General features: G+C 74.5%; 44 protein-coding genes and 1 pseudogene (1 of these 45 running past the window's edge). 32 read left to right on the top strand and 13 right to left on the bottom strand.

The window, feature by feature from the left end; translation table 11 throughout:
* The 6 genes and pseudogenes from ABD223_RS33710 to ABD223_RS33685 form a co-directional block, all read left to right on the top strand.
* Nucleotides 1–674: pseudogene (locus ABD223_RS33710) on the top strand (hypothetical protein); the annotation flags it as partial.
* A gap of 71 nt (nt 675–745) precedes the next feature.
* On the top strand, nt 746–2,236 hold the full coding sequence (locus ABD223_RS33705; RefSeq protein ID WP_344040769.1) for an SLC13 family permease: 1,491 nt from the start codon (nt 746–748) through the stop codon (nt 2,234–2,236).
* Between the two features lie 10 nt (nt 2,237–2,246).
* On the top strand, nt 2,247–3,398 hold the full coding sequence (locus ABD223_RS33700) for a glycerate kinase family protein (protein ID WP_344040768.1): 1,152 nt from the start codon (nt 2,247–2,249) through the stop codon (nt 3,396–3,398).
* 78 nt (nt 3,399–3,476) lie between these two features.
* On the top strand, nt 3,477–3,845 hold the full coding sequence (locus ABD223_RS33695) for a hypothetical protein (protein WP_344040767.1): 369 nt from the start codon (nt 3,477–3,479) through the stop codon (nt 3,843–3,845).
* Nucleotides 3,838–5,268: a sensor histidine kinase gene (locus tag ABD223_RS33690; RefSeq protein WP_344040766.1), complete on the top strand. Its 1,431-nt coding sequence runs from the start codon at nt 3,838–3,840 to the stop codon at nt 5,266–5,268. The genes ABD223_RS33695 and ABD223_RS33690 overlap by 8 nt, the downstream gene beginning before the upstream one ends.
* The gene (locus ABD223_RS33685) at nt 5,265–5,933 is read left to right on the top strand and encodes a response regulator transcription factor (RefSeq protein WP_344040765.1); all 669 of its coding nucleotides are present in this window, start codon (nt 5,265–5,267) and stop codon (nt 5,931–5,933) included. Before ABD223_RS33690 ends, ABD223_RS33685 begins: the two co-directional genes overlap by 4 nt.
* Nucleotides 5,934–5,940: 7 nt before the next feature.
* Here ABD223_RS33685 and lexA read toward each other — a convergent pair whose 3' ends face one another.
* Both lexA and ABD223_RS33675 read right to left on the bottom strand, forming a co-directional pair.
* Complete coding sequence (gene lexA, locus ABD223_RS33680; protein ID WP_344040763.1) at nt 5,941–6,597, bottom strand: transcriptional repressor LexA; 657 nt, start codon at nt 6,595–6,597, stop codon at nt 5,941–5,943.
* Between the two features lie 179 nt (nt 6,598–6,776).
* Entirely contained in the window at nt 6,777–7,760 is a 984-nt protein-coding gene (locus ABD223_RS33675; protein WP_344040762.1) for a LacI family DNA-binding transcriptional regulator, read from the bottom strand.
* A 283-nt stretch (nt 7,761–8,043) separates the two neighbouring features.
* On the opposite strand from ABD223_RS33675, the gene ABD223_RS33670 reads away from it, so the two are divergent.
* From ABD223_RS33670 to ABD223_RS33640, 7 genes are all read left to right on the top strand, one after another.
* Complete coding sequence (locus ABD223_RS33670) at nt 8,044–8,880, top strand: hypothetical protein (protein WP_344040761.1); 837 nt, start codon at nt 8,044–8,046, stop codon at nt 8,878–8,880.
* A gap of 124 nt (nt 8,881–9,004) precedes the next feature.
* Nucleotides 9,005–10,426, top strand: a complete 1,422-nt coding sequence (locus tag ABD223_RS33665) for a glycoside hydrolase family 43 protein (protein ID WP_344040760.1) — start codon at nt 9,005–9,007, stop codon at nt 10,424–10,426.
* Nucleotides 10,405–13,233 carry a discoidin domain-containing protein gene (locus ABD223_RS33660; RefSeq protein ID WP_344040759.1) on the top strand — a complete coding sequence of 943 codons (2,829 nt, stop codon included), beginning with the start codon at nt 10,405–10,407 and terminating at the stop codon, nt 13,231–13,233. Before ABD223_RS33665 ends, ABD223_RS33660 begins: the two co-directional genes overlap by 22 nt.
* 194 nt (nt 13,234–13,427) lie before the next feature.
* A complete protein-coding gene (locus tag ABD223_RS33655) occupies nt 13,428–14,078 on the top strand; it encodes an ABC transporter permease (RefSeq protein ID WP_344040774.1) in 651 nt (216 codons plus the stop codon).
* Complete coding sequence (locus tag ABD223_RS33650) at nt 14,068–15,183, top strand: ABC transporter ATP-binding protein (protein ID WP_344040758.1); 1,116 nt, start codon at nt 14,068–14,070, stop codon at nt 15,181–15,183. The genes ABD223_RS33655 and ABD223_RS33650 overlap by 11 nt, the downstream gene beginning before the upstream one ends.
* Nucleotides 15,180–15,935 carry an ABC transporter permease gene (locus tag ABD223_RS33645; RefSeq protein ID WP_344040757.1) on the top strand — a complete coding sequence of 252 codons (756 nt, stop codon included), beginning with the start codon at nt 15,180–15,182 and terminating at the stop codon, nt 15,933–15,935. Before ABD223_RS33650 ends, ABD223_RS33645 begins: the two co-directional genes overlap by 4 nt.
* Nucleotides 15,932–16,918 (top strand): glycine betaine ABC transporter substrate-binding protein, encoded by a 987-nt coding sequence (locus ABD223_RS33640; protein ID WP_344040756.1) that lies wholly within the window; start codon nt 15,932–15,934, stop codon nt 16,916–16,918. Before ABD223_RS33645 ends, ABD223_RS33640 begins: the two co-directional genes overlap by 4 nt.
* A 15-nt stretch (nt 16,919–16,933) precedes the next feature.
* Here ABD223_RS33640 and ABD223_RS33635 read toward each other — a convergent pair whose 3' ends face one another.
* Nucleotides 16,934–18,643, bottom strand: a complete 1,710-nt coding sequence (locus tag ABD223_RS33635) for a dihydroxy-acid dehydratase (protein WP_344040755.1) — start codon at nt 18,641–18,643, stop codon at nt 16,934–16,936.
* A gap of 134 nt (nt 18,644–18,777) precedes the next feature.
* Between ABD223_RS33635 and ABD223_RS33630 the strand changes: the two genes are divergently transcribed.
* From ABD223_RS33630 to ABD223_RS33605, 6 genes are all read left to right on the top strand, one after another.
* The gene (locus ABD223_RS33630) at nt 18,778–19,794 is read left to right on the top strand and encodes a zinc-dependent alcohol dehydrogenase (protein WP_344040773.1); all 1,017 of its coding nucleotides are present in this window, start codon (nt 18,778–18,780) and stop codon (nt 19,792–19,794) included.
* A gap of 25 nt (nt 19,795–19,819) precedes the next feature.
* Complete coding sequence (locus tag ABD223_RS33625) at nt 19,820–21,751, top strand: hypothetical protein (RefSeq protein ID WP_344040754.1); 1,932 nt, start codon at nt 19,820–19,822, stop codon at nt 21,749–21,751.
* Nucleotides 21,752–21,890: 139 nt separating this feature from the next.
* On the top strand, nt 21,891–23,996 hold the full coding sequence (locus tag ABD223_RS33620) for an RtcB family protein (protein ID WP_344040753.1): 2,106 nt from the start codon (nt 21,891–21,893) through the stop codon (nt 23,994–23,996).
* A gap of 123 nt (nt 23,997–24,119) precedes the next feature.
* Nucleotides 24,120–25,064, top strand: a complete 945-nt coding sequence (locus ABD223_RS33615) for a TIGR03564 family F420-dependent LLM class oxidoreductase (RefSeq protein ID WP_344040772.1) — start codon at nt 24,120–24,122, stop codon at nt 25,062–25,064.
* Nucleotides 25,061–25,876: a DUF1684 domain-containing protein gene (locus tag ABD223_RS33610; RefSeq protein ID WP_344040752.1), complete on the top strand. Its 816-nt coding sequence runs from the start codon at nt 25,061–25,063 to the stop codon at nt 25,874–25,876. The genes ABD223_RS33615 and ABD223_RS33610 overlap by 4 nt, the downstream gene beginning before the upstream one ends.
* 196 nt (nt 25,877–26,072) lie before the next feature.
* Nucleotides 26,073–27,131, top strand: coding sequence for a glycoside hydrolase family 10 protein (locus tag ABD223_RS33605; protein WP_344040750.1), 1,059 nt, complete (start codon nt 26,073–26,075; stop codon nt 27,129–27,131).
* A gap of 50 nt (nt 27,132–27,181) precedes the next feature.
* Here ABD223_RS33605 and wrbA read toward each other — a convergent pair whose 3' ends face one another.
* Nucleotides 27,182–27,799, bottom strand: coding sequence for an NAD(P)H:quinone oxidoreductase (wrbA, locus tag ABD223_RS33600; RefSeq protein WP_344040749.1), 618 nt, complete (start codon nt 27,797–27,799; stop codon nt 27,182–27,184).
* A gap of 309 nt (nt 27,800–28,108) precedes the next feature.
* On the opposite strand from wrbA, the gene ABD223_RS33595 reads away from it, so the two are divergent.
* The 3 genes from ABD223_RS33595 (at nt 28,109) to ABD223_RS33585 (ending at nt 31,823) form a co-directional block, all read left to right on the top strand.
* Entirely contained in the window at nt 28,109–28,999 is an 891-nt protein-coding gene (locus ABD223_RS33595; protein WP_344040748.1) for a substrate-binding domain-containing protein, read from the top strand.
* A gap of 87 nt (nt 29,000–29,086) precedes the next feature.
* The gene (locus ABD223_RS33590) at nt 29,087–29,641 is read left to right on the top strand and encodes a hypothetical protein (protein ID WP_344040747.1); all 555 of its coding nucleotides are present in this window, start codon (nt 29,087–29,089) and stop codon (nt 29,639–29,641) included.
* Nucleotides 29,642–29,777: 136 nt separating this feature from the next.
* A complete protein-coding gene (locus tag ABD223_RS33585) occupies nt 29,778–31,823 on the top strand; it encodes a HelD family protein (protein WP_344040746.1) in 2,046 nt (681 codons plus the stop codon).
* 75 nt (nt 31,824–31,898) lie between these two features.
* Here the strand turns inward: ABD223_RS33585 and ABD223_RS33580 are convergent, their stop codons facing one another.
* Nucleotides 31,899–32,261 (bottom strand): winged helix-turn-helix transcriptional regulator, encoded by a 363-nt coding sequence (locus ABD223_RS33580; protein ID WP_344040745.1) that lies wholly within the window; start codon nt 32,259–32,261, stop codon nt 31,899–31,901.
* A gap of 138 nt (nt 32,262–32,399) precedes the next feature.
* Between ABD223_RS33580 and ABD223_RS33575 the strand changes: the two genes are divergently transcribed.
* Nucleotides 32,400–33,353 carry an NADP-dependent oxidoreductase gene (locus ABD223_RS33575; RefSeq protein WP_344040771.1) on the top strand — a complete coding sequence of 318 codons (954 nt, stop codon included), beginning with the start codon at nt 32,400–32,402 and terminating at the stop codon, nt 33,351–33,353.
* Between the two features lie 13 nt (nt 33,354–33,366).
* Here ABD223_RS33575 and ABD223_RS33570 read toward each other — a convergent pair whose 3' ends face one another.
* The gene (locus ABD223_RS33570) at nt 33,367–36,420 is read right to left on the bottom strand and encodes an MGH1-like glycoside hydrolase domain-containing protein (protein WP_344040744.1); all 3,054 of its coding nucleotides are present in this window, start codon (nt 36,418–36,420) and stop codon (nt 33,367–33,369) included.
* 237 nt (nt 36,421–36,657) lie between these two features.
* Between ABD223_RS33570 and ABD223_RS33565 the strand changes: the two genes are divergently transcribed.
* Entirely contained in the window at nt 36,658–37,224 is a 567-nt protein-coding gene (locus ABD223_RS33565) for a TetR/AcrR family transcriptional regulator (protein WP_344040743.1), read from the top strand.
* Nucleotides 37,225–37,325: 101 nt separating this feature from the next.
* Here the strand turns inward: ABD223_RS33565 and ABD223_RS33560 are convergent, their stop codons facing one another.
* Nucleotides 37,326–37,946: a TetR/AcrR family transcriptional regulator gene (locus tag ABD223_RS33560; RefSeq protein WP_344040742.1), complete on the bottom strand. Its 621-nt coding sequence runs from the start codon at nt 37,944–37,946 to the stop codon at nt 37,326–37,328.
* A gap of 92 nt (nt 37,947–38,038) precedes the next feature.
* On the opposite strand from ABD223_RS33560, the gene ABD223_RS33555 reads away from it, so the two are divergent.
* A complete protein-coding gene (locus ABD223_RS33555) occupies nt 38,039–39,382 on the top strand; it encodes a cytochrome P450 (protein WP_344040741.1) in 1,344 nt (447 codons plus the stop codon).
* 83 nt (nt 39,383–39,465) lie between these two features.
* Here ABD223_RS33555 and ABD223_RS33550 read toward each other — a convergent pair whose 3' ends face one another.
* Complete coding sequence (locus ABD223_RS33550) at nt 39,466–39,861, bottom strand: RidA family protein (RefSeq protein WP_344040770.1); 396 nt, start codon at nt 39,859–39,861, stop codon at nt 39,466–39,468.
* A gap of 138 nt (nt 39,862–39,999) precedes the next feature.
* Here ABD223_RS33550 and ABD223_RS33545 point away from each other — a divergent pair, with 138 nt between their 5' ends.
* The 5 genes from ABD223_RS33545 to ABD223_RS33525 all read left to right on the top strand — a co-directional run bounded on the left by ABD223_RS33545 (nt 40,000) and on the right by ABD223_RS33525 (nt 44,637).
* The gene (locus ABD223_RS33545) at nt 40,000–40,986 is read left to right on the top strand and encodes a helix-turn-helix transcriptional regulator (RefSeq protein WP_344040740.1); all 987 of its coding nucleotides are present in this window, start codon (nt 40,000–40,002) and stop codon (nt 40,984–40,986) included.
* Between the two features lies 1 nt (nt 40,987).
* Nucleotides 40,988–41,206: a hypothetical protein gene (locus ABD223_RS33540; RefSeq protein ID WP_344040739.1), complete on the top strand. Its 219-nt coding sequence runs from the start codon at nt 40,988–40,990 to the stop codon at nt 41,204–41,206.
* Nucleotides 41,207–41,263: 57 nt separating this feature from the next.
* A complete protein-coding gene (locus tag ABD223_RS33535) occupies nt 41,264–41,842 on the top strand; it encodes a QsdR family transcriptional regulator (protein ID WP_344040738.1) in 579 nt (192 codons plus the stop codon).
* Between the two features lie 96 nt (nt 41,843–41,938).
* Entirely contained in the window at nt 41,939–43,351 is a 1,413-nt protein-coding gene (locus ABD223_RS33530; RefSeq protein WP_344040737.1) for an alpha/beta hydrolase domain-containing protein, read from the top strand.
* Nucleotides 43,348–44,637: a hypothetical protein gene (locus ABD223_RS33525; protein ID WP_344040736.1), complete on the top strand. Its 1,290-nt coding sequence runs from the start codon at nt 43,348–43,350 to the stop codon at nt 44,635–44,637. Before ABD223_RS33530 ends, ABD223_RS33525 begins: the two co-directional genes overlap by 4 nt.
* Before the next feature lie 64 nt (nt 44,638–44,701).
* Here the strand turns inward: ABD223_RS33525 and ABD223_RS33520 are convergent, their stop codons facing one another.
* Nucleotides 44,702–45,208: a hypothetical protein gene (locus tag ABD223_RS33520; RefSeq protein WP_344040735.1), complete on the bottom strand. Its 507-nt coding sequence runs from the start codon at nt 45,206–45,208 to the stop codon at nt 44,702–44,704.
* 355 nt (nt 45,209–45,563) lie between these two features.
* Nucleotides 45,564–46,139: an iron transporter gene (locus tag ABD223_RS33515; RefSeq protein WP_344040734.1), complete on the bottom strand. Its 576-nt coding sequence runs from the start codon at nt 46,137–46,139 to the stop codon at nt 45,564–45,566.
* 173 nt (nt 46,140–46,312) lie between these two features.
* Here ABD223_RS33515 and ABD223_RS33510 point away from each other — a divergent pair, with 173 nt between their 5' ends.
* Entirely contained in the window at nt 46,313–47,383 is a 1,071-nt protein-coding gene (locus tag ABD223_RS33510) for a sugar ABC transporter substrate-binding protein (protein WP_344040733.1), read from the top strand.
* Nucleotides 47,384–47,677: 294 nt separating this feature from the next.
* Entirely contained in the window at nt 47,678–48,601 is a 924-nt protein-coding gene (locus tag ABD223_RS33505) for a substrate-binding domain-containing protein (RefSeq protein ID WP_344040732.1), read from the top strand.
* A 73-nt stretch (nt 48,602–48,674) separates the two neighbouring features.
* Here the strand turns inward: ABD223_RS33505 and ABD223_RS33500 are convergent, their stop codons facing one another.
* The 3 genes in view from ABD223_RS33500 to ABD223_RS33490 are tightly spaced (at most 7 nt apart) and all read right to left on the bottom strand, a layout consistent with a single transcriptional unit that may run on beyond the window.
* Nucleotides 48,675–49,694, bottom strand: a complete 1,020-nt coding sequence (locus ABD223_RS33500) for a LacI family DNA-binding transcriptional regulator (protein WP_344040731.1) — start codon at nt 49,692–49,694, stop codon at nt 48,675–48,677.
* Between the two features lie 7 nt (nt 49,695–49,701).
* Nucleotides 49,702–50,535: a carbohydrate ABC transporter permease gene (locus tag ABD223_RS33495; RefSeq protein ID WP_344040730.1), complete on the bottom strand. Its 834-nt coding sequence runs from the start codon at nt 50,533–50,535 to the stop codon at nt 49,702–49,704.
* Nucleotides 50,532–51,031, bottom strand: partial view of a carbohydrate ABC transporter permease gene (locus ABD223_RS33490; RefSeq protein ID WP_344040729.1) — the 3' portion only. It continues 415 nt past the right edge of the window; the window shows 500 of its 915 coding nt (coding positions 416–915); its start codon lies beyond the right edge, outside the window; its stop codon occupies nt 50,532–50,534. The genes ABD223_RS33495 and ABD223_RS33490 overlap by 4 nt, the downstream gene beginning before the upstream one ends.

Below are 51,031 nucleotides of genomic sequence, written 5' to 3'. Positions count from 1 at the left end.
TGGTGGTCGTGCTCGCCCTCGCCACCTACCTGGTGCTCGACCACACGTCCGACCTGCTCGCCGGCGACCCCGGCCCCGCCTCGACGAGCACCACCACCGCGACCACCACGACGACCACGACGACCACGACGACCACGACCAAGGTCAAGCTCACCCTCCCGACCACCACCAAGGCGGCGCCCACCCCGACCCCGGCGGAACAGGCCCTCCTGGCGGCCCTGCCCGGCGTCTACCGCGGCAACGCCTCCTGCGTCACCGCGCGCCCCGACGCCGAGGGCGTCACCGCGAAGGTCGCCTGCACCGAGGCGAACGAGGTCAACGAGCGGTTCGCCCCGCCGGTCCTCGCGCAGTTCCGCCTCTTCGCCACCCGCGCCGCCCAGGACGCGCACTTCCTGGCCGTCGTCAACGCCCGCGGCATCCCGCGCGACGACTCCCAGGGCGGCTGCCGGCCGACGACCCACCCCGTGCACTACTCGGAGTACTGGCGCGACACGTCCGGCCCGCTCGCCGGGGACTTCACCACCTGCTACCTCGACGGCGGCGCCGGCCACCTCTGGTGGACCGACTCGCGCACCAGCGTGACCGCCGTCCTGGCCACCGCGCCCGGCGCGACCGAGGACGTCCTGGACAAGCTCGACCTGTGGTGGAACGGCATGATCCTCAGTCGCATGTAGACCACGCCGGATGAAGGCGTCCTCATCGGACGTTCACCGGCCGCTCAGCCCGGCGTCGCACGCTGGTCACCGTGGACGCCTTCACCTACACGACGCGACCGGAGCCGGCGACCGTCCGGTCGCGACGACCGCGACCGCGCCGGCCGCCGCGCCGGCTGTGGGGGATCGCGGCGGTCTCGGCGGCCGTGCTGGGCGGCGGCCTGCTCGCCGACGGGTTGGGCACGCCCGGCGCGGTGGTGCTGGCGGTGTTCGCCGCGGCGGTCGGGGCCTGGGTGCTGACCCCGGTCGACGACACCTGGATCGCCCTGGCCGCGGTGTGCGTGCTGGCCGTGACCGGGGTGGTCGCGCCGGCCGACCTGTTCGCCACGCTCGGCGCGGACCTGGTGTGGCTGCTCATCGCGGCGTTCGTGCTGGCCGCCGGGCTGACCCGGTCCGGGCTGGTCGGGCGGTTCGCGGTGGCGCTGCTCGGCCGGGCCCGCACGGTCCGGCAGCTGGCCCACCTGTCCGTGGTGGCCCTGGTCGCCTCGTCGCTGGCGGTGCCCGCCACGTCGGGTCGCGCCGCCCTGGCCCTGCCGGTGTTCGGCGCGCTGGCCCGGGCGCTCGGCGACCGGCCGCGCGTGGTGCGCGCGATGGCCGTGCTGTTCCCGACCGCCGTGCTGCTCTCGGCGGTGTCCACGCTGATCGGCGCGGGCGCGCACCTGGTCGCCGACCAGCTGCTGCGCGACGCCACCGGTGAGGGCATCGGGTTCCTGCGCTGGCTGCTGCTGGGCCTGCCGCTCGCCGTCGCCTCCTGCCACCTGGCCGCCGAGGTGGTGCTGCTGCTGTTCACCTCGCGGGCCGACCGCCGGGCCCGGCTCGACTGGTCCCGCGACGCCCTCGTGGTGGAGCCCGCGCCGCCGAGCGGGCCGTGGACCGGCCCGGAGAAGCACGCCGCCGCCACCACGGCCGCCGTGCTCGCGCTGTGGTGCACCGAGCCGCTGCACGGCGTGCCGCCCGCGCTGGTGGGGCTGCTCGGGGCGCTGGTCGTCACCACGCCGCCGCACGGCGAGCAGCGCGTCACACCGGGCGCGGCCCTCAAGACCGTGCCGTGGTCGCTGCTGCTGTTCACGGCCGCGACCGCCGCCCTCGGCGACGCCCTCGTCTCCACCGGCGCGGCCGCGTGGCCGGCCGGCGCGGGCCTGTCGCCGCTGGAGCACGCGCCGCCGGAGCTGCTGCTGGTCGCCGTGGTGGTGGTGTCCACGGCGGCGCACCTGGCCGTGCAGTCCCGCTCGGCCCGCTCGTCGGTGCTGGTGCCCGTGGTCATCCCGCTCGCGCTCGCGGCGGGGGTGAACCCGGTCCTGGCCGTGTTCGCCTCCACCGCCGCGGCCGGCTTCTGCCACACCCTGACCTCCTCGGCCAAGCCCGTCGCGCTGTTCGCCGAGGTGGAGGGCGTGCCCACCTACTCGGCGCGCGACCTGCTGCGGCTGTCCGCGGCGCTGGCGCCGCTGCACGTCGCCCTGGTCACCGCCTTCGCCCTGCACCTGTGGCCCCTCATGGGGCTGCCCATCACCACCACCCACTAGGAGCACACCCATGCGCATCGTCGTCGCACCCAGCGGCTTCAAGGAGAGCCTCGGCGCGGAGGCCGCCGCCGACGCCATCGCCACCGGCGTCCGCCGCGTCGTCCCGGCCGCCGAGCTCGACCTCGTCCCGCTGGTCGACGGCGGCGAGGGCTCCGCGGCCGCGCTCGCCGGCCTGACCGGCGGCCGGCTCGTCGACTCCGTCGTCACCGGCCCGGTCGGGCAGCCCGTGCGGGCCCACTTCGCGGTGCTGGGCGACGGCCGCACCGCCGTGGTGGAGATGGCCGCCGCCGCGGGCCTGCGGCTGGTGCCCCAGGACCTGCGCGACCCGGGTCGCACCACCAGCCGCGGCGTCGGCGAGCTGGTGCTGGCCGCGCTCGACGCCGGGTGCGGCTCGGTGCTGGTGGGCTGCGGCGACTCGGGCACGTCCGACGGCGGCGCGGGCGCGCTCCAGGCGCTCGGCGCGAGGGTGCTCGACCGGCGCGGGCGCGAGGTCGCGCCGGGCGGCGCCGCGCTCGCCGGGGCGCGGTCGGTGGACGTGGCCGGCTTGGACCCCCGGTTGGCGGGCGTCGACGTGCGGCTGGCGGTGAACCCGCACAACGTGCTGTGCGGGCCGCGTGGCGTGGCCAGGGTGTTCGGGCCGCAGAAGGGCGCCTCGCCCGCGCAGGTGGACGAGCTGGCCGCCGCCCTGGACAACTGGGCCGACGTGCTGCGCCGCGACCTGGGCGCGGACGTGGCCCGGCGACCCGGCTCCGGCGCGTCCGGCGGTCTCGGCGCGGGGCTGCACGCCGTGCTCGGCGCGCCCCTGCTGCCGCGCTTCGACGTGCTGCTCGACCACGTCGACCTCGACGCCCGCCTGGCCGCCGCGGACCTCGTGGTCACCGCCGAGGGCGCCATCGACGCCCAGACCCCGTACGGCAAGGTGCCCGGCGAGGTCGCCCGCCGCGCCAAGGCGCACGGCAAGCCCGTCATCGCCCTGGCCGGGACCATCGGCAGCCACGCCGACAGCGCCTACGCCGCCGGCATCGACGCCTTCCAGGCCATCGTGCCCCGCCCGGTGTCCCTGGACGAGGCGATCCTGCGCGGCGCGGAGTTCCTGACCGACGCCGCCGAGCGGGTGCTGCGGCTGGTGCTCGTGGGCACCAGGATCACCACCGCCGGCTAGACCGTTCGGAGCAGCAGCATGAAGAATTCCTCACGTGGCCCTCATCGGGGTTTTCGACCGCGCGACGAAGGTGGACCCATGCCAACCGCACCCAGGATCGCGCTGGTGACCGCCGCGATCGCGCTGCCGCTCGGCGCGGCCCTGGTGACCTGGGCGCTGCCCGGCGAACCCGCGCCGACCGCGCCCGTGGAGGTCCGCCTGCGCGACAACGCCGGGCCGGACCCGTCCTCGACCGGGACGGGCGCACCCGGCGCGGGCGAACTCGGCATGAGCGCACCAGGCACGGGCGCACCCGGCACGACGGAGCCCGCGCCACCGGTGGAGCCGACGGCCACCGCGCCGGTCGCGCCGCCGCCGGTCGTGGTCGCGCCGCCACCGCCCGTCCCGCCGGGCGACGACGACGATGACGACGACGGGGGCGGGGGCTCCGACGACGGCGATGACTGAGCCGGGACCGCGCCGCGCGCGTGCGGTGCCGGCCCGCGTGCGGATCATGGGCTGGCTGCTGCTCCTGGTCGCGGTCGTGTCGCTGGCCACCACCCTGGTCACCCACAACCTGCTCCTGCGCGAGGTGGACCGCGACGTCAAGGCCGCGCTGGAGCAGGAGGCCGCCGAGCTGAGCCAGGTGCTGGCCGAGGGCGTGGACCGGGTCACCGGCCAGCCGTTCGCCGACGTGCGCGAGGCGCTGTCCGCCCACCTCCAGCGGCAGTACGTGGACGACGACGAGGTGATCCTCGCCTGGACGCCGACCGCCGGGCCGATCCTCCAGGACCGGGAGGAGCCGTTCCGCCTCGGCGAGCACCCCGAGGTGCTCGACCCGATCCTCACCGCGCCCGCCACCAGCGGCGCCGCCGCCACCTCGGCGGGGGAGATGCGCTGGATCCGGGTCGACGCGGTGGGCTCCGGCGACGACCGGGGCGCGCTGGTGGTCGGCTACTTCGTGGACCGCGACCGCGACGAGGTCGCCTCCACGGTGCGCATCCTGCTGCTGGTCGGGCTGCTCGGCGTGGCGCTCGCGGGCGCGGCGGCCTGGTTCGTCGCCGGTCAGATCCTCAACCCGGTGCGGTTGGTGCGCCGCGCCGCCGCCGAGATCACCGAGCACGACCTGACCCGGCGCATCCCGGTCGAGGGCCGCGACGACATCGCCGCCCTCGCCGAGCAGTTCAACGCCATGCTCGACCGCCTGGAGCGCGCCTTCGCCACCCAGCGCAGGTTCCTCGACGACGCGGGCCACGAGCTGCGCACCCCCATCACCATCGTCTCCGGCCACCTGGAGCTGCTGGGCGACGACCCGGCCGAGCGCGCGGAGGCGGTCCGGCTGTGCACCGACGAGCTGGACCGGATGAACCGCATCGTCGGGGACCTCCTGCTGCTGGCCAAGGCCGAGCAGCCGGACTTCATCACGCCCGCGCCGGTGGAGGTGGCCGAGCTGACCAGCGACCTCTACGCCAAGGTCCGCGCGATCGGCGACCGGCGGTGGAGGCTGGAGGCCATCGGCGAGGGCGAGGTGCGGCTGGACGAGCAGCGCGTCACCCAGGCCGTCGTCCAGCTCGCGCAGAACGCCGTGCAGCACACCCGGGACGGCTCGGAGGTCCTGATCGGCTCGGCGGTGCGGGACGGCGTCGCATCGTTCTGGGTCGCCGACCGCGGGCCGGGCGTGCGGCCCGAGGACGCCGAGGCGATCTTCGCGCGGTTCGGCCGCGGCTCCACCGGCGGCGCCGCGGGCCACCGCGCGGGCGCGGGCCTCGGGCTCGCCATCGTGCGCGCCATCGCCGAGGCGCACCACGGCCTGGTCCGCCTGACGTCCGCGCCGGGCGCGGGCGCCCGTTTCGCGATCGAGATCCCCACCCGACCCGGAGGCAGCCCGTGACCCGCATCCTGATCGCCGAGGACGAGGCCCGCATCGCCTCGTTCGTCCAAAAAGGACTCGTGGCGAACGGTTTCACCACCACCGTGGTGGGCGACGGCGAGAGCGCGCTCCAGCACGCCCTCAGCGACCGCTTCGACCTGCTCGTGCTGGACCTGGGCCTGCCCGGCCGCGACGGGTTCTCGGTGCTGACCACGCTGCGCGAGCGGCGCAACACCACGCCCGTGATCATCCTGACCGCCCAGGACTCGGTCCGCGCCACCGTCGCCGGCCTGGAGGGCGGCGCCGACGACTACATGACCAAGCCGTTCCGGTTCGAGGAGCTGCTGGCCAGGGTGCGGCTGCGGCTGCGGCGCAACGAGACCATCACCGAGCCGACCGTGCTGCACGCCGGGGTCGTGTCCCTGGACCTGCGCACCCGGCGGGCCGACGTCGACGGCACGGCGGTCGACCTGACCGCGCGGGAGTTCGCGCTGCTGGAGCTGTTCCTGCGCCACCGCGGCCAGGTGCTGTCCCGCGAGCAGATCCTGTCCCACGTGTGGGGCTACGACTTCGACCCCGGCTCCAACATCGTCGACGTGTACGTGCGGGCGCTGCGCCGCAAGGTCGGCGCGACGCGCATCCGCACCGCGCGCGGCATGGGCTACGCCTTCGACGTGACGTGCTGACCGGGCCTCAGACGCTGCGCAGCACCGACACCACGACGCCCAGCACCACGGCGCGGTCGCCGTCGATCGCCTGGTAGGCCGGGTTGCGCGGTTCCAGGCGCACGTGGCCGTTACGGCGCTCGTAGACCTTGACCGTGGCCTCGTCGTCGATCATCGCGGCGACGATCTGGCCCGAGTGCGCCTCGTGCTGCTGCCGGACCACCACGACGTCGCCGTCGCAGATCGCCGCGTCCACCATGGAGTCGCCGCGCACGCGCAGGCCGAACACGGTGCCGCGCCCGGTCAGCTCGCGGGGCAGCTCCAGCACGTCGTCGAAGTGCTCCTCGGCGGTGATGGGCAAGCCCGCCGCGATGTCGCCGACCACGGGCACGGCGACCGAGCCGCCGGTGGGCCGCGGCGCGGCGGTCCCGAGGAACAGGCGCACGTCCACCGGCCGCGCCAGCGAGGGGCCGCGCCGCAGGAAGCCCTTGTCCTCCAGGCTCGCCAGGTGCTTCGACACCGAGGACGACGATCGCAGGCCGACCGCCTCGCCCAGCTCCCTGGTGCTCGGCGGGTACCCGTGCCGGACCACCCAGTCCCGGATCACGGCCAGGATCCGCTGCTGGCGCGGCGGCAGGGCCGAGGTGTCCAGGTGCTCGAACGCGTCGGGGTCGTAGGCGGTCATCCGGGAATGATAGGCGCAGGCGTCGGCCGCTCCGGCGAGGAGGACCGGTCACCACCCGAACCGGTCAGCCGACCAGGCCGGGGACGGCGGCGGCGACGTCGAGCCGGAGCCACCAGCCCCGGTCGGGGTGGTGGTCGAGCACCTCGGCCCTGGCGGCACCGCGCGGCGGGGCCGGCGGGTCAGGGTGTGACCGGCGCGGTGGACTCGCGGACCACCAACCGGCACGGGTGGCGCACCACGCCGGCCGCGGGCCGCCCGTCCAGGGCGTCGAACAGCAGCCGCGCCGCCGCCGCGCCCAGGTCCTCCAGGTCGAGGTCGACCGTGGTCAGCGGCGGCCGGCAGTCGGCGGCGAACTCCTCCCAGTTGTCGTAGCCGACGATCGCCACGTCGTCGGGGATGCGCTTGCGCAGGTCGGTCAGGGTGTCCGCGACGCCGGTGGCGATCTGGTCGTTGCCGCAGAAGATGGCGTCGACCTCGGGCGCGGTCGCGAGCAGCACGCGCGCGGCGTGCCTGCCCCACCGCTGCGTCCACTGCCCGTGCAGCGGTCCGCCGCCCGCCATGGTCAGGCCGTGCTCGGCCAGCACCGCCCGCGTCCCGGTGACGCGGTCGCGGGCCGCCCGGTAGGTCTGCGGTCCGGTGATGTGGCCGATGCGCCTGCGGCCCAGCGACACCAGGTGCTCCACGGCGAGCCGCGCGCCGCCCTCGTCGTCGGCCAGCACCGACAGGTCGTCGGGGTCCTCGGACTCGCCGTAGACGTAGACCACGGGCACCGGGATCTCCCCGGTGAGCGACGGGCGCAGGTCGTTGTCGTCGCCCAGCACGATGAACCCGTCCACCTGGCGGGAGAGCAGGGTGCCGATGTAGTGCCTGCGGCGGATCGCGTCGCCGCGCGCGTCGCACAGCAGCACCGACATCTGCTCGTTGGCCAGCGCGTTCTCCACGCCGAGCAGGACCGGGATGGAGAAGCGGCCGCCCAGCTCGTCGGTGAGCAGGCCGATGGTGCGGGTGCGGCCCGAGATCAGGCCGCGCGCCAGGGCGTTCGGCCGGAACGACAGCCGGGCCGCGGCGTTCAGGACGCGGGTCCGCGTGGCGGGCGCGACCTCGTCCCGGCCGTTGAGCGCCTTCGACGCGGTGGAGATCGACACGCCGGCGAGTTTGGCCACGTCGTTGAGGGTGGGCGAGTTCGACCGCTGCCTGCCCATCGAAACCCTTTCGAAGATTTGTCGAATGCCGTTTCAACGGTATCCGCAGATCAAGTGCAGTAGTGGGTGAATCGGACCAGAAGGTCGTCATCATTGCCGAAAACGTTTTCGACTGCCAGAGTGCTGGAGGCGCGACCGGGTCGCCACGGTGCGCCACCGCTGGAGCCGACCGCCGTCGCCGAAGAACCCGACCACCGCCGATGAAACCGACCGCCGCCGCCCACAACCGGAAGGAGGGATCGCAGTGCCGCGGTCCTGGAAGAGGAAGGTCTTGGCGGTGCTCCTCGGCGTCGCCACCGCGGGCGCCCTGGCCGCACCCGCGTCGGCCGCCGCCAACCCGCCGGGCTGGAGCCCGCCGTCGAACCTGGTCACCCCGCTGAACCAGGTGTGGTCGCACCAGGAGAGCACCTACGGCAACCTGTACGGGTTCCGCAACTACGGCTGGGACCAGGTGTTCGCCAACGGCGGCTACCTGAACTTCTGCGTCCGCTGGGACTCGCCGGCCCCGGTCTCGGCCGCGCTGCGCGACCGCGTCCACGCCAAGCTCGCCGAGCAGTACCGGAAGTGGACCGACCTCATGACGGGCCACAACAACTGGCCCTACGCCTCCGTGCCGGTCAAGGTCGTCGGGTGGGCGGTCCGCGACCGCGCCCAGCTCCAGTGGTCCGACAACTCCGTCGACATCTACGTCAACGACATCCGCGAGAACGCGCCGCAGTGCGCCGAGCCGTGCGGCCGGTTCTTCGTCCGCGACGGCGTCTACCGCAACTGCCCCGGCGGCGTGGCCAGGCACTACGACCAGTCGCTGTGGCTGACCGCGGGCATGACCGGCGGCGCGGGCGGCGACTGGGGCCAGCGGGTGGGCAGCGAGTACTTCGTCAACAACCTCACCAGCACCGACGTGACGATCTTCCTGCACGAGGTCGGGCACACGTTCGGCCTCGACGACTTCTACGACTGGACGCCCAGCGGCGTGTCCGGCTTCATCATGAAGGCAGGCAGCTCCCCGACCATCACCGAGTTCGACGCGTGGATGTTCCGGGACTGGTGGCGGCACCTCAAGAACCGGTACGGCCGCTGATCCCGGCCGGCGCCCCGCCCACCCTGCACCGGCAGGGCGCCGGCCCCCGCACCCGTCACGAGGGGTGACGCGCGCGTCCTGGCACCGCCGGCGCGTCCGACCCCCGACCCCCTTGGAGCACGCCATGCGCAACCACAAGCGGGCACTCGGGCCGGCCGCCGCCCTGGCGCTCGTCGCCGCCCTGGCCCCACCCGCCTCCGCCGCCAACCCCATCGTCACCGGCTACTACACCGCGGACCCGGCGCCGCTGGTGGTCGGCAACACCCTGTACGTCTACGCCGGCCGGGACGAAGCGCCCGCCGGGCACGGCAACTTCCTCATGCGCGAGTGGCGCGTGCTGTCCTCGACCGACGCCGCCACCTGGACCGACCACGGCGCGCGGGCCTCCGTCGCCACGTTCCCCTGGGCCGGCGCGGACGCGTGGGCGAGCGAGGTCGAGCCCCGCGACGGCAAGTACTACTGGTACACCTCGATCAACGGCAACGGCGCGGGCTGGATGGACATCGGCGTCGCGGTCGGCGACAGCCCCCTCGGGCCGTTCCGCGACGCCAAGGGCGGCCCGCTGGTCAGCGACAGCACGCCCAACTCGTCGGGCCTCAACATCGACCCGACCGTGTTCACCGACGACGACGGCCGGTCCTACCTGTACTGGGGCGGCTACTGGGGCGCGCGGGCCGCCAAGCTCAAGCCCAACATGATCGAACTGGACGGCCCGGTGGTCACGCCGCAGGGCCTGGCGAACTTCTGGGAAGCGCCCTGGATGTTCAAGCGCAACGGCCTCTACTACATGATCTACGCCGCCAACGACACCAACGGCTGCGTGACGAGCTCCAGCTACGCCTGCCAGCGCTACGCCACCGCCACCAACCCGATGGGGCCGTGGACCCACCGCGGCGTGGTGCTCGACCAGGTCTCCTCGACCACCAACCACGCGGGCGTGGTCCAGTTCAACGGGCAGTGGTACGTCGTCTACCACAACGCCGACGCGCCCGGCGGCGGCGACTTCCGCCGCTCGGTCGCCGTGGACCTGCTGCACTTCAACGCCGACGGCACGATCCGGAAGGTCGTGCAGACCACCACCGGGCCGCCGCCCAACCCGGGCGGCGGTGGTGGCGGCGGCAACATCGCGCCGGCCGCGACCGCGTCCACCTCGCACGTCTCGGCGTGGGAGTCGCTGGCCGCGCTCAACAACGGCGGCGCGCCCGCGAACTCGGCGGACCGCTCGAACCTCGCCTACGGCAACTGGCCCGAGCGGGGCGCGCAGTGGGTCGAGTACACCTGGCCCACGGCCCGCGCGGTCAACCGCTCGTCGGTCTACTGGTTCGACGACGGGCAGGGCATCGACCTGCCCGCCTCCTGCCAGGTGCAGCACTGGACCGGCAGCGCCTACGCGCCCGTGCCCGGCCAATCGGCGTGCGGCGTCGCGGGGGACACCCTCAACACCACCACCTTCACCCCGGTGACGACCACGCGGCTGCGGCTGTCGATCACCTCGAAACCCGACTCCTCGACGGGGGTGCTGGAATGGCAAGCGTTCGCCGCGTGACCCGGCGGCTCGCGGTCGCCACCCTGCTCGGCGCGCTGCTCGTGCCCACCGGGCAGGCCGCGGCCGCGCAGACCATCGGCTACCCGACGTTCTCCGGCCCCGCGATCCCCGCCCCACCGGTCGGGTACAGCACGGGCAGCACCCTGCGCGCCATCTACGACGCGGAGAGCGGCGGCACCGACTTCTGGGTGGACCGGCTGCTGGCCCGACCCGGCAACGACCCCGCGGGCACGTGGCTGATGACCCGGGGCCGCGGCCTGTTCATGAACACCCACGACCCCGCCGTGATCGGCTTCGGCGGCAACGCCGCGTACTGGGACGACATCAGCGGCCAGAACGCCTACGCCATCACGGTCGGCACCGCGCTGACCGAGCAGGCGTCGGGCCGGTGGCAGGCGCCCAGCCACTGGAAGGGCGTCTACACCGGCGGCTCGCTGCGCGCGAACGTCACCAAGTTCATCACCCACAACAACGTCGCCGTCACCAACCTGACGCTGACCAACACCGGCGCCGCGACCACCACCGCGGCCCTGCGCGTCACCTCGCCCTACGCCACGACGGCCTCGGGGACCGAGCTGACCGGCGCGCGCCGGGTGAAGAACGACCTGACCACGATCCGCCCCCGGCTCTCCGGCGACGGCTTCACCCCGTCCGGCGGCGCCCTCGCCCGCGGCGTCACCCTCGCCGCCGGGCAGTCGGTGACCACCAAGGTGGTCATGGGGTTCGCCACCGACGAGATCCCCGAGTCGACGACCGAGTACGACGCCTACCGCGGCCGCACCCCGGCCGACGCGTTCGGCGCCCACGTGCGCGACTACAACCGCTGGTGGGCGGACAACATCCCCTACATCGACGTGCCGGACCCGGCGATCAAGAAGAACGTCTACTACCGCTGGTGGCTGATGCGGTTCAACCACCTCGACGTGGACATCCCCGGGCAGGACTTCCAGTTCCCGGTGTCCATCGAGGGCGTGACCGGCTACAACAACGCCATCGCCCTCACCCAGCCGATGCACATCGACGACCTGAAGTACCTGCGCGACCCCGTGTACTCGTACGGGCCGTGGCTGTCGGTCGGGCAGTCGTCCAAGGGCGGCCGGTTCGTGGACAACCCCGGCGACCCGGAGAACTGGTCGAACTCCTACACCCAGTACATCTCCGAGGCCGCGTGGCGCAGCTACCAGGTGCACGGCGGCCAGCCCGCGATCGTCGGCAACCTCGCCCGCTACGCCGAGGGCGACGCCAAGGGCCAGCTGGCCACCTACGACACGAACGCCAACGGCGTCATCGAGTACGACTGGGGCGCCATGACCGGCAACGACGCCGACGCGGTGTCGTTCGACTGGCGTCCGGGGAACCTCGACCGCGCCGAGACCGCCTACGTGTGGAGCGGCGCGCGGGCCGCGCAGCAGGCGTACGCGCTCATCGGCGACACCGCCAAGGCCGGCGAGATGGCGGCGCTGGCCGACCGCATCCGCACCGGCGTGGTCGACACCCTGTGGAACCCGTCCCGGCGGCTGCTGGAGCACAAGCACGTGCCCACCAACACCCACGTGCCGTGGAAGGAGATCAACAACTACTACCCGTTCTCGGTGGGCCTGATGCCGAACACGGCCCAGTACCGCGAGGCGCTGCGCCTGTTCGCCGACCCGGCCGAGTACCCGGTGTTCCCGTTCTACACCGCCAACCAGCGCGACAAGGCCGCGGCCGCGGCGGCCGGGCACCCCGGGTCGAACAACTTCTCCACCATCAACTCCACCGTCCAGTTCCGCCTGTACTCCTCGGTGCTGCGCAACTACCCGAACCAGTGGATGACCGCCGAGGACTACAAGAAGCTGCTCTACTGGAACACCTGGGCGCAGTACGTCGGCGGCAACACGCGGTGGCCCGACGCCAACGAGTTCTGGGCGAACTGGAACGCCTCCACCCGCACCGTCGACTACCGGTCGTGGATCCACCACAACATCCTGGGCAGCTCCAACTGGACCGTGGTCGAGGACGTGGCCGGGCTGCGCCCGCGCACCGACGCGAGGGTTGAGCTGTGGCCGATCGACATCGGCTGGTCGCACTTCGCGGTGAACAACCTGCGCCACCGCGGCGTGGACCTCAGCGTCGTCTGGGACGACCCGGCCGACGGCGTCACCCGCTACCCGGGCGTGCCGGAGGGCTACTCGGTCTACCTCGACGGGACCCGCGCGTTCACCGTCGACCGGCTGACCCGCGTGCTCTACGACCCGGCCACGGGCGCGGTCACGTTCCCCTCGGGCAGCGGCTCGGTCCGCTTCAGCGCGCCGTTCCCGGGGCTGCGCGCGCCGCAGGACGTGGCGCACACGGGGGCGCGCCTGGTGGACGTGTTCGCCAAGGCGGGCGTGAACCTGTCCTCCACCGCGCCCAACCTCGCCCGCGGCGCGGCCGTCTCGGCGTCCTACACGGCGTCCGGCACGTCCACCGCGGCGGCGGTCGACGACCTGCCGACCAACGAGCCCCTGTGGGGCACCGCGGGGTCGCCGAACGCCCAGGACTGGTACGAGCTGGACTTCCGCCAGTCCCGCTCGGTGGGCGAGGTGCGCCTGCACTTCCGGGACGACCGGGCGGCCAACCGCTACCGCGCCCCGGCGTCCTACACCGTCCAGCGCTGGGACGGCGGCGCCTGGGTGGCGGTGCCGTCGCAGGTCAAACAGCCTGCCGTGGCGCGCGGCAACTACAACCGGGTCACGTTCACGCCGGTGACCACCCAGCGGCTGCGCGTGGTGTTCACGCACGCCCCGGGGTTCCGGACCGCGTTGACGGAGGTGAAGGCCTACTGAGCGACCGGGGCTGACCGGTCCGCTGGTCCACAGAGGATCACCCGACCGTCCTACCGGCACACCCCCGGGGTGGACTTCCCGATCGTCAGGCGATTGAAAGGTCCACCCCGGGGGAATTCCCGCATGATGGTCGGGATGTCCGCTTCGAGATCGTGCCAGCCCCCGTGCCCGCCCGCGCCCGGCCGGGGGTCGCCGTGAGCTTCTGGGAATTCGTGGCCGACAGGTGGAACCGCCTGGCGGTCGAGGCCCTGCTGCACGTCAGCGCCGTCGTGCAGTGCACGCTGCTGGCCGCGGTCATCGGGGTGGGCCTGGGCGTCGCGGTGTACCGCAGCCCCCTCGGCTCGACCGTCGCGACGGCGCTGACCAGCGCGATCCTCACGATCCCCTCGTTCGCCCTGCTGGGCCTGCTCATCCCGGTGCTGGGCCTGGGCGTGGAGCCGACCGTGGTCGCCCTGGTGCTGTACGGGCTGCTGCCGATCGTGCGCAACACGATCGTGGGCCTCTCCGGTGTCGACGGGGCCGTGCGGGACGCGGCCCGCGGCATCGGCATGACCCGGCTGGGCGCCCTGACCAGGATCGAGCTGCGGCTGGCCTGGCCCGCGATCCTGGCGGGCACCCGCACCTCCGCCCAGATGCTCATGGGCATCGCGGCGATCGCCGCCTACGTGCGCGGCCCCGGCCTGGGCGTGGAGATCTTCGCCGGGCTGACCAGGGCGGGCAGCGCGAACGCGACGAACCAGGCGATCGCCGGGACGCTCGGCATCGTGGTCCTCGCGCTGGTCCTGGACGGGATCTTCGCGCTCATCGGCCGTTTCACCACCTCCAGGGGGATCCGTGGCGAGTGAGATCGAGCTCATCGACGTGACCAAGCGCTACGCCGGCTCGTCGGAGCCCGCGGTCGACTCGGTCAGCCTGACCGTCCCGGCCGGGGAGATCGTGGTGTTCGTCGGCCCGTCCGGCTGCGGCAAGACCACCACCATGCGCATGATCAACCGGTTGATCGAGCCCACCTCGGGCCGGATCACCATCGGCGGGACCGACACCCGCTCGCTCGACCCCGACGAGCTGCGCCGCGGCATCGGGTACGCCATCCAGCAGGCCGGGCTGTTCCCGCACCTCACGGTCGCGCAGAACGTCGGCACGGTGCCGGGCCTGCTGGGCTGGGGCAAGGCCCGGGTGGCCGACCGGGTGGACGAGATGCTGGACCTGGTCGGGCTGGACCCCGCCGACTTCCGCGACCGCCACCCCCGGCAGCTGTCCGGCGGCCAGCAGCAGCGCGTCGGCGTCGCGCGGGCGCTCGCCGCCGACCCGCCGGTGCTGCTGATGGACGAGCCGTTCGGCGCGGTCGACCCCATCACCCGCGGCAACCTCCAGGACGAGCTGATGCGGTTGCAGGCCGAGCTGCGCAAGACCATCGTGTTCGTCACGCACGACTTCGACGAGGCGGTCAAGCTCGGCGACCGGATCGCGGTCCTCGGCACGCGCTCCCGGGTCCTCCAGTACGACACGCCCGAGGCGGTCCTGGCCAACCCCGCCGACGACACGGTCGCCGGTTTCGTCGGCGCGGGCGCGTCGCTCAAGCAGCTGACGCTGCGGCGGGTGCGCGAGGTCGAGCTGAGCCAGGCGGTGACCGCCTCGGTCGGCGACGAACCCGCCGAGGTCGGCCGCAGGCTGGCAGGCTCGGGTCACGAGTACGCGCTGCTGCTGGACGCCCGCAACCGGCCGGTGAGCTGGGTGCACGCCCGCGACCCGCGCCAGCCGAGACCGGTCGGCGACTCGGTGTCGCTCCAGTCGACGCTCCAGGACGCCCTGGAGGCGATCCTCACCGAGGGCGGCGCGGCGGTCGTGACCGGCGCGCGCGGCGAGTACGTCGGCGTGGTCGAGATGGACGCGGTCATCGGCACGGTGCGCAAGCTGCGCGACGAGCACGCGGCGGAGGTGGGCACGTGACGGCCGCGGTCGCGCAGGTCCGCCGCGCCGAGCGGCTGCGGCTGCTGGTCCAGCCGATCGCCGTGCTGGTGCTGGTCGGCGGCGTGCTGGCCTGGGCGTTCGGCCAGGACCTCGACTCCATCGAGCGGCAGAGCATCAACGCGCCCGCCCTGGCGTCGGCCACCCGGGACCACCTGGTGATCAGCTTCGCGGTGACCGCGCTGGTGCTGGTGGTGGCCGTGCCCCTGGGCGTGCTGCTGACCCGCCGGTGGGCCCGCCGCGCCGCGCCCGTGTTCCTCGGCATCGCCACCATCGGCCAGGCCTCGCCCGCGATCGGCATCCTCGTGCTGTTCTTCCTGGTGTCCGGCCTGGACGGGCTGTGGGCGGCGGTGCTGCCGATCGCCTTCTACACGCTGCTGCCGGTGCTGCGGAACACCGTGGTGGGCTTGCAGGGCGTCGACCCGGCGCTGGTCGACGCCGGTCGCGGCATCGGCATGTCCTCGGCGACGGTGCTGCGCCGCATCGAGCTGCCCCTGGCGGTGCCGCTGATCCTGGCCGGGCTGCGCACCGCGCTGGTGCACGCGGTCGGCGTGGCGACCCTGGCGGTGTTCGTCAACGGCGGCGGGCTCGGCCTGCTGATCGACACCGGCTACAAGCTCGCCCGGGTCACCGTGCTGATCACCGGCGCGGTGCTCGCCGTGGGCCTGGCGCTGCTGGTGGACTGGCTCGGCGCGGTCGCCGAGGCCCACCTCGGACCGAAGGGGCTGCGATGAGGGGCACACCGGCGGCGCGGCTGGCCGCCCTGGCGCTCGCCACCGGCCTGCTCGCGTCGGGCTGCGGCCTGGAATCGTCGTTCGCGCTGCCGTTCGAGGTCGGGCCCGGCTCGATCCGGCCGGTGCCGGAGCTGGCCGGGGTGGACGTCGCCGTGGGCTCCAAGGACTTCACCGAGAACCAGGTCCTGGGCTACCTCGCCGAGGTCGCGCTGGTGGCGGCCGGCGCGGACGTGCGGGACATGACGAACATCCAGGGCTCCAACAGCGCCCGGCAGGCGCTGATCACCGGCGACATCGACCTGTCGTGGGACTACACCGGCACCGGGTGGATCAGCTACCTGGGCAACACCGACCCGATCCAGGGGGAGCGGGCGCAGTACGAGGCCGTCCGCGACGCCGACCTGGCCCGCAACGGCCTCGCCTGGCTGGACTACTCGGCGGTGAACAACACCTACGCCTTCGCCGTCACCCGGTCGTTCGCCGAGGCCAACGGCCTGCGGACCACCTCGGACATGGCGGAGCTGATCCGCCGCGACCCCGCGAAGGGCGTGTTCTGCCTGGAGACCGAGTTCGTCAGCCGCAACGACGGTTTCCCCGGCGTGGCCCGCGCCTACGGGTTCGACGCGGGCGCCGTGCAGGTCAAGACGTTCGGCACCGGCACCATCTACACCGCGACCGCCGACGGGCTGTGCAACTTCGGCGAGGTGTTCACCACCGACGGGCGCATCCTGGCGCTCGACCTCGTGGTGCTGGAGGACGACGAGAAGTTCTTCCCCCAGTACAACGCCGCGGTCGTGCTGCGCGACGAGTTCGACCGGGCCCACCCGCGGGTCCGGGAGGTGCTGGCGCCCATCGTCGCGAAGCTCGACAACGACACGATCCGCGAGCTGAACGCCGAGGTGGACGTGGACGGCCGCGACCCGGCCGTGGTCGCCCGCGACTGGCTGGTCGAGGAGGGCTTCGTGTCCGTGCCCGCGCCCTGACCGGCCGCCGGGGGCTCAGTGCGACTCACGCCCCACCCCCGGGCCGCTGGAGCCGAGCAGGAAGTCCAGGTCGGCGCCCGTGTCGGCCTGGAGCACGTGGTCGACGTAGAGGCGTTCCCAACCGCGCGGGGGACCCGCGAACCCGGCCGCGGTGGCCGCGTCGGGCGTGCGCCGGGCCAGCTCCTCGTCGGACACCTCCACGTCGATGCGGCGGGCCTCGACGTCGAGGGCGACGACGTCGCCGGTGCGCACCAGCGCCAGCGGGCCGCCGGCGGCCGCCTCGGGGGTCACGTGCAGGACGACCGTGCCGTAGGCGGTGCCGCTCATGCGGCCGTCGCACACCCGGACCACGTCGCGCACACCCCGTTCGAGGAGCTTGCGCGGCAGCGGCATGTTGGCGACCTCGGGCATGCCCGGGTACCCCCTGGGGCCGCAGCCGCGCAGCACCAGCACCGAGTCGGCGTCCACGTCCAGGTCGGGGTCGTCCACGCGGGCCCGGAAGTCCTCGACGCTGTCGAACACGACCGCGCGGCCGCGGTGGCGCAGCAGGTGCGGTGACGCGGCGGCGGGCTTGATCAACGCGCTCCGCGGCGCCAGGTTGCCGCGCAGCACCGCGATGCCGCCCTCGGCGACCAGCGGGGCGGAGCGCGGCCGGATCACCTCCGGGTCCCAGGTCGGCGCGTCGTCGAGGTAGGACACCAGGGGCCGGCCGGTCACGGTCAGCGCGTCCGGGTCGAGCAGGTCGCGGACCTCCCGCAGCACCGCGAGCAGGCCGCCGGCGCGGTGCAGGTCCTCCATCAGGAACCGCCCGGCGGGCAGCAGGTCCACCAGCACCGGCACGCGCGAGCCGATGCGGTCGAAGTCGTCGACGGTCAGGTCGATGCCCAGGCGGCCGGCGATGGCCAGCAGGTGCACCACGGCGTTGGTGGAGCCGCCGATCGCGGCCAGCGCCACGATCGCGTTGCGGAACGACCCCTCGGTGAGGAAGGAACCCGGCCGCCGGTCCGCCGCGATCATGCCCACGACCAGGCGCCCGGTGTGGTGCGCGGCCTCCAGCAGGCGGCTGTCCGGCGCGGGCGTGCCGGCCACACCGGGCACCACGAGGCCCAACGCCTCGGCGACCAGCGCCATCGTGGAGGCGGTGCCCATGGTGTTGCAGTGGCCCCGGCTGCGGATCATCGCCGACTCCGACCGGGCGAACTGCTCGGCCGACAGCGTGCCCGCCCGCACCTCCTCCGACAGCCGCCACACGTCCGTGCCGCACCCGAGCGGCACGCCCCGGAACGTGCCGGTCAGCATCGGCCCGCCGGGCACCACCACCGCGGGCAGGTCGACCGACGCGGCGGCCATGAGCAGCGACGGGATGGTCTTGTCGCAGCCGCCCAGCAGCACCACCCCGTCGACCGGGTTGCCCCGCAACAGCTCCTCCGCCGCCATCGCGGCCAGGTTGCGCCACAGCATCGCGGTCGGCCGCAGCTGGGTCTCGCCCAGCGACACCACCGGCAGCTCCAGCGCGACACCGCCCGCCTCGTGCACGCCGGTCCTCACCGATCGGGCGACCTCGGTCAGGTGCGAGTTGCACGGCGTGAGGTCCGAGGCGGTGTTCGCGATCGCGACCTGCGGCCGGTCGAAGGCGTCACCGGGCGCGCCGCGCCGCATCCACGCCCGGTGGATGTAGGCGTCACGCCCCTGACCCGCGTACCACTGCGCGCTGCGGAGTTCCACTGCCGACCGCCTCCCGGGCCCTGGGTTACGGTGATCCGGACGCCCAACCCCCCGAAGGTACGCACATGCCCGACGACGCGACAGCACCCGACACCGAGGTGGGCCGCGCCCGCGCCCGCGCCACGACGGGCGCGATGCGCGCCTTCGTGCTCACCGGACCGGGTGAGCACGCGGTCCAGGAGGTGCCGGTCCCGGTCGCGGACCCCGGCGAGGTGGTCGTGGACGTCGAGCGGGCCGGCGTGTGCGGCACGGACGTCGAGTTCTTCACCGGCGAGATGGCCTACCTGCACGAGGGGCACTCGTCCTACCCGATGAGGCCGGGGCACGAGTGGGCGGGCCGCGTGACCGAGGTCGGCGACGGCGTGGACCCCTCCTGGCTCGGCAGGCGCGTCATGGGCGACACCATGATCGGCGACGGCACCTGCCGCCGCTGCCTGCGCGGCCGCCCGCACGTGTGCGAGCGGCGGCAGGAGGTCGGCATCCGCGACGGCCGCCCCGGCGCGCTCGCCGAGCGGCTGGCCGTGCCCGCCTCGTCGCTGCACGCCCTGCCGGACGCGGTGGACCCCGTGCTCGGCGCGCTGGTCGAACCCGGCGGCAACGCCCTGCGCGCGGCCCGCGCCGCGGGCGCCGGACCGGGCGACCGGGCGCTGGTCCTCGGCCCCGGCACGATCGGCCTGCTGACCGCCCTGTTCCTGCGCGCCGCGGGCGCGGAGGTGCACCTCATGGGCGTCACCCCGGACTCCCTCGCGTTCGCCCGCTCCCTCGGCTTCGAGCACACCTGGACCGAGCACGACCTCCCGGACCTGCCGTTCGACGCGGTCGTGGACGCCTCGAACGCGCCGCACCTGCCCGCCCTGGCGCTCGACGCGGTCGAACCGGCCGGCCGCCTGGTCTACATCGGCCTGGCGGGCACGCCCAGCGCCGTCGACACCCGCACCCTGGCGCTCAAGGACGTCACCGCCGTCGGCGTGCTGTCCGCCTCACCGGGACTGGCCGCCACCATCGAGGCCTACGCCACCGGCGCGGTCGACCCGCGCCCGCTCGTCGCCGCCGCGGTCGGCCTCGACCAGGTCGGCGCGGTGCTCGCCGGGCGGCGACCGGCCGGAGCCGGCCCCGGGCCCAAGGTCCACGTCGACCCCCGCCTGCCCTGACGGGCCGGCGGGAGGGGGCGCGCGGGTGAGGTACCGGGGCTTCGACGCGCAGCTGTCCGAGCGGCTGGACGCCTGCTCGGCCGACCAGGCGCACCTGGTGCAGCGGGTGCTCGGCGGCGTCGAGCCGACCGCCATCCACAGCCGGCACGCGTCCGCGCTCGCCGGGCTGGTCACCGAGCTGCCCCGGCTGCACGCCGCCCTCACCCACCACCACGAGGTCGGGCAGCCGCAGAAGCACCTGGTCGACAAGCTGTGCGAGAACGCCCTCCGCCGGCTGCCGGTGGTCGTGGAGGCGTGGGGCGAGGAGGTGCTGGCGCCGATCGAAGCGCTGCTGGTCGGCGTGCGGGCGGCCATCGCCGAGGGCCCCGGCGACGGCTCCCGCGACCACACCGGCACGATCCTGGAACCGCTGCGGCTGGCCGTCGCCGCGCTCGACGACGTGCTGGCCGACCGGTTCGCCCGGGTGTGGGAGTCCCCGGACGGGTCGCTGGACCTCGTGGCCGACGAGGTGGCCTGCCTGCTGGCCCGCGCGGACCGCGACCCGGTCGCCGCGGAGCAGGACCTCGCCCGGCTGACCCGCTGGGACGCCGACGCCGTGTGGCGGACCCTGCTGCCCGCCCCCGCACCCCACCGGGCCGCGCTGGTGGTGCGCGGCACGAGCGCCCTCGCGGACCTGGAGGTGTTCGACCCGACCGCGGACCAGTCGCCGCTGCGATCGGCGCACCGGATGCGGTGGGGCCCGGCGACGAACCGGCTGCGCGCCTTCGTCGAGCACGCGCCGCCCGGTGGCGAGGCGTGCGTGGTGAGCCTGGTCGTGTCCGCCGTCGACCGGCCCTCGGCCGCGCGCCGCGCCCGGCGCGCCCTGGCCGAGCTGCTCGACCAGTACACCGCGGGCACCCGCCTGCTGACCCTGGCCGTGGACGCCCGCGTGCTGGTCAACCGCGTGGGCGGCCCCGACACCGAGGAGTGGCGGCCGGCGGACCGGGGCACGCCGATCGCCCGCCCGCTGACCCGCCGCGAACTGCCCGAGGAGGTGCGGCGGGCACTGCGGATGGCGCACGTGGCCGTGGGCGCGCCCGCCGTGGCGTCGGCGCTGGCGTGGTCCGCGCTGGAGGCGTGCGGGCTGGTGCGGCGCGCCGACCTGGCGGCCGCCCTGGCCGTGCAGTCCCTGCGCCAGGAGGTCGTCGGCGCCTACCGGGTCGTGCGCCAGTCCGCGTCCGCACGGCTCGACCAGGCCCGGGTCAAGGCCCGCCTCGCGCGCCGCACCGCGGCGCAACGACGGCGCGCGCTCGACCGCTGCCCACCCGACCACCCGCACCGGCCCCGGCTGGCCGACCTCCTGGCCGCCGCCGAGGCCGACCCCGCCGAACGGGACCTCGCCGCCCTGACCGACCTCGTCGCCACGTCCCTGGCCGCCATCGGCGGGCACGCCCGCCACGACGAACGGCACCACCTGCGGGACCTCAACACGTGGACCGACCTGCTGCGCCCACCCGCGCGCGACCCCGAACCGCTGGTCACGGCCCGGACCGCGCTGGACGCCCTGCTGCCCGTGCTGCACCCGGCCGCCCGGCGGCAGGTCGAGCAGTGGCGGGCCCGGCTCGCCGACCCGGCGCTGCTCGCCGCGTGGGTGCGGGAGCGGACCGAGCGGATGACCACGGTGGTCGACTCCCTCTACGCCACGCGCAACCTCACCCTGCACTCCGGCCTCGTCGGCGACGAGGCGGTGCACGGCGTCGGCGCGGTCATGGTCACCGACCTGGCGCTGGAACTGCTGGGCAACTGGTACGGCAACGCGCGCGGCGAGGAGGCCGCCCTGCCGCCCGAGGCGGTGATCGCCGTGCTGGCGCGCCGCCGCCACGACATGCTGTCCCGCCTGCACCGTCAGGCCAAACCCGGCCGGCTCGACTTCGCCAGGCTCACCAGCCCCGGCCCGGACGGCGTGTGGCGCAGGTGACGACCTGGCGGGCGTGCCCGGCGCCCGCACCGTCGCGTTCCCCGCCCCGCCCCGTTCATCCCCACCTCCACCCCCAGGCGAATTTGGGTCGCGACAAAGGCCGCCGCCGCATAACTTCCTCCACGAGCAGAGGAGAACCGTGGAGCACATCAACAAGCGGCTGGTGAACTGGGCGTCCATCCTCGACCCCGGCGCCCGCGAGCAGGCCGAGAAGGCCTCGCGCATGCCGTTCATCCACCCGCACCTGGCACTCATGCCCGACGCCCACCTCGGGAAGGGCGCCACCGTCGGCAGCGTCATCCCCACCCTCGGCGCGATCATCCCCGCCGCCGTGGGCGTCGACATCGGCTGCGGCATGATCGCCGTGCGCACCCAGTTCACCCGGGAAGACCTCCGCTCCCGACCCCTCGCACCCCTGCGGCAGGCCATCGAGAAGGCCGTCCCGCTGTCCGCCGGCAAGCACAACACCCGCCTCACCGACACCGCGCGCGAGCGCGTCGACGTGCTCACCCGCAGCGCCGAGGCGGCGGGCTTCGACCCCGCCTCGTACGCCGGCAACTGGGCGTCCCAGCTCGGCAGCCTCGGCAGCGGCAACCACTTCATCGAGGTCACCGTCGACGAGACCGGCCGGGTGTGGCTGTTCCTGCACTCCGGGTCGCGCGGCGTCGGCAACAAGATCGCGCAGAAGCACATCGCGGTGGCCCGCCGGCAGTGCGAGCGGCGCTGGATCGACCTGCCCGACCTGGACCTCGCCTACCTCGTGGAGGGCGAGGACGAGTTCTGGCGGTACATCCGGGAGATGCGCTGGGCGCAGGAGTTCGCGTGGCTCAACCGCGAGGAGATGATGGACCGGGTCGTCGACTGCCTGTCCGGGTGGAGCGGCCAGGACGCGCGACGGCTGGAGACCGTCAACTGCTTCGCGGGCGAGACCAAGGTCATCACCCGCACCGGCACGCGCCCCATCGAGGCACTGGCGGGCGGTCGCCACGAACTGCTCACCGCGAACGGCGAGTGGGTCAAGGCCCCGGTTCGCTCGTTCGGCCGACAGGAAGTGCACGAGGTGGTGCTCAGCCGCTCCGGCGTCGTCAAGAAGATCCGGGCCACGCCCGGCCACCGCTGGCTCCTCCGCTCGCGGCGAGGGCACGAGCACGAGGCCACGACGGCGGAGCTGAAGGCCGGCGACCGCCTCCAGTTCACCTTTCCCCGGAGGCCGGAGGGCCTCGCGGTGGATCGACTCGCAGCCGCACGCGGGTTCGTCTACGGGGATGGGAGCAGGAACGGGAACCGGTCGACCGCCAACTTCTGCGGTACGAAGGACGCGGCGCTCATGCCCTTGTTCGACGGCTTGGGACGTCCTCCGCGCGTGTACAGCGATCAGACGCGGATCAACGGCCTCCCGGTCGAGTGGAAGACCGAGCGCCCGCCGCTCGACGCACCGGCGGACGAGCTGTACGGGTGGCTGGCCGGCTACTTCGCGGCGGACGGCGACGTCGACGGGACCGGGCGCCCGACCCTGACCTCCGCGTCCTTCTCGGACCTGGAGTTCGTCCGCCTGGCCTGCCAAGCGGTCGGCATCGGGACGTTCGGCATCAGGTCGCGGCTGCGCAGCGGCTTCGGCGGTGAGCCGACCGCCCTGCACCTCGTCGGCCTCATGCGCGGTGACCTCGGCCCGGAGTTCTTCTTGCTCGACCACCACCGGGCGCGGTTCGTCGCCGGGCGGCACGCCGCCGAGCGCCGGGGCTGGAACGTCATCTCCGTTCGACCGACCGGCGAGTGGACCGAGGTGTACTGCGCGGTCGTCGAGGGAACGCAGTCATTCGCGTTGGCGGACAACATCCTCACCCATAACTGCCATCACAATTATACGGAGCGGGAGACGCACTTCGGCAAGGAGGTGTGGTTGTCCCGCAAGGGTGCGATCAACGCCGAGGAGGGCCGTCCCGGGCTCATCCCCGGCTCGATGGGCACCGCGTCGTACGTCGTGGTGGGCAAGGGCAACCCGGTGTCGTTGAACTCCTCGCCCCACGGCGCGGGCCGCGAGTACTCGCGGTCGAAGGCGCGGCGGACGTTCACCCGGGACGACCTGCGCAAGGCCATGGAGGGCATCGAGTACCGCGACACGGACGCGTTCATCGACGAGATCCCGGCCGCGTACAAGGACATCGACGTGGTGATGCGGGACGCCGAGGACCTGGTCGAGGTGCGCCACACCCTGCGGCAGGTCGTCAACGTGAAGGGCGACTGACGCGGGACCGGCCGATCCCGTGGCGGGGTCGGCCGGTCCCACGCGGGCAGGAGCCGTGACCACGTCGTTCCCACATCGCGGGACGTGGAATGGGGGACCGGCGCGGCCCGGTTGATGTCGGACATGGACATCGGTGTGGTGTTGCCCGCCGTCCCGGCGGCGGCCAACCTGGTCGACGAGGTGGTGGCGGACGCCGGGCGGGCCGCCGAGCTGGGGTTGCGCTCGGTCTGGTTCCCGCAGGTCTTCGACTACGACGCGATCGCGTTGGCCGCGCTAGTGGGGCGGGAGGTGCCGGGGCTGGAGGTGGGCACGTCGGTCGTGCCGATCTACGGCAGGCACCCGCTGCCCGTCGCCGCGGCCGCGCAGACGGCCCAGGCGGCGACCCGCGGGCGGTTCACGCTGGGGGTGGGGCTGGGCGCGAAGTCGTTCGTCGAGCCCGTCTACGGCGTGCCGCACGAGCGGCCCGCCGCGCACCTGCGCGAGTACCTGACCGTGCTGCGGGAGGTGTTGGCCACCGGGTCGGTCGACTTCGCGGGTGAGGCGCTGACCGCGCGCACGCCGGTGCCGGCGGCGCTGCCGGGCGCCGGGCCCGTGCCGCTGCTGGTCGCGGCGATGGCGCCGTTGGCGCTGCGGGTGGCGGGGGAGCTGGCCGACGGCATCCTGCCGTTCCTGGCCGGTCCCCGGGCCCTGGCCGACCACGTCGTGCCCGAGCTGCGCCGCGCCGCGCCGGGTGACCCGCGGGTGGTGGCGGCGGTGCCGGTGGTGGTGACCGACGACGTGGAGCGGGCCCGTGCCGAGGCCGTGGCGGCGCTGTCGTTCTACGACGGCATCCCGTCCTACCGGCGGGTGGTCGAGCTCGAAGGCGTGGCGTCGGCCGCCGACCTGGCGGTCATCGGTGACGAGGACGCCGTGGCGGCGCAGCTGCGCCGGTACGTCGACGCGGGCGCCACCTCGGTCGTGGCGACCCAGACCGCGTTGGCGGGTGACGAGGACCGGCTGCGGACGTGGCGGTTCCTGGGTGAGTTGGCGCAAGAGGGTGACGACTTCGTGGAAAGGGGTGCCCGGTGACCGGTGTGGTGGGCGATCAGGTGGACGTGGAGCGGTTCGTCGCGGACTGGGAGGCCTGGAAGGAGGGCCGGGAGCGGGACCTGGCCGACCCGTACGGGTGGCTGGCGCTGGTGTCGCTGGACTGGCTGGAGGACGCGCCCCGGACCTACCCGGGGCTGCCCGGCGCGTGGTGGCAGGACGAGGAGGCGGCGCACTTCGACCCGCGGGGCGCGGAGGGCGTCGTCCACGAGGGCGAGCCGGTCACCGGGCCGCTGCGGTTCGCGCTGGTGCAGAGCGGGCCGGGGGTCCGGGTGACGGTCGGTGGCGTGGAGGTCGAGGTCGCCCGCCGCGGCGGTTACCTGATCCGGGTGCACGACCCGGAGGCGCCCGCGCTGAAGGGGTTCCGCGGCGTGCCCGCCTACGAACCGCGGCCGGAGTGGGTGCTCACCGGCTCGTACGAGCCCTTCGACGAGCCGCGGCCCACGACCGTCGGCGCGGTCGTGGAGGGGTTGACCCACGTCTACACCGCGCCCGGGGTGGTGCGGTTCCGGCACGGCGGCGCGGAGCACGCGCTGACCGCGTTCAACGGCAAGGACGGCGGGCTGAGCATCCTGTTCACCGACGCGACAAGCGGGGTGACGACCTACGCGGCGAACCGGTCGCTGGCCGTGCCGCCGCCGGGCGAGGACGGCTCGGTGGTGCTGGACTTCACCCGCGCGGTGAACCTGCCGTGCGCCTTCACCGACTTCGCCACCTGCCCGCTGCCGCCCGAGGGCAACCGGCTGCCGTTCGCGGTCGAGGCGGGGGAGAAGACGCCGCACGAGCGCTCCTGACGGCGCTGACCCGGCCCGGGATCGATCCCGGGCCGGGCGGTGGCGCGACGTTGCGCAAGCTTGCGGTAAGCCTTGACCCGCGCGAGGGACCCGCCCGACGATCGTGCTCCTCGCGCGAGCACGCACCGGTGACCGGCTCCGCCACCGGTCGGTGCCCGAGCCGCGCCCCCGCGTCCGTCCGGAAAGGACTCGTCGAGTGCGCAGATCCCCCAAGGCCCCGTTGGGCATCGTGCCCGTGGTGGCCGCGAGCCTCCTGCTCGCCGCCCTGCCCTCCACCGCTCTCGCCGACTCCGACCGCCTGAGCGGCCCGCGCGCGCACGACCGGGGCGTCACCCGGACCCCGACCCTGGCCGCCGCGGCGAACCGGACCGGTCGCTACTTCGGCGTCGCCGTGGCCGCGAACAAGCTGACCGACCCCGCGTACGCGGGAATCCTCGACCGCGAGTTCGACGTGGTCACGCCCGAGAACGAGATGAAGCTCGACGCCACCGAGCCGAGGCAGGGCGAGTTCTCCTTCGCCAACGCCGACCGCATCGTCGACCACGCCCTCGCGCGGGGCAAGGAGGTCCGCGGCCACACCCTGCTGTGGCACTCGGGGCTGCCGGGCTGGTTGCAGAACCTGACCGGCGCCGCGCTGCGGCAGGCGATGCTGGACCACGTCACCGGGGTCGCGTCCCACTACCGCGGCAAGATCCACTCGTGGGACGTGGTGAACGAGGCGTTCGTCGACGGCACCTCCGGCAGGCGGCGCGACTCCAGCTTCCAGCGCACCGGCGACGACTGGATCGAGGCGGCGTTCCGGACCGCGCGGGCCGCCGACCCGGGCGCGAAGCTCTGCTACAACGACTACGACATCGAGAACTGGGCGCACGCCAAGACCCAGGCCGTGCACCGCATGGTGCGGGACTTCAGGTCCCGTGGCGTGCCCATCGACTGCGTCGGCATCCAGGCGCACTTCGCCGGCGTCAACCCGCTGCCCGCCGATTTCCGGACCACGCTGAGCAACTTCGCCGCCCTCGGGGTGGACGTGCAGCTCACCGAGCTGGACGTCGAGGGTTCCGGTGCGGCGCAGGCCGACGACTACCGCAGGGTCGTCCAGGACTGCTACTCGGTGCCGCGGTGCACCGGCATCACCGTGTGGGGCGTCCGCGACACCGACTCGTGGCGGGCCTCGGGCACCCCGCTGCTGTTCGACGGTCGGGGTGAGAAGAAGCCCGCCTACTACGCCGTGCTGTTCGCGCTGCTCGCCGGCTGACCGCGGGCCACGGCTCGCCCGCCACGGCCTGCCATGCCTGCCACGCCCGGCTACGCCGACGCCAGGCCGGTCTTCACCGCGCGGGCGATCTCCACCGCGCGGCGCGCCTGGAACGCGATCGCGTCCAGCTCCACCTGCCCGGGCGGGACCTGTCCGTTGTCGGAGACGTGGCTGGTGCCGTACGGGTTGCCGGCCTGGAACTGGATCGGGTCGGCGTAGCCGGGCGGCACGAGGATGCAGCCCCAGTGGTAGAAGACGTTGTTGATCGCGGTGATCGTGGTCTCCTGGCCGCCGTGCGCCGTGGCCGCCGAGGTGAACGAGGTCGCCACCTTGTTGACCAGCTTGCCCGCGCCCCACAGCGGGCCGGCGGTGTCCAGGAACTGCTTGAGCTGCGCCGCGGGCAGGCCGAACCGGGTGGGGCTGCCGAAGACCAGCAGGTCGGCCCACTCCAGGTCGTCCAGGCTCGCCTCGGGGAGGTCCTGGGTCTGCTGGGCGTGGGTCGCCCAGCCCTGGTTGCTCGCGATCGCCTCCTCCGGCGCCAGCTCCCGCACCTTCCGCAGCCGCACCTCCGACCCGGCGTGCTCGGCGGACTGGGCTGCGGCCTGCGCCAGGGCGTGCACGCTGCCGGTGGCGGAGTAGTAGATGACAGCGGTCTTCAGGTCCGGCATCGGCTCTCCCGGTTCGACGTGGTCGGGGATCGGGGTCAAGGGCTGGCTTACCCGCTGCGGGACGGGCCTCACCTGGATCCCGGAAGTGGACCTGATCGGGGCACAGGCCTCGAAATGTTGCGAAACTATTTGCGATTTATTTTCGTTGAACCGAATGCGGCAGGTCCGTCTGAGGTTGCATCGATTCAGGGAATCCGAACATCGCTGCTGCTCAACACGATGATTGTCTTTCGTTGAAATGTCGATACTATCGGAGCCATGTGTCGACTGACGATGGGTAGCACCACGACGGGAGTTCCGTCCACCGCAGTGGCCAGGGTCGCCCGCCGCGGGTGCCACGTCAGCCCGTCGACCAGGCGGCGGCCGCGCGGACCCGCGGCGCCCCACCGGCGGGCGCCGCTGGTCGAGCTGGTCCTGCCCGCGTTGAACAGCTCCTGGGCCATGGAGCTGATGCGCGGCGTGGTGGACTCCGGCCTGGACGTGGCGATGTCCGCGCTGGGCGGCCGGGACCGGTCGCTGGCCACCGGGCTCGTCGAGGCCCGCCGGGCCGGCGCGCTGCTGGTGCTGTGCCCGCTCGGCGCCGACGAGCGGCGCGTGCTCGCCGACGCCCGGATGCCGGTGGTGCTCATCGACCCCGTCGCCGTGCCAGGTCCCGAGCTGCCGAGCGTCGGCGCGGCCAACCGGGAGGGCGGCGCGGTGGCCGCCCGGCACCTGCTGTCGCTCGGGCACCGCCGCATCGGCGTCGTCGGCGGCCCGCGCGACGTGCTGTGCAGCAACGCCCGCCTCGACGGGTTCCGCGCCGCGCTCGCCCGCGCCGGCGTCGGACCGGACGCCGCGCTGGTGCGCCACGCCGACTTCAGCCGCGAGGGCGGTCGCCGCGAGGCGCGCGAACTGCTCTCCCTGCCCCGGCGCCCCACGGCCGTCTTCGCGGCCAACGACGAGCAGGCCCTCGGCGTGGTCGACGCGGCCCGCGCGGCGGGGCTGTCGGTGCCCGGGGACCTGAGCGTCATCGGCTTCGACGACCTGCCGGCCGCCGGGCGCTGCTCGCCCGAGCTGAGCACCGTCCGCCAACCGCTCGCCGAGATGGGCAGGCGCGCGGGGTGGTTGCTGGCCGACCTGATCGAGGGGCGGTCACCCGCCGCGGGGCACGTCGAGCTGGCCACCGAGCTGGTCGTCCGGTCCTCCACCGAGCGGCCCTGACCTGCCCCTTGCCCGGTTCCCGGGCGCGGGGGAAGATCCCCCGGTCGAATTCGTGAGGCGTCGCCTCGTTCGTGGTGGGGAGGCGCTGTGGCGGTCGGCCGCGCGGTCCGGGTCCTGTCGTTGGCGGTGCTGGTCGGCGTGGTGCCGTCGGCGGTGGTGGTCGGCAGACCGGTCCCGTCGCCGCCCTCGGCGGACCGGGCGCAGCCCCCGGTCCCGGCCGGGTCGCCGTCGCACCGGTGGCCGGACGGCAGCCCGCCCGCGGCGGACCGACCGGCGGCCGGCGAGCCGGTGGCCGAACCCGGTCACGCCGTCGCACCCGGCCCTGTCGCACCCGGCTCGGCAGAACCCGGTTCGGTGGAACCCGGCACCGCCGACCCGACCGCGCCGCGACCTCAGACGGGCGCGGTCCCGTCCGACGGCCTGTCCGTGGCCGAGCGCAACAACCGCACACCCTCGCCGCGCCCGCCGCTGGAGGTCCCGATCGGCGACCCACCGCCCCCGATCGTGATCAACAACCCGGTCCCGCCGCCGCCCACCGGCCCCGTCCTGCCCCCGTACCTCGAACCGGCCGACCCCGCGCCGGTGGTTCCCGCGCCGGCCGACCCGTGGCAGCCGCCCACCACCCAACCGCCCACGCCCTAGCGAATTTCTTCGCGCCGCGCCGACCTCGCACTTCCCGGCGCGGCTGACGCGGCGGAGAAGAACAAGCCTGTTCCCGCGCGTCGGCCACCCGCATCCTCTGTGCCACCGGACCACCGGTTCACGGAGGAGCAGCGGCGTGACCACCAGCGAGTTCGACCTCGAACAACAGCACCTCACCGCGCTGTACGCGCACCTGGACGCCCTGCGCCGCGAGGCGGCCGAACGCGTGGCAGCCGCGCGGCGCGCGGGCGACGACGGCGCGACGGCGATCTGGCGCGCGGAGGCGGCCAGGCTGGACGCGGTGGAGCACGGGCTGTGCTTCGGGCGGCTGGACCTGCACGACGGCCGCCGCGTCTACGTGGGGCGGTTGGGCCTGTTCCGGGAGGGCGGAGGCGAACCCCTGCTGGTGGACTGGCGCGCACCCGCCGCCCGGCCGTTCTACGCGGCGACGGCCGTCGAACCGCACGGCGTCCGGCGACGGCGGCGCATCACCACGCGGGACCGGGTGGTCGTCGCCCTGGACGACGAGCTGCTCGACCCGGACCACGCCGGCGCCGACGACCTGGTCGTGATCGGGGAGGCGGCGCTGCTCGCGGCTGTGACCGGCGGGCTGCGCGAGGTCGTCGCGACCCTGAGGGCCGAGCAGGACCGGGTCGTCCGGCACGCGCACCGCGGGGTGCTGGTGGTGCAGGGCGGTCCGGGCACCGGCAAGACCGCCGTCGCGCTGCACCGCGTGGCCCACCTGCTGCACGCGCACCCGCGCCTCCGCGACCGCGGCGTCCTCGTCGTGGGGCCGAGCCGGGTCTTCCTCGACCACGTCGGCCAGGTGCTGCCCGGCCTCGGCGAGCACGCCGTGGTGACCACGACCGTCGCCGACCTGCTGACGGGCGTCCGGGTCAGCCGGGTCGACCCGCCGGCCACCGCCGAGCGCAAGGGCCGGGCGGACCTGGCCGACCGGCCGGCGGCCGAGGTGCGGTCCCGGGTCCGGGAGCCCGACCGGCCGGTCGAGGTCGAGTTCGAGCGCTTGGTGCTGTGGCTCGACCCGGGCACGTGCCGCCGTGCCGTGCGGGCGGCCCGGCGGACCGGGCTGCCGCACGACCAGGCCGGGCTGGTCTTCCAGCGCGAGGTCGTGGACGCGCCGGCGCGCGACCTGGCCGACCTGCTGGAGGCGGTCGTGCTCACCGACACCGGCGAGGCGATCGACGGCGGCAGCCCGGACGGGCGGCTCGGCGAGGCCGACCTCCGCGCCCTGGCGGCCGCGGGCGTCGTGCTGGACGACGGCGACGGCGGTGGTGACGACGTCGGTGACGACGGCCCGCGAACCCTGCTGGACGAGACCGACCGGGCCGCTCTGCGGAACGCCCTGCTCGCCGACGCCGGCGTCCGATCCGTGCTCGACGGGCTGTGGCCGCCGCTGACGCCGGAGGGGGTGGTGGCCGACCTCCTCGGCGCGCGGGCCGCCGGTTGGAGCGCCGAGGACGTGCTGCTCCTGGACGAGGCCGATGCCTTGATCCGGGGCGCGGGCGCGCGGGCGGTGTTCGGGCACGTGGTCGTGGACGAGGCGCAGGAGCTGTCGGAGATGGCCTGGCGGGCGGTGGTGCGCCGGTGCCCGAGCCGGTCGATGACCGTGGTCGGCGACCTCGCCCAGACCGGCAACCCGGCGGGCGCGTCCTCGTGGGCGACCGTGCTGCGGCCCCACGTGGGCGACCGCTGGGAACTCGCCGAGCTGACGGTCAACTACCGCACCCCGGCGGAGGTCATGGCGGTCGCCGCCGACCTGCTCGCCGCGCACCACCCCGAGCTGCGCCCGCCCCGGTCGGTCCGCTCGACCGGCGAACCGCCGTGGCGCGTGCGCACCACGGACGCCGAACTGCCCGCGTTCGTCGCCCGGATCGCCGGCGCGCACGACGGCGGCCCGCTCGCGGTCATCGCGCCCGCCGCCCGCCACGACGCCCTGGCGGCCGGGCTGCCGGACCGGGTCGCCCTGCTCACCCCGGGACGCGCCAAGGGGTTGGAGTTCGACGCGGTCCTGGTCGTCGACCCGGCGGCGATCCTCGCCGGCGGACCGCTCGGCCACCACGACTTGTACGTCGCGATGACCAGGACCACCCGCCTGCTGGGCGTCGTGCACCCCGGTCCGCCGCCCGCCGAGTTGGCGGCCGTGCGGGAGGTCGAGCGCTGAATGGCGGGGAGGGAGGTCGAACGCCGACGGTCAAACGCTGACAGCCGGGCGGGCTGGATCGAGGGTGGGGTGGCCTCAGGCCGGGCCGATCTCGTGCAGGTGCTCCTCGACCCAGCTCCGCAGCGCGGCCAGCGGCCGGGCCACGCCCCGGCCCAGCGCGGTCAGCTCGTACTCGACGTGCAGCGGCACGGCCGGGTAGACCGTGCGGCTGACGAAACCGCCGTCCTCCAGGCGGCGCAGGGTGTTGGTCAGCACCTTGGGGCTCACGCCCTCCAGTTGGCGCTGGAGCGCGCCGAAGCGCCGCGGTCCCGCCTCCAGCGCGCCGATGGCCAGCGCCGACCACTTGTTGGCCAGCAGGTCGAGCACCTCGCGGCACGGGCACTGGGCGGCGTAGACGTCGTGCTCGTCGTGCTGTCCGGTCGCGCAGGTCGCCGTCACCGCTGTTCTCCCTACCTCTGAGCTGCATGCTTCCTTTTGGATAGTAGTCTCCCTTGCGGGTTACCACTCCCTCGGGCATAGCGTTCCGGCGATGCCGGGCGCGAGGCCCGGCCGGTCGGAGGGAATTCCATGAGCACCATGCGCGCCGTCGTCCAGGACGTGTTCGGCGGTCCCGACGTGCTGCGGGTGGCCGACGTGCCGCGGCCCGCGCCGCTGCCGACGGAGGTGCTGGTCCGCGTCGTGTCGGCCGGGGTGAACCCGGTCGACCACAAGACCAGGGGCGGCGGCGGGATGGCGGGCGTCCTCGGCGAGCCGCCGTTCACCGTGGGCTGGGACGTGTCCGGAGTGGTGGAGGAGGTCGGCTTCGGGGTGCACACCCTGGAGGTCGGCGACGAGGTCTACGGGATGCCGTGGTTCCCGCGCGCCGCGGGCGGCTACGCCGAGTACGTCACCGCGCCCTCCCGGCAGTTCGCCCGCAAGCCCGGGACCGTCGACCACGACGCGGCCGCCGCGGTGCCGCTGGCCGCGCTGACCGCCTGGCAGGTCCTGGTGGACGCGGCCGGTGTGCGCGCCGGGCAGCGGGTGCTGGTCCACGCCGCCGCCGGTGGCGTCGGCCACTTCGCCGTCCAGCTCGCCAAGCACCTGGGCGCGCACGTCATCGGCACCGCCCGCGCCGACAAGCACGACTGGCTGCGCCGGATCGGCGCGGACGAGGTCGTCGACTACACCGCCACCCGCTTCGAGGACGCGGTCCGGGACGTGGACGTGGTGGTGGACCTGGTCGGCGACGAGGTCGACGGCACGAGCACCAGGTCCCTGGCCGCGTTGGCGCCCGGCGGCCTGCTGGTCGCCGTGCCCAGCGGGGTGTCGCCCGAGCTGGTCGCGGCGGCGCGGGAGCGGGGCGTGCGGGCCCGACCGTTCCTGGTCGAACCGGACGGCGCCGCGCTGGCGCGCCTGGCCCGGCTGATCGACGAGGGCGTGGTCGAGGTCGAGGTGGCCGAGGTGCTGCCGCTGGAGCAGGCCGCGCGGGCGCACGAGCTGATGGCCGGCGGGCGCGTGCGGGGCAAGGTCGTGCTGCGGGTCGCGCCCTGACCGGACGGGTCGGTCAGCCCGGCCGCCCCAGCACGGTCACCCGCTCCAGCTCCAGCCGGCCGCCGGTCAACCGCACGCCGATCGCGGGCGACCAGCCCTCGACCCGCCCCGGTTCCACCGCCGCGCCGAACGGCGCCGAGCGCAGGCCCCGCCACCGGCCGTCGTGCTCGACCCAGCTGGTCATGACGCCACCGGCGAACACCACCGCGAACCGGTCCCCGGGCGACCACGCCACGGTCGCGCAGCAGCCGCCGGCGGCGTCGCCGCGGTCGCGGCCGGCCACCCGCACGTCGGCGGCCGAGGTGCGGAAGTGGTTGTTGTACCAGGCGAGCACGAGGTCGTCCGGCCCGTTCGCGCGACCGAGCAGCACGCTGTCCTCCGGCGCGGCCCCGGCGAACGACCGCGGTTCCAGCACCACGGCCAGGTCGCCGGCCGGCGCGGTCACCGGTGCGGCGAGCACGGCGGCGGACTGCCGCCCCGCCTCGACCACCAGCGCGCCGCCGTCCGCGCGCAGGGCCGGCACGGGCTCGCCGAAGCGGGCCCCGACCCGGTACGCGCGGAGCGGGCCGTCGAACCCGTCGTCCCACACCGGCGCGGTGAAGTCGGCCGGGTCGAACACCACCTCGGCGTGCACCAGGTCGGCCGTGTGCCCGACGTCCGTGGAGATCATCAGCCGCAGCGGCGCGCGCTCGCCCAGCGCGGCGGCGCCGGGCACGTGCAGCCGCCACCGCAGCTCCACCGGCCTGTCCGGCGTGACCACTTGGTCGCCCGGGGGTCCGAGGGGTTCGGCCCGCCAGCCCGCGGGCACGAGCAAGGCGGGCCGGACGGTCAGCGGCCCGGTCGCGCGCACCTCCGCGACGACCTCGGCGCCGCCGCCCGGCCGCACGCCCAGCACCCCGTCGTCGGCGCGCAGCCGGGCGGTGACCCGCCGGTCCTCGGCGCGCCAGGACTGGAACGCGGTGACGCCGACCGCGCCGCCGTCCGCGCGGGACGGCCGCAGCCGCAGGCCGTCGGTCACCACCGCCGGTGCCACCAGCACCCGGTGCAGCCGACCGCGCTCGGGCGTCCGCGGCGTCCTGACCTGCCCCGGCACGTCGGCCCACCCGCCCTCCGGTGTGCGGTGCTGGAGGTCGTAGGCGTCCGGGGTGCGCACCCCGCCCCCGTCGTCGTAGAAGGAGATCCGCACGTCGGAGACCCGCGTCGGCGCGCCCAGGTCCACCGCGAGCCAGTCCTGCCGGTGGGGGCTGCCGTAGCTGGTCCAGCGGGTGGACGGGACGTCGAGGTGGAAGTCCTGGCCGTCGACGGCGTCCGCGGGGGAGTCGGCGTGCCAGGTGTGGGAGGCCGACGCGGCGGGGTGGCCGGTCCCGGAGGCGTTGGCCAGGTCGTCGACCAGGGGCTCGGCGTCGACCCGCCGCGCCGGGCCCACCCGCACGTCCGCGGGGCGCAGGTCGGCCTGGTGGTGCACGAGCTCGCCGTCCACCCACACCCGCAGGCCCGCGCCCCGGTGGTAGGTGTCGCCGTCCCGGTCCCACGCGACGCTCAGGTTGTGCCCGTGGTACGGGGCGTTCTCCACGGCGAAGTGGTCCCAGCCCGCCGGCGCCAGCGGCGAGATCCGCACCTGGTCGCCCGACCGCGGCCGGATCCCCAGCAGACCGGACAGCACCAGGTCGGTGAACGTCGAGTGGTTGTAGTCCTCGCTGTGACCCCGGCCGTCGTAGATCCAGCGGTCCTCGTCCGGGTGGTGCGCCTCGGCCACGTACGGCCGGCCGTCCTTGCGCTGCGTCAGCGCGTAGCCGCGCAGCACGTCGTAGTAGTCCTGCCGGTCGACGTAAGGCTGGGCCGGGTAGTCGTTGAGCAGGTTCGCCATCGCGGTCAGCGCCTGGCTCGTGGCGTACGGCCAGCTCGGGCCCGACCACCGGCAGCAGCCCACGAGCGCGTCGTGCATGAACCACGGGCTGCGGCGCTCGACCGTGGTCGGGCCGAACCGCGCGGCGAAGCCCATCGGGTCGGTCAGCTGCGCCCACGCCGGCGCGGCGCTAGGCGGGGCCATGTGGAAGTACCAGGGCACGAACCCGATCTGCTCGCGGTCGGGCACCACCGCCCGGTCGTCGCGCATCACGTGCTGGTAGAACTGCTTGTCCGGGTCCCACAGGTGCCGATCCACAGTGGACTGGAGGGCGCGGGCGGCCTCCTGGTACCGGTCGGCGGACTGCCCGTCACCGGGCCGGCCGCGCGACCGCAGCAGCTCGGCGATGGCCACGGCGTCGCCGAACTGGTAGGCGTTGATGGTCGGCCGGAAGCCGTCGCCGCCGTGGTACGGGTCGTCGCTCTGGTACGCGCTCGCGGTGTACTCCATCGCGTCCCACACCGGGACCTGCCAGTACAGGCCCAGGTCGCGGTCGAACTGCGGCGCCCACGCGGCCCACTGCCGCTCCAGCTCCGGCAGCCGGTCCGCGGCGAAGTCCCACCGGCCGTCCACCCGGGCCCGCGCCACCACCGCGTCGGCCGCCCAGAAGGAGTACTGGTGCGCCCAGTCGGTGGTGTGCTCGTTGAGGAAGTCGGTGGCGGGCTTGGGCCCCGCGCCGCTGCCGCGCAGCCAGTAGTCCAGGTAGTCGTCGAGGTAGCGGCTGTCGCGCAGCCAGCGGCCCTCGTAGACGTGGTGCCCGGCGGCGGCCACGATCCCGCCGCCGGGGGCGGAGTAGCCGACCGGGCCGAGGAACTCGGAGACGATCCACCCGTCCTCGGGGCCGGTGTACTTGAGGGCTTCCTTGTAGGTGCGCCAGCGGTAGTAGTAGGTGTCCTCCACCTCGGCGTCGGGCAGGTCGACGAACGGGATGTTCGCCTCGTACCAGTCCGGTTCGACGAAACCGGCCAGCTTCGCCCCGTGGTCGAACAGCGCCGTGCCCGCGCCCACCTGCGGGTACAGCGGGTACGGCTCGGCGGCGGGCGCGACGGGCGGGGCCTCGACCGGTGCGGACCCGGCCGGCGCGGCCACGACCGGCGTGGCCGGGCCGAGGACCAGCGCGGCGGCGAGGAGGGCGGCTCCGGGGCGGCGGTCGGGCGGCACGGGCGGCTCCCGTTCTCGTCGAGGTGACGCCGACTGGGGGCCTGGCCTGCGCCACGCCGCGCGGTCACCGGTAAGACGTTTCTAACCCATTTTTCCAACGTTGTAAATATCAGGTGGGCCTGCCCGCCGTCGAATCGGGCCGCGCGGGGGCGCCCCGGGCCGTCCACAGTGGACAAACCGTGGCGATCGACGCCGTTCCGCCTCCACCCCGACGCCCACCGGCCTACAGTGGGTGTCGTGCCGCGCCGAACGCCCCAGCAGCTCGACGACCAGGTCGTCGACGGGGCCGCGACGCTCTTCGCCCGGCACGGGTTCGAGGAGACGTCGTTGCGGCGCATCGCCGAGGCGGTCGGGTTCTCCAAGGCCGGCCTGCTGCACCACTACCCGTCCAAGGAGGCGCTGCGCGGCGAGGTGGTCCAGCGCTGCCTCGTCGAGGTGCGGATGATCGCCGCCGGGGTCGCGCACCGGCCGCCGGGCCCGGCCCGGGACCGCGAGGCGCTCGCCGCGCTGGCGGAGCTGGCGCTGCGGCGGCCGGGTTTCGCGGAGCTGATCCTCTCCGGCCTCTCCGCCGCGCCGGGGGGTGGCGAGGCGGTCGTGCTCCGACCGGTCGTGTCGGCCCTGGTCGAGGCGTTCGCCGTCACCACCGGCGCCGACCCGGTCCGAGGGGCGCGGGTGGCCGGCGCGCTGGGCGCGCTGGTGGTGGCGAGCGCCGCCCTGCGCCAGCACCCGACGTCGGACGAGGCCCGCCACCTCGTCGACCTGGCCTGCGACACCCTGGGCCACCGGCGCCGCGCCGACGGGTGATCCCCGGTCCTGTGCGGACGCGGCCCGGCCCCGGCGACCACGGCCGACCCGGCGCCGCCGTCGGCCTGTTCGAGGGGGCGGTCGACCCCCGCGCGGCCGGTCTACCGGGTCGGGGGACCGAGCAGGGCGATCGACGCCCGCACCGCGACGTCGGCGACCTCGCGCATCCGCCTGCCGCTCTCGATGGTGGTGGCGCTCAGCTCGCGCAGCCCGCCCAGCAGCATGACGACCAGTTCCCGGGACACCGGTTCGGCGCCCGGCGCCCGCCACCGCTCGGTGCCGCTCAGCTCCTGGACCATGGCGATGAACGCCTCCATCGCGTCGTGCTGCAACCGGCGCGCGGCGGGGCCGAGGGCGGGCACGTCGCGGATCCAGCTGACCACGAGGGCGGGCGCGGCCTCGACGCAGTCGACCCACGCCTCCACCGCCTGCCGCACCTGCGCGTCCCACGGCGCGGTCTGGTCGACGGCGGCGGAGATCCGGCGCACCATGTCCGCGGTGGTGACGGCGAGCAGGGCGGCGAAGCACGCCTCCTTGTCGGGGAAGTGCTGGTAGAAGGTGCGGCGCGAGGTGCGCGCGTGCCGGACCACGTCCGCGACCGTGGTGGCGCGGTAGCCGTCGCGGGCGATGCCCGCGGCCAGGCCGTCGAGCAGCCGCCTGCGGTAGCCGGTGGCCCGCTCGTCGTCGTCCGCGCGCGGTTGCGTCGTGGTCGCCTCGTGCACGCCGTCCTCCGTCCAGCCCCTTGTGAGGAATGGTACGCCCGCGTACCGTCGCGCTGGTACGTCGACGTACCAGCGCGGGAGGGTGTTGGCCGATGACGACGACGGTGCTCCCACCCGGGCCCTCGGTGCCCCGCGCGGTGCAGGGCGCCTACGCCCTGACCGTCCCCGGTCGCGGCGTCAGGCAGATGCGCGAGCGCTACGGCGACGCCTTCTCGGTCAACGTGCCGATCTTCGGCCACGCCCTGGTCCTCGCCAACCCGGCCGAGGTCAAGCAGCTGTTCCTGGCCCGCTCCGACGCGGTGGAGAACATCCGGCCCAACCTCGGCCGCGTGCTCGGACCCGGCTCGTTCTTCGCGCTCGTCGGCGAGGCGCACCGCGAGCAGCGCAAACTGCTCGTGCCGCCGTTCCACGGCCGCCGGCTCGCCGCGTTCGAGCGGATCGTCGAGGACGAGGCGGCGCGCGAGCTGGCGTCGTGGCCGCGCGACCGGGAGTTCGCCACCCTCCCGTCGATGATGCGCATCACCCTCAACGCCATCCTGCGCGCGGTCTTCGGCGCGCGGGGCGCCGAGCTCGACCGGCTGCGCCGGCTGCTGCCGACCATGGTCACCCTCGGTTCCCGCCTGGCCTCCGTCCCGCTCCCGCGCACCACCCTCGGCCCGTGGGGGTGGTTCCGGAGGATGCGCCGCCGGTACGACGAGGTCGTCGACCGGCTGATCACCGCGGCCTCCCGCGACGACCGCCTCGACGACCGCGACGACGTGCTGGCCCTGCTGGTCCAGAGCCGCCACGACGACGGCTCCCCGCTCGGCCGCGACCGGATCGCCGACCAGCTGCTGACCCTGCTCAGCGCCGGCCACGAGACCACCGCCACGACCCTCGCGTGGGCGGTCGAGCGGATCCGCCGCCACCCCGACGTGCTGCGCGGGCTCGTCGAGGAGGTCGACGCGGGCGGCCGCGCGCTGCGCGACGCGACGCTGCTGGAGGTCCAGCGCACCCGCCCGGTCATCGACCTCGTCGGGCGGATGGTCACGGCGGAGAGCTTCGAACTGGGCCGCTGGACGCTGCCGCGCGGCCACAAGGTCCTGGTCGGCATCTCGCTGCTGCACGGCGACGACTCGCTCTTCCCGAACGCCGCGGCCTTCGACCCGAACCGCTTCCTCGACGCGAAACCGGACCTGTACGAGTGGATCCCGTTCGGCGGCGGCACGCGGCGCTGCATCGGGGCCGCGTTCGCGACCATGGAGATGGACGTCGTGCTGCGCACCCTGTTGCGGGACTTCCACCTGGACCCGACCGACGAGCGCGACGAGCGGTGGCACCTGCGCGGCGTCGCCAACGCGCCGGGTCGGGGAGGGCGCGCGGTGGTGCGGCGGCGCGACCGGACCACCCGGCCCGCACCGCCGACCCCCACCGGTCCGCGTGCCGCGAACACGTGAACGCGGAGGACGCGAACACGTGATCGCGAGGGGCGCCCCCGCCCCCGCCGCTCGTGCCGGAGCGGCAGGGGACGAGGCCGATTTCACGCCACGGCGGTCCCCTCCAACTCGACCACGAGCGTGGGGATCGCCAACCTCGACACCCCGAGCATCGTGGTGGCCGGCGCCACCCCGGCGGCGCCCAACCGCGACGCCAGCACGGCGTAGTGCCGGAAGAGCTCGTCCACGTCGGTGGTGTGGACGTTGAGCCGGACGAGGTTCGCGAGGGACATGCCGGCCTCCCCGAGCACGGCCTCCAGGTTGTCGAGGCTCAGCGCCAGCTGCGCCCCCATGTCACCGGCGTGCCGGGGCTCGCCGTCGCCGCTCATCGCGGTCTGCCCGGCGCAGTACAGGGTCCGGGTGTGCCCGGAGACGACCTCGCCCTGGTGGTAGCCCAGCTCCGCCGACCACGTCCACGGGTTGACCGCCGTTCGCTCCACAGCCACATCAGCTCCATTCGATCCCTCGACAGCACGTGCGCACCGGCGGCTCGGCCGCCGCCGATCCCCGACGTCGTGCCGGGAGCCTCGCAACGAATGCACGACATCCTGTGTCGTGTATTCCAGTAGGGTTTTCGCGTGCGCGCCGACCGGTTGGTCTCACTGGTGCTGCTGCTGCGCCGGCGCGGTCGGCTGTCCGCGACCACGCTCGCCCGCGAGCTGGAGGTGTCCACCCGCACCGTGCTGCGCGACATCGAGGCGCTGTCCGCGGCCGGCGTCCCGGTCTACGCCGAACGCGGCAGGCACGGCGGTTTCGCGCTGCTGCCCGGTTTCCGGACGGAGTTGACCGGGCTGAACCACGACGAGGCCCTGGCCCTGCTGATCGCCGGGTCGCGGCGCGGCGCGCGGGCGTTCGGCCTCGGCTCGGCGCTCGCTTCCGCCATGCTCAAGGTGGTCGACGCGCTGCCCGAGAGCCACCGGGCCACCGCGGCGGGCGTGGCCGAGCGCCTGCTCATCGACCCGGAGACCGACCTCCTCTCGCGCCGCGCGGCCCCCGAGGAGGTGCCCGACGCCGTGGTGGCCGAGATCCGGCGCGCGGTGTTCGCCGGGCACAAGCTGCGCCTCCACTACGCGGCCGCGGGACAGGGGCCGCGGTGGCGCACGGTGGACCCGATCGGCCTGGTCACCGTGCGCGACCAGGGCTACCTGCTGGCCACGAGGTCCGGCGCGGACCGGACCTACCGGCTGTCCCGCGTGCTGGCCGCCGAGGAACTCGACGAACCCGCGCAGCGACCGGACCGGGTCGACCTGGACCGGGCCTGGCAGGAACGCGGCACGCGGTTCCGGACCGGCGGCGACCAGGTCACCGCGCTGGTGCGGGTGGACCCGGCGCGGCGGGAGGAGCTGGTGGGCACCGCGCTGGCCGTCCTCGCCGAGGGGACCGACGCGGACGGCCGGCTGCGGCTGGAGGTGACCTTCCAGGACCCGCGCCACGCCGAGTGGGCGCTGTGGCAGCTCGCCACCGACGCGGAAGCCCTGGCCCCGCGGTGGTTGCGCACCTCCCTGCGCGACCGCGCCACCGCGATCGCCACCCGCTACGGGGGCCCCGGGCCCGGGTGCGCCTGACGTGGCGCGGTCGGCGGCGCCGGCGGGGTTGCGGGCGTCCGGCAAGAGCACGTCCTTCGCCCGCCACCTCGCGCCCACCCACCTGCACGTGAGCAAGGACCACCGGCCCAACGGCAGGCGGTGGGAGGCGCGCGAGGAGGGCTTCGACGAATTGCACGTGGTGACCTTCGACGGCACGGGCGGTTTCACCGTTACCCCGCCGGACGTGACCGGGCCATGATGCCGGTGGGCCGGGCGCGTGGTCCGGCGGGAGCGGGTTGGCGGGAGCGGGTTGGCGATGGCGGACGACGCGCGTCGGGTGGTGACCGGGGAGCAGGTGGTGCTGGGCGCCTGCGAGCTCTTCCTCCGGCACGGAGGGGTGGACATGGAGCGGCTGGCGGCGAGCCTCGCCATCAGCCGGGCGACGCTGTACCGCGTCGTGCGCGGCCGGGACGGCCTGCTCGGCGACGTGCTGTGGCTGCTGGCGGACCGGGTGCTGGCCCGGGCCCGGCAGCGGCGCGCGCACGGCGGCGTCGAGGGCGTCCTGGAGATCACCCGCTACTTCGTGGACCGGCTGCGGGTGGCGACGCCGTTCCTCGCGTTCCTGCGCGGCGAACCCGACACGGCCGCCCGGGTGCTGTTCGGCGGTCCCGCCGGGGTGCACCGGCGGGCCGTCCGCGCGCAGGGGCGGATCCTGCTGGAGGTGGGCGGCGAGAACGGCACGGCGGCGTTCGACCGCGCGGCGCTCGACCAGGTCGCGTTCCTCTACGTGCGCATCGTGGAGTCCGCGATCTACGCCGAGCTGCTGGGCGGCGCGCCGCTGGACCCCGACCTCGTCGAGCGGGCCGCCCGGACCGTGCTCCTCCGGCACCGCTGAGACCGCGGTCTCACGATCCCGGCGCGTGCTGGCGCCCTCCGGCCGGCGGCCGGCAGGTTCGCAGGTGCCCTTCCCCGACGACGAGGGAGTGTCGGTATGTCGCTGAGGCGCTCGGTCCCGCGCTCGATCCCCGGCTCGATCCCGCCCGCGGTCCCGCGCTCGATCCCGCCCGCGGTCCTGCTGGGCCTCCTGCTGGGCCTCCTGCTCCCCACCACCCCCGTGGCGGGAGCCGAACCGGGGTCGCCGGTCGCCGCGCCCGCGCCGCGGGTCGTCGGCCCGCTGCCCGGCACGGTGCCGGGAGACCGGCTCGCGGACCGGATCGAGGACACCTACCCGTTCTTCTCCACCCCCGACGACCTGGCCGCCGCGGGTTACGTCGAGGAGGAGTTCCACCTCTCCGGCACGGCCGACGGCTTCGCGGCGGACGGCTCCCCGGTGGCCGAAGACGTGCCTTACACGACCCGGGTCCTGGTGCGGCGGCCCGCGCACGCGCGCGACTACAGCGGCACCGCGCTGGTCGAGTGGCAGAACGTCACCGCGGGCTACGACCTGGACGCGCTGTGGCAGGCCGAGTCGGTGGTGCGCGAGGGCCACGCCTGGGTCGGGGTGTCGGCGCAGCGGGTCGGGGTCGACCAGCTCCGCGCGTGGAGCCCGGCCCGCTACGGGGACCTCGACGTGACCGGCGGGGGAGGCCTCGCCGCCGACGAGCTGTCCTACGACGTGTTCACGCAGGCGGGTCGCGCCGTCGCCAACGGCTCGGTCACCGGCGGCCTGCGCACCCGGACGCTGCTGGCCGTCGGCGCTTCCCAGTCCGCCGGGCGCATGACCGTGCTCTACGACCGCGTCCTGCCCCGGCAGGAACCGGTGTTCGACGGCTACGGCTTCATCGTCGGACCCGCCCCGACGCGAGTCGGCGCCGAACCCGTCTTCCAGGTGCTGTCCGAGACCGACGTGCGCACCGCGCAGCGGCCGCCGGACACCGACCGGTTCCGCCGCTGGGAGGTGGCGGGCGGTGCGCACTCCGGTCACCAAGGCCAGGTCTACCGGGAGCCGATCTCCGAGCGCGACCTCGGCGGCGCGCCCTCGTACGACTGCGACCGGCCGCCGTTCAGCCGGGTGCCGGTGCACCACGTGACCGCGGCGGCCTACGAGCACCTGCGGCGGTGGGTCGAGCGCGGCACGCCGCCACCCGCGGCGCGGCCGTTGGAGTTCGAGGCCGACGGCGTGACCAAGAAGCGCGACGAACTCGGCCTGGCGCTGGGCGGCATCCGGCTGTCGCAGGTCGCCGCCCCGACCGCGCTCAACACCGGCGACAACTCGGGGGAGGCGTTCTGCCGGCTGTTCGGCACGCACGTCCCCTTCGACGAGCAGACCCTGGCGCGGCTCTACCCGGACCGGGCCGCTTACGTGCGGCGCGTGGTGGCCGCCGACCTCGCCAACGTCCGCGCGGGCCACCTGCTGCCCGCCGACGCCAAGCGGAACCTGCGCGACGCGGTGGGTGCGCGGTGAAGCTCGCCGTGGTGCTCGCGCTGCTGCTGTCGGTGACCGCGACCCCGGCCCGCGCCGAGTCCCGCACGCCGGTCGTCTTCGTGCACGGCCAGCAGGGTTCGGCGCAGCAGTGGCAGTCCAACGCCAAGCGGTTCTCCACCAACGGCTACCCGGACCACCTGCTGCACGCCTACGAGTACGACACCACCGCGGCCGACAACGCCCAGGCCGTCGCCGGTCTCGACGCGTTCCTCGCCGACGTGCGCGCCCGCACCGGCTCGCCCTCCGTGGACGTCATCGCCCACTCCCGCGGCACGACCGTGATGCACACCTTCCTGGCCACCCCGGAACGTGCGGCCCTGGTGCGCCGGTACGTCAACGTGGACGGCCGCTCCAGCGCCTCGCCGCCCGGGGGAGTGCCCACCCTGGCGCTGTGGGGGAGCCTGCAACCGAACGGGTCGATCGGCGGCGCCACCAACGTGCACCTGACCACCCTGGGGCACACCGAGACCACCACCTCGGCGGAGGGCTTCGCGCACGTCCACCGGTTCCTGCGCGGCCGGGACGCCCTCACCACGCGCGTGCTGCCCGAAGCGCCGACCGAGGTCGAGATCGCCGGGCGGGCCACCTGGTTCCCGCGCAACACCGGCGTGGAGGGCCTGCTGGTGGTGTGGGAGGTCGACGGCCGGACCGGCGCGCGTCGCGGCGTGCCCCGGCACACCACCCGAACGGCCCCCGACGGCTCCTTCGGCCCGTTGCCGGTCGTCGGCGGCAGGCACTACGAGTTGGTGCTGCTGCGCGAGGGGGAGCTGACCCACCACTTCCACTTCGAGCCGTTCGAGCGCAGCGACCGCTTCCTGCGGCTCCAGGTGTCGCCCCCGGGAGGCATCGGCGACCAGGTCGACAGGTGCCCCGCGCACACCGCGATCACGGTCGTGCGCAACCGCGAGTGGTGGGCCGACCAGCCCGACGACAACGACCGCCTGGAGTTCAACGGCGTGGACGTCCTCGCGCCCGCCGTAGCACCCCGCGTGCGCCAGGTGCTCGCGGCGTTCGCGTTCGACGACGGTTGCGACCTCGCGTCCGCGCCGGGCGCGGTGGTCCCGCCGTTCGGCGCACTGCCGTTCCTGACCGCGGCGGACACCTACCTGCCCGCTCGGGCCGACGCCGGGGGCTCCATCAGGGTCACCCAGGTCGCGCGCGGCACGGGCGGCGGGTCCCGCACGATCGCGGTGCGGAACTGGCCCTCGGACGGGCACGCGGTCAGCGTGCAGTTCAAGGACTACCTGGACGTGCGGGTGGGCTGACCGGCGACCGCGGTTCGCGGTGGTGTTCACGGCGCGGGGTCGCGAGGCCCTGCGCCGGGGCGCGTCAGGCGGTGGTGGGCTCCTGGAACAGCAGCGCCGGCGCGCTCGCCTGCGGGCGGGGCGCCACGACCTCCGGCGCCTTGAACGCCGTCGCGTCGAACACGCTGTCCCCGGTCGCCTGCTCCCCGAAGCCGGCGTTGGCGAACGCCGTGTCGACCGCCGCGGTGTCGGTGAACGCGGTGTCCCCGAACGGCGTCGCGTCGAACGCGGTCTCGGCGGGCACGACCTCGACGGCCACCGGCGCGACGGGCGCGGCGTCGGCGGCCAGCTGCCGCTGGGCGCGGTTGATCCACAGCAGCCACATGGACTCGTCGCGGTGGCCGCGGTACTCGGCCTTGAGACCCGCCATCGCGCCGCGGACGCGCGCCGCGACCACGGGGTCCTCCCGCACGACGGCCCAGACGGCGCGGGCGCCCGCGTCACCCGCCTTGACCATGCCGCGCACCTGTTCGAGCAGTTCCGCGGCCGGCAGGTGCGCCCAAGCCGCCGCGATCCTCTGAGCCTTCGTCACGTCGCCATCATTACCCGCTGTACCCCGTCCGGTAGGCAGGACGCTGTGTAATCCACGTCTCGTTTGCGGAACGGAACGGCTCGTTCGCGGAAAGGAGTGGTGTGCGCGGTCCGGTCCACGGTGGACGAGCCCCCACCCCCGGGAGCGCTCGTCCCCTCGCGCGACCCCGGACCGCCTGGTTGTCGCCCACCTTACGCCCAAACCGCGGTGCATCGCCGCAACGCCACCCATCTCGTGCAGTCCGCGCGTCCTCGACCCCCGGCCCCGCACCGCGCCGGCGACCGGGCGCACCGCCTCTTCACGCCGGTGACCGCAAGGCGGATGGCGGTACCGGCGCACTGCGAGGTGACCCGGGTCACACCCGTGGTCGCGCCTCCGGGCTGGGCTTGCGGCCCGGCGTGAACGGAACGGTCAGGAAGGCGATCTCGACGGGGTGCTCGTAGCGCTTGCCGTTGATCGGGTCGTGCCGCATGAACCCGGGCGGGTCGATGTGGACCTCGACGTCGTACTCGCCCTCGCCGGGCATGGTGAAGTTGGTGCCGTAGTGGTGCAGGAACGGGTGCCACAGGAACGGCAGGCGGGTGTCGAGCACCAGCTCGCCGTCCCGGGTGACGGTGACGGTCACGTCCAGCTCCGGCACGAACCGGCCGTCCGCCGCGTCCGCGACCGCGATCTCCAGGTGGCCGTTGGCGTCCTCGGGGGCCTCCTGCCACACCAGGCGCCCGTCCTGGCGGGCGTACATGCCCTCCGCGTCCTCCTGCACCAGCGCGACCAGGAACTCGCCCGCCTGCTTCACCACCGCGCCGGACTCCTCGCGCATGGCGTCCAGGGCCCGGAGGTAGGCGGTGCCCTCGGCGCGGGCCACGTCGAGCTGACCGGGGTCGGCCTCGTTGCTCGCCCTCATCGGCGGGGTGGTGCCCGGTGTGCTCATCACGCCTCCTGGGCGTCGTCGCGGTGTCGAACGGGTGGCTACCCGCTCGACGTCGTCCGATGTGCCGGCGCGGGCGGGTCGCCCCTTTCGGGTTTTGGCACGGGATCGATCACGTTCGGTGATGCGGCCGGTGCGACGCCCCCGCGCACGCGCTCGTGCGGGATCATCACCTCGTGCCGGGTGGTGCACCGCTCGACGCCGGGGAGGCGTCACCGGACGGCCGGGACGCCGCGCCCGGCCAGCGGGCGCACGCCTCCACCGCGGGGACGGTCGTGCAGGCGGGGCGCGACGTCACCCTCACCGTCGAGCAGCACGTCCACCGCGTGGCGCGGCCGACGGGACCGTGGCTCACCGCCGCGGTCGCGCTGGTCGGCGGCCTGGTGGCCGCGGGGGTCCTCCTGGTGCTGCGCAGCGGCGCGCCGGGGCGCGAGGTGCCCGCGTGGACCGTGCCCGTCGCCGCCGCCATGGCGTTCGCCGCCGCCTTGCCGCTGCTCCGGCGGCGACGGACCGCGCGCTCGTCGCGGGCGTTCCTGGTGACGTCGGCCTTCAGCCAGAAGCACTGGATCGCGGAACTGCTGCAACGCCTGCACGGCGTGCTCGACCTGGCCGAGTTCTGCGCCGAGTTGGCGCTGCCGATCGTGTTCACCGACATCGAGCCGTTCGACGACGCGGCGGCCTACCCGGACAACGCGGCTTTCGTCGGCTACCTCAGCTCCGACATCGGCGTGCTGGCCGGCCGGTGGCTGGTGGAGCACCTGCGGGGCGTGCCGGGGCCGCACGTCCTGGTCGTGGCGAGCCGGGAGCACGCCGACCGGCAGGCGCACTGCGCCCGGGTGCTGCGGGAAGCCCTGCCGGACGTCCGCGTGGTCGTCGACGACAGTTGCGCCTTCACCCGCTCGCGCGCCCACGACGCCGTGCTCGCCCATGTCCGCCGGCTCAACGCCCGGCGCGATCGGCTCGACGCCGTGTTCTGCACCAACGACGAGATGGCGCTGGGCGCGGTCGACGCGCTGCGGGCGGCGGGCTCGCGGACCGCGACCGACGCGGTGGTCATCGGCGTCGACGGCGTCGTGGACGCCGTGGCCCTGATCGACGCCGGGACCGGCCCCTTGTGCGCGACCGTGGTGCAGGACGCCCACCGGCTCGCGGAGAGCGCGTTCCACGTGCTGGAGCGGATGCACCACGGCCGGGCGGTGCCCAAGCGCACCGTCCTCGACCCCTACATCCACCGCGGCAAGGGCTGACAACCCACAGTGGTCGTGATCGCACTCACGTCTACTCTCGGTATTGCCCGTGCCGGGTCTCTCGGTTTTCGCGTTCACGCGGAGTGATCCTCGCGAGGTCCTCGGAAATAGTTCAGTCTCTTGTCCAATTACCCGCGTTCTACCTGTTGAGCTGGGTCGAATCGATTCGACCGGCGTCTCGTTTGGCGGAGGGGATTGGGTGATGGGTTTTGCGGAAACTTTCACGTACGTGAACTTTACTCGTAAATGTTTCGCGTTCTGCCCGGCTGAATCAATTCGCCATTGACTCCGGCGATGAAGGTCTGCATGTTGGTCTCCCACCCATTCCCTCGTCACAGGAGTCACGACGTGGTCACCCTCGCCGAGGTAGCTCGGCACGCAGGTGTCGCCGTGAGCACGGTGTCGTACGCGCTCAGCGGCAAGCGGACGGTGTCGCCCACCACCAGGCGGCGCGTGGAGGAGAGCGCGCGCCGCCTCGGCCACCTGCCGCGCAGGCAGGACGGCCTGGTGGTCGCGCTGGTCGTCCCGCCCGGGTTCGACGCCGGTTCCGGCTGGTTGGAGGCGTTCGTGGCCGCGGCCGCCGCCCGCGCCCGGCAAGACGACGCGTCACTGGTGGTCGCACCCTCGGCGGAGGAAGCGGGCGACCACGACGCGCTGGTCGTCCTGGCCCCGGCCGCCGCACCGGTGGGGGTGGAAGTGCCCGTGGTGCTGGTCGGGCCCGCCGACGTCGACCAGGTGCGGGTGGACGCGGACCGGGCGGCGGCCGGCGAGCTGTGCGCCGACCACCTGGCCGACCTCGGCCACCGGGCCGTGGCGTTCGTGCACGGCGGACCGCTGGCGGAGTTCTTCTGCGGCCTGGCCCGCGGCTGCCGCGCGCGGGACGTCGAGGTCCGGCCGCACCGCTGGCCGGCGCCCGACCTGCTCGGGGACACCGCCCGGCCCACGGCCTACGTGGCCGACGACGGCGCGGTGCTCGGCGGCGTGCTCGCCGCGCTGCGCGCCGGCCGGGTGCGGGTGCCCGAGGACGCCTCGGTGGTCGCCCTGTGCCCGGACGAGGTCGCCGAACCCCGGGGGATCACCTCGGTCTCGGTGTCGCCCGCCGAACTCGGGGCGGCGGCCGTGGAGGCGGTGCTCGACGACCGGGTCACCAGGCTGCTGCGGCCGCACCTGACGGTCCGGGGCGGCGCGGCCCGGCGCGACCTGGCGACCAGCCAGTGAACCTCGCGGCCCGCTGATCCGCCCGGCCCGCCGACCTGCCCGATCCACCCGCGACCCCCACCACCCGCGACGCTCAGGTCGAGTCGCGCACGACCAGTTCGGTCGGCAGGATCGCCGCCGCCGGCGGGTGCCCGGCGGTCAGGTCCAGCAGCAGCCGGACCATCTCGCGGGTGATCCGCTCGAACGGCTGGCGCACCGTGGTCAGCGCCGGCCTGGTCGAACGGGCGGTCACCGAGTCGTCGAAACCGCCGACGGCCACGTCCTCCGGCACGCGCCTGCCGGCGTCGTGCAGCACGTCGAGCGCACCGGCGGCCATCAGGTCCGAGGCCACGAACACCGCGTCCAGCCCGGGCTCGCGGGCCAGCAGCCTGGCCATCGCCGCCTCGCCGCCCGCCCGGCTGTAGTCGCCGTGCTCGACCAGCGACGCGGCGCCGTCCGCGCCGAGCACGTCCCGGTAGCCCGCCAGCCGCTCGACGCCGCCGGGGGTGTCCGGCGGGCCCGTGATGGTGGCGATCCGCCGCCGGCCGCGCTCCCTCAGGTGCTCGACCAGCCGGCGCGCGCCGGCGCGGTCGTCGGCCGCGGCGTAGGCGACGCGCCCCTCGTGGCCGAGCGGCTTGCCGCACGCCACCACCGGGATGCCCGTGTGCCTCAGGTCCTCCAGCAGCGGGTTGCCGGTGTGCGAGGACACCAGCAGCACGCCGCCGACGTGCCCGGCGGCGATGAACCGGCTGGTGCGCGCGCGCTCGACGTCGCTGCCCGCGGTCATCAGCAGCAGCGGCACGTCGTGCTCGGCCAGCGCCTGCGTGCAGCCCTGGAGCAGGACGCTGAAGTTGGGGTCCTCGAACAGCCGCTGCTGCGGCTCGGTGAGCACGAACGCCACCGAGTGCGCCCGCTGCGTCACCAGGCTGCGCGCCGCCGAGTTGGCGACGTAGCCGGTGGTGCGCACGGCCCGGCGGACGGCCTCCGCCGCGCTCGGGCTGACGTTGCGCCCGCCGTTGAGCGCCCGCGAGACCGTGCCCCGGGACACGCCCGCCGCGGCGGCCACGTCGTGGATGGTCGCCCGACGGCGTGCCTTGTCGCGATCGACGGTCATACCTTCCTCACGCCTTCACCGAACCCGAGAGCAGGTCTACCCGCCAGTACCGCTGGAGCAGCAGGAACAACCCGATCAAGGGTAGAACGGACACCAGCGAGCCCGCGACCACCAGGGTGTAGAGGGCGGGTGTGGTGTTGCCCTGGTTGAGCAGCGTGTAGAGGCCGAGGGTGACCGGGAACTTGCCGTCGTCGCCGAGCATGATGAACGGCAGCAGGAAGTTGTTCCAGATCGACACGAACTGGAACAGGAACACCGTGACCAGGCCGGGGAGCATCATCGGCAGCGCGATCGAGGTGAGGACGCGGGTCTCGCCGGCGCCGTCGGTGCGGGCGGCCTCCACCACGTCGTCGGGCACGGACGCCGACGCGTGGATGCGCGCCAGGTAGATGCCGTACGGGCTGATCACGCTGGGCAGCAGCACCGACAGGTAGGAGTCGGTCAGCCCGATCTCCGCCAGCAGCAGGTACTGGGGCACGGCCAGCACCACCGAGGGCACCAGCACGCCCGCGATGAGCGCGTTGAAGAACAGGTCTCGGCCGCGGAAGGAGTACTTGGCCAGCGCGAACCCGGCGACACCGGACACGGCCGCCGACAGCAGCGCGCCCACGCCCGCGTACAGCGCGGAGTTGGCCATCCACCGCCAGAACAGGCCGTCCCGGTGCGCGGACAGGTCGCCGAGGTTGGTCGGCAGCGACGAGCCCAGCTCGAAGGTCGTGGTGGAGAACAGCTCGCCGCTGCTCTTGGTCGCCGCGACCAGCACCCACGCCACGGGGAACAGGCAGTACAGCGCGCCGAGCAGCAGCACCAGCGTCGGCAGCAGGGGGCGGCGGGCGCTCACCGCAGGCCCCCGAACCGGCGGGTGACCCGCAGCAGGCCGAACGAGATCACGCCCGTGCCCAGCCCGATCAGCACCGAGGTGGCCGCCGCCGAGTGGACGTCGCCCCGGGCGAAGGCGTCCTGGTAGACCTTCATCAGCGGGGTCCAGGTGCGGGACAGGGAGTTGGTCAGCGGCGCCAGCGTGGTCGGCTCGGCGAACACCTGGAGCGTGGCGATGACCGAGAACAGGCCGGTCAGCACCAGCGCGGGGGCCAGCAGGGGCACCTTGATCCGCAGGGCGACCTGGAGCGGCGTGCAGCCGTCGATGCGCGCCGCCTCGTACAGCTCGCGCGGGATCGCGCGCAGCGCCGTGTACAGGACGACCATGTTGTAGCCCACGCCTCCCCAGACCGCGATGTTGGCCAGCGCGAAGTAGATCCCGGTCGGCGACAGGAAGTCCACCTCCGGGGCCGACAGCCCGCGCAGCGCCTGGTTGAGCGGGCTGGTGGCGGGCAGGT

The sequence above is a fragment of the Saccharothrix xinjiangensis genome (genome assembly GCF_039527585.1).
In the GTDB taxonomy this organism is placed as follows: domain Bacteria; phylum Actinomycetota; class Actinomycetes; order Mycobacteriales; family Pseudonocardiaceae; genus Actinosynnema; species Actinosynnema xinjiangensis.
This window is presented reverse-complemented; position numbering and strand designations above follow the sequence as displayed.

Coding starts and splice junctions, on each gene's coding strand:
- ABD223_RS33615 (WP_344040772.1), top strand. CDS start 24,120: ATGGACATCGGTGTGGTGTTGCCCGCCGTCCCGGCGGCGGCCAACCTG.
- ABD223_RS33660 (WP_344040759.1), top strand. CDS start 10,405: ATGGCAAGCGTTCGCCGCGTGACCCGGCGGCTCGCGGTCGCCACCCTG.
- ABD223_RS33630 (WP_344040773.1), top strand. CDS start 18,778: ATGCGCGCCTTCGTGCTCACCGGACCGGGTGAGCACGCGGTCCAGGAG.
- ABD223_RS33500 (WP_344040731.1), bottom strand. CDS start 49,694: ATGACCGTCGATCGCGACAAGGCACGCCGTCGGGCGACCATCCACGAC.
- lexA (WP_344040763.1), bottom strand. CDS start 6,597: ATGACCGCCTACGACCCCGACGCGTTCGAGCACCTGGACACCTCGGCC.
- ABD223_RS33695 (WP_344040767.1), top strand. CDS start 3,477: ATGCCAACCGCACCCAGGATCGCGCTGGTGACCGCCGCGATCGCGCTG.
- ABD223_RS33640 (WP_344040756.1), top strand. CDS start 15,932: ATGAGGGGCACACCGGCGGCGCGGCTGGCCGCCCTGGCGCTCGCCACC.
- ABD223_RS33665 (WP_344040760.1), top strand. CDS start 9,005: ATGCGCAACCACAAGCGGGCACTCGGGCCGGCCGCCGCCCTGGCGCTC.
- ABD223_RS33505 (WP_344040732.1), top strand. CDS start 47,678: ATGAAGGTCTGCATGTTGGTCTCCCACCCATTCCCTCGTCACAGGAGT.
- wrbA (WP_344040749.1), bottom strand. CDS start 27,799: ATGCCGGACCTGAAGACCGCTGTCATCTACTACTCCGCCACCGGCAGC.
- ABD223_RS33690 (WP_344040766.1), top strand. CDS start 3,838: ATGACTGAGCCGGGACCGCGCCGCGCGCGTGCGGTGCCGGCCCGCGTG.
- ABD223_RS33530 (WP_344040737.1), top strand. CDS start 41,939: ATGTCGCTGAGGCGCTCGGTCCCGCGCTCGATCCCCGGCTCGATCCCG.
- ABD223_RS33555 (WP_344040741.1), top strand. CDS start 38,039: ATGACGACGACGGTGCTCCCACCCGGGCCCTCGGTGCCCCGCGCGGTG.
- ABD223_RS33515 (WP_344040734.1), bottom strand. CDS start 46,139: ATGAGCACACCGGGCACCACCCCGCCGATGAGGGCGAGCAACGAGGCC.
- ABD223_RS33700 (WP_344040768.1), top strand. CDS start 2,247: ATGCGCATCGTCGTCGCACCCAGCGGCTTCAAGGAGAGCCTCGGCGCG.
- ABD223_RS33535 (WP_344040738.1), top strand. CDS start 41,264: ATGGCGGACGACGCGCGTCGGGTGGTGACCGGGGAGCAGGTGGTGCTG.
- ABD223_RS33575 (WP_344040771.1), top strand. CDS start 32,400: ATGCGCGCCGTCGTCCAGGACGTGTTCGGCGGTCCCGACGTGCTGCGG.